The organism is Hymenobacter aranciens, from assembly GCF_030580865.1.
GTDB lineage: Bacteria > Bacteroidota > Bacteroidia > Cytophagales > Hymenobacteraceae > Hymenobacter > Hymenobacter aranciens.
Window position 1 is genome coordinate 115,344 of the sequence record NZ_JAUQSY010000004.1, and the last position, 57,671, is coordinate 173,014.

The window sequence follows — 57,671 nt, forward strand, 5'->3', positions numbered from 1 at the left end:
TCACCATTGACGGTCACTTGCTTGTCCGAAATGCAGATGCCGTCGCCGGGAGCCGTCTGGCCGGCCAGGGTAGTGTTGCGCGGAATATTCAGCCGGGTGAGCAGGTGAATGGTGCCGCACACCCGGAACACGACGGTGCGGGCCGGCACCGCCGTCACCGACTGGCTCAGGGCGTAGCGCAGGGTGCCGGGCGTGTTAGTATCGGCCAGGCTGGTTACCTCAAACACCGTGGTGCCAGCCGTGCCCCGGCCCCGCCCGCCGGTGGTGAAGCGTCCAGCGCCCTCCGCGCCCGGAAAGGCCAGCAGCTGCGCCTCGGCCGTGGAGGTGGCGATGGTACCCAGCAGCAGGCCAGTTAGCAAAGTGGGAAGCAGGCGAGTGGCTGACGGCGAAGCGCGGAAAGAAACTGGGAGCATAAGTCAGATGAGAAAACAGCAGGCAACTTGAAAACCGACCCGCCCGGTTGCCAGCCCGGGCGTTTCAGTCTTTAATATTACCACCGACCAGGGCTAAAAACGCCATTTCTGGCGGCTTTTTCCGCGCAATCGATGCCGGGAACGATGCCATCATCAAGGCTTCACGTGCTTGCTTCTCCAGCTTGCGCAAATGCGCCAACCCGGTGGTTAAACCCGGCCTGCTGCCAGCCGACGCCCCTGGCCTAAGGCATTGCCAAAGCCGCAACCGACGTGGCATCGTTCCCGGCATCGATTGCGGAAATAAATACAGGAAAAGAAGTACACAAGGACTGCTTGTGCATCCAACTTGCATGGCATTAGTGGCTTCGCCCTGCCTGAAAACGAGTTGGAGAGCTTCGATTTTCAGCGGCGCGACGGCTGCTAATGCAAACCCCAGACCTTCACTTTTCACCTAATTCCCACCATGCCTCCTCCGCAGGTTTTCGGCCGGACTGCCCCCGCAGCGGGGCCGTGAAGCGGCGTCCGCCGATGTTCCTGTCTAACCCTTTTTAACCTTTTGCTTTATCACATATGAAGAACCTACTACCTTCTGGTCGGCGTAGTGCCGGGCGGTTTTTTGCGGGCGTGCTGACGCTGCTGGCGGGCTTGCCCCTGCTGGGTCAGGCGCAAACGCTGTCGCTGTGGCCCATGGAAACCAACGCCACGCCGACCACCACGGCCACGGGCATCACCAGCACCGCCCCCACGCAGGCTGATTTGGGGCTACCCAGCACCGCTTCGATACAATACACGGCCGTGCGCGGGCAGTCGCTGTCGCCGGTGAACGACGGCAGCGGCTGGACCGGCGTGGCCCTGCTGCGCACCCGCTACGAGCAGTTTGCCGTGACGGCCGCCACCGGCTACTCGGCTAATGTGCAGTCTATTTCGCTCAACACCGGCGTTATCAGCACCGGCAACGGGCGCCTGGGCGTTTCGTACTCCACTGACCCGGCCTTCGCCACGTTCAGCGAAGCCTCGTCGGCGACGCTGCCGGGCGGCGGCACGGGCACCGGCACTTTCGCGGCCCCGGCTACGCTGCCCAACCTGAGCAGCGGCACCGGCACCAGCGGTACGGCCGCGGCTACCACGGCCTTCTCCTTCCAGTTGGGGGCCAGCGGCGCGAGCCTGACGACCGGCCAGACGCTGTACATCCGACTGTATTACAACGCCAATAGCACCAGTGCCGGCCGCTACGCCCTCATTCGCAACGTGGCCGTGAACGGCACGGCCACAGCCAACGGCCCAGCCTGCGCCAGCGTGACGGGCCTGACAGTGGGCAGCATCACGCCCACCACGGCCTCGGCCTCGTTTACGCCCGGCGCCAGCAACACCAGCTACACCGTGACCGTGACGCCCACTGGCGGCAGCACTACCACGCTCAGCCCCAACCCCACTGCTTCGCCGGTGAGCTTGACCGGCCTGGCGCCCAGCACTGAATATACCGTGACCGTGCGCAGCACCTGCAGCAACGGCGGTAATGGCAACGTGGTCAGCACCACCTTTACCACCCTGGCGCCCCCGCCCTGCAACGATGCCACCAACATCAGCATCAGCAACCTGAGCAGCACCTCGGCGCAGCTCGTTTTCACGCCCGACGCCAGCAATACCGGCCAGACGGTGACCTTCACGCCCCAGGGCGGCAGCACCACTACCCAAACGGTCACGGCTTCGCCCGTTACGTTCCCGGGCCTGAGCAGCGGCACCCAGTACACGGTTACCATCCGCAGCAATTGCAGCGGCGGCGGCCTGGGCACCTTGATTACCCGCACGTTCGTGGCGCCGGTAGCCAACTCGGCCCTGCTGCAGGAGTGGCCTTTGACCACCGATAACGCCGATAATGCCGGCACCCGCTCGGCGGGCGTGACGGCCTCGACGCCGACCTTTACCGGGTTGGTTTCTTCGACCAGCAGCACCGTACCGGCTTATTCGGCCAGCATCGGCCAGGCCTTTGCGCCGGCAGCCAACGGCGGCGGCTGGGGCAACACCAGCAACCTGAGCGGCTCCATCTACCAAGAATACACCATCACGGCCACCGGCACTTACACCGTGCGGGTTGACTCGCTGACGTTTGCCACGGGCATTCTGTCGTCGAGCAACGGCCGCCTGGGCGTGCGCTACTCCACCAACGGCTTCGCTACGGCGGGCAGCGAGCCCAGCGGCTGGGATTTGCCGGCCGGCGTTACCACCGGCTCTAACTCTGGCTTCAGCAATGCCTTTACGAGTATGCGCAACCTGCCCGTGGCCCCGGCCGGCGGCAGCAGCCTCACCGATGCCGACACCTACCGCCTGGCCCTCAACGGCACCACCGGCGTAACCCTGACGCCCGGCCAGACCCTAACCGTGCGCCTGTACTACGCCGTGGGCACCGGCAGCACCGCCCGCTATGCCCTGCTGCGCGACGTGAAAGCGAAAGGCCAGGCCACCTTCACCGCGCCGGTCTGCAACGACCCGACGGCCGTGAGCGTGAGCGGCATCGGCTACACCGCGGCTTCGCTGAATTTCACGCCCGGCACCGGCAACACCAGCTACACCGTGACCCTGACGCCCCAGGGCGGCAGCACCACCACGCTCACGCCCAGCGCCTCGCCCGCAGCCCTCACGGGCCTGACGGCCAACACCGCCTACACCGTGACACTGCGCGCCAACTGCTCCTCGACCGGCACGCAGACGGCCACCATCACCCGCACGTTCTCGACCCCGAAAATGCCGCTGCAGCTGTGGCCCCTGCGCGTGAGCGCCGCCGACACGGCCGCCATGCGCTCGGCTTCGGTGACGGCCAGCACGGCATCGCTCAACCGCCTCGCGGCTTCCAGCGCCTCCAACCCGCCGGCTTTCTCGGGCAAATACGGCCACGCCTTCGCCCCCAACGCCGACGGCACCGGCTGGAATGCCCGCGCGGGCGCCACCAGCAACAACCCCAGCCGCGGCTACTATGTGGAGTTCCCGGTGACGGCCGCCAGCGGCCAGTCGGCCCGCCTCGACTCCATCGTGTTCAAAACCGCCTTCTTCTCCACTTCGGGCCGGCTGGCCGTGTCGTATTCGCGCAGCGACTTCACCCTCGACTCGACCGAAACCAGCGCCAGCTTTGCCGCCCCCCTCACGGTGACGCAGCAGGTGACCTCGCCCTCGACCACGCCGAACAACAGTATCTTCCGCCTGGCCCTGAACGGCGCTACCGGCGTGACGCTGCAGCCGGGCCAGACCCTGACCCTGCGTTTCTACTACGGCGCCAGCACCACCAGCAGCCGCTACGCCCTGCTGCGCGACGTGTACGTGGCCGGTGATGGCATGACCTTCGTGCCCGGCGACCTGATGGTGAGCACCGCCCAAACCATCTCGGGCACCTACAATAACGTGACCGTGAGCGGCACCGGCACCGCCACCCTCGGCGGCACCCTCACCGTGAACGGCACCCTGACCGTGCAAAGCGGCGGCACCCTGGCCCCCGCCTGCCAGACCCTGAATGGCCCGGGCAGCTTCGTGCTGAGCGCCGGTGCTACGCTGGCCGTGTGCAATGCCAACGGCATCAGCAGCAGCGGCGCCAGCGGCGCGGTGCAAACCAGCGGCAGCCGCTCGTTCAGCCCCGATGCCAACTACATCTACAACGGCACCGCCGCCCAAACCACCGGCAGCGGCCTGCCCGCCACCGTGCGCAGCCTCACGGTGAACAACTCCAACGGCCTCACGCTCTCGCAAGCCCTGAGCGTGGCCCAGCTGGCCCGCCTGCAAAGCGGCAACCTGACCACTGGCGGCAACGCCTTCACCCTGTTGTCGGGCGCCAGCGGCACGGCCGTGCTCGACAACACTGGTGGCATCGTAGTGGGTGCCGGCACCATGCAGCGCGCCATCACGAGCAGCATCACCGGCCCAGCCTACCGCCACTTCTCGGCTCCGGTGAGCAACGCCACCATGAACGACCTGAGCACGGCTGGCTTCGCCCCCGTCGTGAACCCGGCCTACAACTCGGCCGCTCAGCCCAACCTGGTAACGCCTTTCCCCACGGTATTCGGCTACGATGAAAGCCGCATTGCCACGGTTACCTCGAACTACGGCGCCTTCGATAAGGGCTGGTTCTCGCCCGCCAGCCTCGCCTCGGCCATGACACCCGGCCGCGGCTACACCGTGAATGCGCCCGCCACTGCCACGCCCATCGACTTCGTAGGTACGTTCAACAACGCGGCCCAGAACTCGGGCGCCCTCTCGCGCGGCACCGATGCCCAGGCCGGCTACCACCTGCTCGGCAACCCCTACCCCTCGCCCATCGACTGGAGTACGGTAGGCGCTGCCCAGCGCCCCGGCATGGACGCCACGATGTACGTGTATGAAAGCAACGGCCAGTACACCGGCACCTACCGCGCCTACACCAACGGCGTAGGCGGCGCTTCACCGGTAATTGCCGCGGGCTCGGGCTACTTCGCCCGGGTGAGCACGGCCGGCACCCCCGGCGCCGTGAACCTGACCAACGCCAACCGCGTGACCACCTTCGGCACCCAGCCCACTTTCGGCCGCGGCGCGGCCGACAGCCGCCCGCAGCTCCAGCTGCAGGTAGCCGGCGCCGGCGTGCAGGATGCCGCCTTCGTGTACTTCCAGAACGGCGCCACCGCCGCCCTCGATGCCGAGTACGACGCCCTGAAAATGCCCAACACCACGGGCCTGAATTTGTCGTCGCGGGCCGGCACCGAGGCGCTGGCCATCAACGGCCTGCCTGCCCTGGCCGCTGGCACCGCCACCGTGCTGCCGCTCACGCTGCTCGTGCCGCAGACGGGCGCCTTCACGTTCAGCGTGCCCACGCTGGCCAACTTCGGCAGCACCCGGGTGTATCTGCGCGACGCCGCCACCGGCACCAGCCAGCTCCTGACGGCCGGCGCCACCTACGCCTTCCAGCTCACGACGGCCACGGCCGGCACCACGCGCTTCGCGCTGGAGTTCCGCGCCACGGGCGCCCTGGCCACGCAGGCCGGGCTGGCCGCCAGCCTGGTGCAGGTGTACCCCAACCCGGCGCACGGTAGCTTCACGGTGCTGCTGCCGGCCGTGGCGGGTCAGCGCGCCGTGCAGGCCACGCTGCTCAACGCCCTCGGGCAGGTGGTGGCCAGCCGCAGCATCGCTCTCACGGCCGCCGGCGCCAGCAGCGAGTTCGACGTGCAAAGCCTCGCCGCCGGCGTGTACGCCCTGCGCCTGCAGGCCGGTAGCCAGGTCATCACCCAGCGCGTGGTGGTGAAGTAAGCTGCCTGCTTCAATTGCGGAAACACCCCGGATGGCCTGGCCGTCCGGGGTGTTTTTTTATACCTGCTTAAGAACCCCAACAGGGTTCTTAAGCTCTAACTATTCAATACAAATAGCAGCACGACGTCGGCGTGGGGCTTGCCCCACCCGGCATAACCGCGCCATCTGCCAACAACCGCACTCTACCGGACCAACAGCCCTACCCTATCGGCACGACGTAGGAGCGGTCAGGCCCCTACGTCGTGCCGATAGTCCATAAAAAAAGCGGCTTGCCTTCAAGGCAAGCCGCTTTTCTGAAAGCTATTACAAGCGCTTAGTTTTCCACCACCAGCCGCTGCGTGCGCCGCCCCGACTGCACCAGGTACAGCCCGGCGGCCAGGCCGCGCAGGTCGAGGCTGGTGGCGCCGGCGCCCAGCGTGCGCACCACGCGGCCCTGCGCGTCGAGCAGGCGCAGGGGCTGGCGGGCATCGTGGCCCAGCACGCGCACCGTGGTGCTGGCCGGGTTCGGCGCCAGCTGCAAGGGGGGTTGCGCAAACGCCGCACGGTTGGCCGTCGGCGTGCTCGGGGTGAAGGTGAAGATGCGCCCGCTGGTGGCCCGGCCGCTGATGGTGGTCGTTTCGGTGGTGGTGCTGGTGGTGGTGGCCAGCTGCAGGCTGGCCAGCGAAATAAAGTCGCCCGCCGCCGTGCCCGCGATACCCACCGAGGCCGTCCGGTTCGAGCCCGCGGCGCTCGTGGAGCCCTGCAGGTACATCAGCTTCACCTCGCCGGTGGCTTCCAGCAGCTGCACCAGGCACGAGGCCACGGGGCCGGCGGCGGTGGTATTCCAGCGAATGTTGCGCCACTCGATGGTGAAAATGCGGCTGCCGGCCGTGCCGCTGGTTTGCACAAACAGGTCGCCGTCGGTGCCGGCCGCCCCGCCGGGCGCGCCGAAGCTGATGTCGTCCCACAGCGGGGCCACAATGGGCCGGGGCGTGCCCGAGCTCAGGTTGTTGGCGGGGCCGGCATCCACGAGGGGCTGGCCGAAAGTCAGCCAGCCGTTGGTCGAGGCCGAAACGGTGGTGTAGGCCGTGCCGCCGAAGGTGAAGGGAAAGCCAATAGGCAGGTTGTTGTAGTAGCCTTCGTCGCCGTCGCCGGCAGTGCGCACGGCGGCGGTGGTGGTGGGCTGCAGGCCCTGGTAAGCGGCCGCATTGCTGCCGGCGGCCACCATCGTGTACGTTCTGATGGCCTGGCTTTGAGCCGCGCCCGCCGTCAGCAACAGGATGGGCAACAAGGCCAGAGGCAAGCGCTTGGCGGCGCTGGGAAAGGAGGAAAAATGCGGCATAAGACGGGTGATGAAGCGGTGGGTGGGAATGGATTTTAAGCGGATTGCTTGGGTATTAAGCAGATTTGTGGTACTCTTGTGTTTGCAATACCTGATTCAAGGTTCCCCTATTGCTACGGCAATAGCAAGAGTTGGACAATTTATTTTTGTGCAAACGATGCCGGGAACGATGTCACCCCCACTCCGCGCCGGCATTGGCGGCCCGCCCGGCGTCTGGCCCCACAAAAGCCGCCTGATTTGGATTGCCGACGCGGGCTGTTGCCCGTACGGTTATTTTGTACATTAACAGGAAAGTCACTTGGACCCCGTCACCATCAAAGACATTGCCCGCGCGCTGAATCTATCGACCTCCACGGTTTCCCGGGCCCTGCGCGACAGCTATGAAATCAGCCCCGAAACCAAGCGGCTGGTGATGGAATACGCCGAGAAAATCAACTACCGGCCCAACCCCATTGCTCTCAGCCTGAAGGGCAACAGCAGCAAGGCCCTCGGCGTCATCGTGCCCCAGATTGCCAACAACTTCTTCTCGCAGGCCATCAACGGCATCGAGGCCATTGCCTACAACCGGGGCTACCACGTCATCATCTTCCAAACCCACGAGTCGTACGAGCGCGAGCTGGCCAACATGCAGCAGGCCGTAGCCCGCCGCGTCGATGGCCTGCTACTGTCGCTGTCGAGCGAAACCTCCGACCTGAGCCACATCAAGGCGCTGCACGCGCAGGGCATGCCGCTGGTGCTCTTCGACCGCGTGGCCGATGAGCTGAACGTGAGTCAGGTAGTAGCCGACAATTTTACCGGTGCCTACGCCGCCACGGCCCACCTGCTCAGCACCGGCCGGCGCCGCATTGCCCACCTCACCATTCCGCCCTACCTGTCGATTACGCAGGAGCGGCTGGCGGGCTACCGCGCCGCGCTGGACGCCTACGGCGTGCCCTTCGATGAAAACCTGGTGCGCTACGGCACCTTCGGCCCCGACGAGGCCGACCAGCTCGTGGACGAGCTGCTGGCGCAATCGCCCCGCCCCGACGCCTTTTTCACGGCCAGCGACCGGCTGGCGCTGGGCTGTCTCAAGGCCCTGCGGGAGCGCGGCATCGCCATTCCCGAGGATATTTCGCTTATCGGCTTCACCAACCTGCAAGCCGCCGAAATGCTGAACCCGCCCCTGAGCACCGTGACGCAACCCGCCCAGGAAATCGGCCAGCTGGCCGCCGAGCGGCTCATTGAGCTTATCGAGCGCAAGCACAAAGCCGCGCCCGTGAGCACGGTGAAGCTGCCGACGGTGCTCACGGTGCGGGGGTCGTCGCAGCGGGACCCGGCCGGCAGCTAGCCGCTACTTCCCTTCGGGGTCCCAGCCTCGAAACGCGGCCGCTGGTGTATAAAGCGCGGCCTGCTGCGGCGTCATCTGCCGCGACCAGAGGATGCGGCTTTTGGGCGCGGCCCCGAGGCCCGTCGATTTAAACTCGGCAAAAAAGGCATCCTGCTTGTTGCTTTCCTTGCCCCAGTGGTCCCAGCCCTTGGGCTTGATGTGGGCACCCAGCTCGCAGTTGAGCAGCACGGTTTTGGCCGTGGGCTTCCAGGGTCGGCCCAGGAAATAGGAGTCGGCCGGGGCGTCGCCGACAATCTTACAGCGCTGCAGCACAAAGCCGAACTGCACGCTGTCGGGCGTGGAGGCCGCCATGATGCAAGTGCCGCCGGCCTTGCAAAACAGCGTGCAGCCCTCGAACCAGGCCGTAGCCGCGCCCAGGATGAAGTCGGTGGTGCCTTCGATGTAGCAGTTTTTGTAGTACTGCCGGCTGCCGTAGCCGTAGGGGTACAGCGTGTCGCGGAAGCCCAGAAAGCGGCAGTTGAGGAACCGCGCCTTGTCGCCGTACACCCACATGGCCGGGGCTTGCCCGGTGGTGGCGGGGTTTTGAAAGGTCAGGTTTTCGGCTGAAAAGTCGTTGCCAAATACCCGGAAAGCTGAGGCTTCGGAAGTACCCAGCGGCTCAAGCGCGCCATCCGGCACCCGGCCGTTGAAGTCGTCGAAGGTGAGGATGGTTTCGAGGGCATCTTCGCCCAGCAGGCGCACGAAGTTCTGTTTTTTGGCCAGGTTGAGCTTTTCCTTGTAGATGCCTTTTTTGATGAATATGGTGATGAGCGTGCGGTTGTTTTTGGGTACCGCATCGAGGGCGGCCTGCACGGTGCGGTAGGTGCCGCTGCCGTCGGGGGCCACCGTCCATTGCTGGTTTTGAGCCAGCAAGGTGGTGCTGAGCAGGAGCAGCCAGCTAAGTAGGAAGTATTGCATGGGTGGGAGTTAGGGTAAGAGGGTAGAGAAAATACAGGTCAGGGGGTCACGCGCCACCAGTCGGCGTCGAGGTGGCCAGCGTCGTTGGTGCGCCCGGCGCGGGTGCAGAACAGGCCCATCTTGGCGCCAATCCACTTGCCCTCGCGGGCCTGAAATTCGGCGCCGACGGGCTGAAACGACTGGCCATTGAGGCTGTAGCTGAACTGGCATTTGGCGCCGGCGCGCACCACCACACGCAGGTACAGCGGCTGGTCGGCGGGCACGTCCAGCGGCGGGCTGCTGACTTCGGCGGTTCCCTTGTCAGCATTCAGGCAGGTGCTGAGGGCCAGTTGCAGCTTGCCGGCGCGGTGGGTCAGGGAGAGGTGGGCATAGTCGAGCCCCATTATCACCAGCCCGGCCTTTTCGCCCTCGAAGCGGGGCACGAAGCGCAGCTTAGCGGTGGCAGTGAACTGTTCGGCCGGCAGCTTTTGCAGCAGCAGATTAGGCAGCTGCCAGAAGTTCTTGTAATCCGTCGGCAACGGCACCGAGTATAGCCGCAGCATGCCCTGCGGCCCCATCGGAAAAGCCCAGCCCAACTGCGGGTTGGCCGACCATTGCCAGTGCAGGCCTAGGGTGTTGCCGTTGAACTCGTCGGAGGTAGCCGGCGCGGCCGGCGGCTGGGGTTTGAGGGCCGGCTTGCGGTGCGTCAGCACGGGCTCGCCCACGCCGTCGCCGTCCGGGTCGAGGCCGATGACGGGCCAGTCGTTTTTCCAAATCATCGGCTGCAGATGCACCACCCGGCCGTAAGCGCCCTGGTCCTGGAAGTGCAGAAACCAGTCTTCCCGGCCGTCCGGCGTATCAACCCAGGCACCCTGGTGCGGGCCGTTGATGGGCGTTTTTCCCTGGGCCAGCACAATCTTATCCTCGTAAGGACCAAAAGGATTACGCGAGCGCAGCACCACCTGCCAGCCGGTGGGCACCCCGCCGCCCGGCGCGAAAATGTAGTAGTAGCCGTGGCGCTTGTAGAATTTCGGCCCCTCGATGGTGGGGTGCCGGTCGTGACCGTCGAACACCAGCACTTCATCGCCGAGCAGACGCAGGCCGTCGGGGCTCATGCGGCTCACCGCCAGCACACTTTTAAAACCGGCGCGGCTGCCGGCAAAGCCATGCACCAGGTAAGCCTGCCCGTCGTCGTCCCAGAGCGGGCAGGGGTCAATCCAGCCCCTGGCTTCCTTCACGAGGATGGGCGGCTCCCAGGGGCCGGCCGGGTGGCGCGCCCGCGTCACGAAAATGCCCAGGTCGGGGTCGGGGTAGTAGATGTAAAACTGCTTGTGGTGGTAGCGGATGGCGGGCGCCCACACGCCGTTGCCGTGCTGCGGCTGGTCGTAGCGAGCGGCGGGCTGCTGCTGGGTGAAGGCGGCACCGATTATCGTCCAGTTCACCAAGTCTTTAGAATGCAGAATCTGCAGGCCGGGCGCCGAGTTGAAGCTGGACGAGGTGAGGTAGTAGTCATCGCCGACCCGCACCACATCAGGGTCCGAGTAGTCAGCGCAAAGCACCGGGTTTTTGTAGCTGCCGTTGCCCAGGTCGGGTAGCCACACCGGGGCCGTTTGGCCCAGGCTCAGCCAGGGCCAGCACATTCCGAGAAGCAGACAAAATCGGAAAACAGACATCGGCCGAAAGCCCGGTTCAGGGGCGAAGATTATTTACTCAGCAGCCACGTAGCAAGGTCTTTAGCCGCCTGAAAATTCTCGAACGAGGCTGGAATCTTGCGCCCGTCCACGTATTCGTTGTACAGCCAGGGGTCGCCGAGTAGGAACACGCGGCCTTTGCCCACGTTGGCAGTGGCCATGATGACTTTGCCGTTGTTGGTAACCAGCGGCTGGGCGGGCTGCTGCACGCTCAGCACCGACAGCTCCTTGACGTAAGCCGTTTTAGCATTCTTAAACACCGCCTTGCCCGTCGATAAATCGACCAGACCCTGCTCGAACTGGCTGCCCTGCACCATGTTCACGCTCTGGTCGGTGAAGCGGGCGCCGAAGGTCTGGGCCAGCTCGTTGAAGTGCTTGGTTTCGCAGTTGGCGGTGTCGTTGGCCAGTAACACGAGCGTGCCGCCGGCCTTCACCCAGTCGTTGATAACCTGGCGGTCGGCGGCGCCCACGTAGTTGGGGCTAGCCGTTTCCTTGCGGGTGTCGGGGTCCACGATGATGTACACACTCAGGGGCTTGAGCGTGGCGGCGGTGGGGGCCGTGGGCACGGCTACCGTGCGGGCACCCAGCTCCCGGAACTGGTTGCCCCAGAGCCAGAAGCCGCCGTGGGTGCGCTCCTCCCAAGTGTAGTGCCACTGCTCGGGCTCGCCGGTGAGGGCGTTTTTGCGCAGCTCGTGGTTGAAGTAGTAGTCGAGGCCTACGATTTTACCCTGCCCAAGCTGGTTTTCGGCCGCAATTTCCATCTCCACGCTGGCCAGGATGAACGGCCCGACGCCCTTCAAGTCGTTCTTGCGCAGCGGCTCGCTGAGGTAGTATTCAAAGGAGCCGTCGCGGTAAGGCTTGCCGCCTAGCCCGCCCACGCTCACCGTGCCGTTGAAGGCCAGCGCGCCGCCGGACTCGGTGCTCACGAAGGATTTCAACAGGCCCGCGTAGCCTTTCTCGGCCGTTTTGGCGAAGGATTTATCGAGGTAGCCCAGTCGCACGCCCTTGGCCAGGAAGTACACGAACATGCTGCTGCCGGAGGCTTCGGCGTAGTTTCCTTTGCGGGCTTCCTGGTTCATTACCAGGCTCCAGGTGCCGGTTTTGGCGTCCTGATACCGGGCCAGCACGGGGGCCAGGTGCTGCACGCTTTTAACCAGCTGCGGCCGTTGCGGGTGGTTGGCGGGCAGGTAGTCGAGCACATCCACCAGGGCCATGGCGTACCAGCCGATGCCGCGGTCCCAGAAGTTGGGGCTCTGGCCGGTGGTTTTGTTGGCCCACTGCTGCTCGCGGCTTTCGTCGTAGCCGTGGTAGAGCAGGCCGGTTTTGGGGTCCACGAGGTGCTGCTCAACCAGGGCAAACTGCTTCGCGACATCATCAAAACCAGCGGGTTGATTGAATACCTGGCTGTATTCGGCGTAGAACGGCTCGGCCATGTACAGGCCGTCGAGCCACATCTGGTTCTGGTAGATTTTCTTGTGCCAGAAGCCGCCCGCCTTCGTACGCGGCTGCGTCGCCAGCTGCTCGCGCAGCAGAGTAGCGGCCTTGGCGTAGCGGGCCTGGTCGGGCACCGAGGTTTGGGCCAGCAGCAGCAGGGCGTGACCGGTGGTCAGGTTGTCGAGGTTGTAGTCCTCGGCCTTGTAGGTGCGGATGCTGCCATCCTTTTGCACGAACTGGTCGAGGTCTTTCTTGATGTAGGTGAAGTACTTGCCATCGCCGCTGCGCTGCCACACGCGTTCCAGCGCCTTGAGCATCAGCCCTTGCTCGTAGTCCCAGCGGGCCGTTTTGCGGCTGCCGATGACGATGGAATCGGGGTGCCAGCTGATGAAGGCGTCGGCCATGCGCTGCGACATGGGCGGGGCAGCCGGCGGGGCCGGCTGCGCCACGGCCGCCTGCCCAAACAAGGCCATACCCAGCAAAGAAAGAACGATACTATTCATACAGTTAGCCCCTTAGCCTTTGGCGATGGTTACGGTTTTCTTACCCAGCTTCTGGCCCAGCTCCACGTCTTTTTTTGCCGCCTTCGTGTTGGTGTTCAGCACCCGAATGTCCTTCGACCGGTCGCCGCTGACGCGCAGCAGCAGCTCGGCATTCGGCGCGTAGCGGATGCCGTCCAGCGCAATGTTGCGGCTGTTTTGCACCTCCAGCACCGGCCTGGTTTCCGAGCTCAGCAGAGTCACGTTTTTGAGCTGAATGTTCTCGGCTTCCTGGCACACCATCCCTTTTTCGCATTGAATAACAACATCTTCAATGCGGATATCCTTGATGCTCATCTCCGGCAGCCCGCGCACCAGGATGCCGGTTTCGGCGCCTTTGCAGGTCACGTTGCGAATGCGGAAGCCCTGGAACTGCGGCGTGCCCTCGTTGAGCGGCATGGCGGCGATGACGGGCGGCTCGGTCGATTCGCCGGCCTGCGGCACGGGGTCCTTGGCGGCGTAGTACATGTCGAACAGGATGGCCTGCCCGGCGATGTCGGTCATGTCCACGCCGTCCACGAACACGTTTTCGACTACCCCGCCCCGGCCGCGGGCGGTTTTGAAGCGCAGCCCGACATCGGTGCCGATGAAGGTGCAGTTGCTCACGAACAGGTTGCGCGCCCCGCCCGACATCTCCGAGCCGATGACGAAGCCGCCGTGGGCGTGGTACACCTTGCAGTCGCGAAAAATGAAGTTTTCGGTGGGCACGCCGCGCTTGCGGCCCTGCTCATCGCGCCCGCTTTTGATGCAGATGCCATCGTCGCCCACGTCGAAGGTGCAGCCCTCCACGAGGCCGGTGCGGCACGACTCCAGGTCGAGCGCGTCGGTGTTCTGGCCGTACCAGGGATTGCGCACGGTTACGTTACGCACCGTCACGTTGTCGCACAGCAGCGGGTGGATGGTCCAGGCCGGCGAGTTCTGGATGGTGAAGCCTTCCAGCAGCACCTGCCGGCAGCGCGTGAGGCTGAGCATATTGGGCCGCAGGAAGTCGCGCACGTCGTCGTAGGCCGTCAGGTCGAGGCCCCGGCGCAGGGGGCCGTTATGGGTTTCGAGGGTGCCCTTCAGCGAGCTGGCCGAGGGGTACCAGGTGTCTTTCTTATCGTTGGTCACGCCGCCTCTTTCCAGCAAATCCTTCCACTGGCCGGAGGTGAGCTTGCTCTTTTTCACGGGCCGCCAGGTGTCGCCGGCTCCGTCGAACACGCCCGGGCCGGTGATGGCCACGTTGGTGAGGTCGGTACCCGAAATCGGGGCCTGGTTGCGGATGGCCTCCTCCCCTTCCCAGGTGGTTTTCACCAGCGGGTACTGGGCGCGGTCGGCCGTGAACTGCACCAGCGCGCCGGCGGCCAGGTGCAGATTTACATTGCTTTTCAGCACGATGGGGCCGGTGAGCCACAGGCCCCGGGGCACCAGCACGGTGCCGCCCTGCTGGCCGGCCGCGTCGATGGCTTTGCGGAAAGCCTCGGTGTTGAGCTGCTGGCCGTCGGCCAGCGCACCATACTTCGTCAGGTCAAAGGTGTCCTTTTTGATGATAACCGGCAGTACGATGGGTAGCTCGTAAGCGTACTTGCCGTCGAAATTCGTGTGGCGCAAGTGACTGGCCAACCCGAGCTTCTGCTCCTGCACACCCTGCGCCACCAGCTGGGCCACGCGGGTTGCGCCGTACTCCGAGAAGTGGGTGTTGTCGTTCTTGGCCGGCGGCACGGGGTTGGGCTGGTAGTAGCCGTTGATGTAGCTCCAGAACAGCGGCCGGCTACCCTCTTCACCCAATTGCGAGTAAAGTGCCCAGCTTTTTTCGTGCAGGTCAATCAGCGGCACTTTCTGGGCTTTAGCCACTTCGCGGGCCACGGCGGGGTATTGGCCGTGGTCGTCCTTGCGCTGGCCTTTGTCATCGAAGTAGCGGCGGCCCACGGGCGTGAGCAACACCGGGTTGGCGCCCTTCTGCTTCGCCTCCTGCACGAATTTGGTGAGTAGCTGGCGGTAGGTAGTCTGGGCCGGGGCCGAGCGGGTGCTGTCCTCGGTTTTCGAGTCGTTGTGCCCGAACTGAATGAACACCCAGTCGCCGGGTTTCACCTGCTCCAGCACTTTGGCCCAGCGGCCTTCGCGCAGAAAGCTCTTGGTGCTACGCCCGTTCTGGGCGTGATTCTGAATGCTGACGCCGCCATCAAAAAACTGCCCGAAGGCCATGCCCCAGCCGCGCTCCGGCTTGCTAAGGTCGGCCTTCTGCGACATCGTGGAGTCGCCCACCAGGAAAATCTGAATTTTCTGCTCGTCGGCCGGCCGGAAGGCCAGCAGCAGGAACGTTGCCAGACTCGCCAGCGACAGTGCCAAAGTTGCTTTCATCAACTACTACCCAAGGTCGGCCCGCCCGCTTAGCAGCCGGGAGGCACCAATTGATGCCTCTACAATATTAACCCCGCCCCCGCCGCGAATGCCTTAAAACAGGGTTAGAACGCCGATTTATTTGCGCAAACGATGCCGGGAACGATACCACGTAATTTCAAAAACAGGCTGCCGAAAGACGTAGGGGCGGGTCTTGCCCCCGCCCGGCATCACCGCGCCGGTTGCGTCATTCGTACAGTTCCGGCGGGCGGGGGCAAGCCCCGCCCCTACAAAAAAACGCCGTTTCCGCGACTCGCGGAAACGGCGTTTTGCTTTATTTGCTTACTAGTTATCTAGCGCACCACCACGCGGCGGGTATCGAGCCCACCGGCCGTGGTAGCCCGCAGCACATACACGCCCGCAGCCAAGCCAACGAGGCTAAATTGCTGCGGTGCAACTGATTCATTGGCCGTCAGCATACGAGTTAGCACCACTTGGCCTAGCGCATTGAGCAGGCTCAGCTCTGTAGCCTGACGGTAGCCAGCCAGCTCCACCGTGAGGTGCCCCTGCGCCGGATTGGGATACACGCGGAGGCTGCTGCCAGCCAGCGCGGCGCGGCGGCTGGTCACCACTATTGCCGCCGATGGAGCGGAAACGCAGCCCGCGGCGCTGGTGGTTACCACGGTGTACGACCCCAGCTGCGCGGGCGTATTCACCACGTAAGTCTGGCTGGTAGCGCCGGGTACGGCCGTAGTGCCCAGGTACCACTGGTTGCCGCTGGTGGCGCTCGACGTGAGGGTGGTAGCACCGCCGCTGCTCTGAACAGTCACTGTGGGCTGGGCCGGGATAGGATTGATAGTGAGGCTGAACGTGGCGGCGATAGCGGCGCAGGCACCGCTGGCGGCCAGGCTGTTCGTTATCACATAGGTGCCGGGCGTGCTGCTGCCCAGGTTCACGGCGCCCGTGGTCGGGTCGATGCTCAGGCCGGTGGTCGAGGAGTAAGTGCCGGCCGTGCTGCCAGTAGCCACGGTGGGCGTAACCAGATTGCTGCTAGCGCAGTAGGCGGCATTGGCGTAGCTGAAAGTGGCGGCGGGAGCAGCCGTGATGGTCACGCTGAACGTGGCCGAAGCGGCGGCGCAGCCGCCGCTGGCCGCTACGGCGTTCGTCACGGTGTAGGTGCCGGGCGTGCTGCTGCCGGGCGTGATGGTGCCGGTAGTGGCATCGAGCGTGAGGCCGGCAACCGAGGCCGAGAAGGTGCCCGCCGTGCCGCCGGTGCCCAGTGTAACGGGCACCGTGCTGCTCTGCGAGGTGCAATACGTAGCGGCCGGGTAGGTGAAGGCGGCCGAAGTGGCGGCCGTTACGGTGACGGTGGCGGTGCTGGAACAGGCCACGCCCGGTGTATACGTAATTACGTAAGTACCCGGCGTGCTGGTGGCCAGGTTGATAGTGCCCGTGCTACCCTCAATGCTCAGGCCGGTGGTCGAGGTGAAGGCGCCGCCCGCCGTGCCGGTCACCGTCGGCGTCGGGTTGGTACCGCTGGCGCAGTAGGTGGCGTTAGCGTAAGAGAAGGCGGCATTGCAGGGCGCGCTCAGGGCTTCGCCTTTCACCATCACGTCGCGCAGCAGCATGTAGCGGCCGTTGCTGGTGCTGCTGGTGGTGAAGTACATGCGGATGGTCAGCGTCTGCCCGGCCGGAACGGTGACGCCCGTGGTGCCATTCAGGGCCAAGCGGTAGGTTTGGTTGGTGCCGCTGTTCTGGTTGCGAATGGCGAAAGAGGCCGGGGCGCCGTTGGTGCCCCCGCCGGTGGTGAGCGTGCCCAGCGGCCCCACGCCGTTGGTGACGTTCACCGAGTCGGCGTTGCCCACGGCAAAACCGGTGAGCGAGTACGACACGCCCGCCAGGCCCGTAGTGTTGTAAATGGCATTCCAGAACACCAGCGAATCGATGCGCACGGCCGAAGCGGCATCAGCAGTAACGGTGAACTGCTTGTAGAAACGGCGGTTGAGCGAGCTGCCGGGGCCGCCCACGGCGGTGGTCCACTGCCCGGTGGCGGTGGGGGCAAACGCCTGCCCGTAGCGCGACGAGCGCGCCGGATAAGCCGTAACCGTAGTACCATTCGAAGGCACCAGCTGGTTGAAGGTGGACGTGCTGGCCGTCACGGCCGCCGAGCGCACCTGGGCGCTGTCCTGGTCACTCACTTTCAGCGACCACCACTGCAACACGTTCGAAACCTGGGCGGCGGTGTTGGTTTTGGCGCCCGTCACGGCCACGTTTAGCGCAGTGGCGCCGGGGCTGCTGTGCACGATATTGCCGGCGTAGGTGCCCGCCGTGGCGGCATTCAGCCGCACGCTGATAATGGTAGCAGCCAGGGTGTTGGCCGCGGGCGTCAGCACCAGCGGGGCGACGTTGGTGGCCCAGTTCGTGCCGCCGTTGGCGGATACTTCGTAGTTGGCCGGCGGCGTAATGGTCACGTTGGCCGTCAGGTTTTCACCGCTCACGGTGTAGGTCTGCACGGCCGAGGTACCCGTCTGGTACTGCGCGAAAGTGCCGAGGGCAACGGTGTTGGCCGTGATGGTGGGCACGCTCGATACCTGCACGGTAGCCGTCTGGTGGGTAGCCAGGCCGGCCTTCGAGGCGCGCACGTAATAGTAGTAGGCCGAGCCGGCCACGGGCAGCGCGTCGGTCATCTGGAAGTTCCAGGTCGAGTCGTTAGCGGCCGTTACGGTATTGATTTGGCTGAAGGTGACGTTGTCCGACGAGCGGTACAAGTCGTAGCGGATGCCCGTCATGGCCCAGCTGATGTTCCAGTTAATGGTGGTCTGGCTGGCTCCTTTGGCGGCGCGGAAGTTGGCCACCGCAATGTCGGGCGAGAAGGTGGCGCAGACGTTGCTGGCCACGGCGCAGGGGTTCCAGCTGCCGAACACCGTGGCGCGCTGGTAAGCTGCGGTATCGGCCACCGCCAGCTGGCGCGACCACGCCGCGCGCTGGCTCACGTTCACGGCGTTGCCGTTGAAGTGGCGGGGGCGGAACTCGGCGTAGGTAATGAGGCTGGTGTTGGTGCCGGCATCCCAGGTTACCCAGCCGGCGGGCTGCAGCTGGTTGATACCCACGCGGCTTTTCAGGAATACGGTTTTGTTGTTGGTCGGCGCGGCGGCGTTGGCGGCGTCGTTCTGCCAGGGCCGGCCCAGGTAATACAGCGTGCCGCCGGTGTTCGAGGGCAGCGTGGTATTGCGGAATACGAAGCCGTACGCCTGCCCGGCCGGCGTGTTGGCCGCCGTGATGTAGGAGGCGCCATTTGAGGTGCGCGACTTGGCATACACCACGCAGTTTTCGAACACCGCTACCGAGCTACCGAAGATAAAATCCACGTTGCCGTCGATGTAACAGTCGCGGAAGTAGTGCATTGGCGTGCCGCTGCCCTTCACGTACAGCGTATCCTGATTGCCCAGGAAGCGGCAGTTCTTGAACACGGCGCGGTCGGCATTCACCAACACAGCCACCGCCTGCGAACCGTCGCCGAAGGTATTTTCAAACGTAATGTTGAAGGCCGAGAAGTCGGAAGCGCTGATGCTGAAGCTGGCCGAGCCCTGCGTACCCAAGGTGTTGCCGCCCACGCTGGTGCTGGCACCATCGCTGTACGTGAGGATGGTATTGGCTACGCTCTCGCCCACCAGTTGCAGAAACGGCTTGTTAGACGGCACGCTCATTTTCTCGGCATACCGGCCGTTCTTAATGAAGATGCTGTACACAGCCGTGCGATTGGTGGGCGCCGCGTTAATGGCCGCCTGCACGGTGGTGAAGTCGCCGGTGCCGTCCTGGGCCACGGTCACATCGTAGGCATACAGCCGCGTGCTCAGCAGCAGAAGCAGCCCCAGCAGCGCCCAGACGCGGGCCAGGCCGCTGGCGCGGCGAGGGGAAAAGGTAGGAGTATTGACCATAGGAATGTGGGTGAGAATTGTAGGATTAATCACCAATATTATTCCCCATCCCTGCCAAAAGGCACTCCTCCACGCCCTTTTATTTCCGCAATCGTTGCCGGCATCGTTGCCGAAAAGCTAGCACTGATGATGTCAACGGCGCAGCCAGCGGCACAAGCCGCATTCCAGCACGGAGCGAGGCACTACAATACCGACCAGCAGACCACAGCAAATCGCTACTCGTCTCTTGGCCGGCCTTGGCTAAGAGAGTTACGGATTTGCAGGGTAGCACCAAAATCCGACAATTTCATCGCTGAACACCTGACATTTATGTATAAAATCTCAGTCACGATTCTGTTGCAAAAAGTCGCACCGCCTGCGCCCAGAAAAGGAAAATCTTACCATTTATTGAACAGGGTTTGCCACCAAGCAGCATTTTCACTTAGTCCATTGGCAGTACTGTCCTCCGTTGTTCTTGCCTGACATTCAGCAATACAGCTGCGCCACGCGGTACGCTTCCTGCTCCAGGTTTTTGCGGCCGTACTCGCGCTCCACGAAGCAGCAGAAGAACAATGATGGTACGGCACTAACGGCCAGCGATACACGCAGTACTTTGAGCGAAACTCCTGTAGCAGGCGTCAGGCAATGCTGCGGGAAGAGACAGATGCTGAGAATTATGGCGCGAAATAGTCACCGCCGACCATGCCACGGTCACGATGGCTTGGTTACCAAAATATTGCTGAATGTAGCCGTGCTGTTATCCACGAAAACACCCCAGGAGGTTTTCGGGGCTTTGTAGATGCGGGCCGTGAGAGCCGCCACGTTGTTGAGGTACACCACCACCACCGAGTTTTCCTCCACGATTTCGACCGTGTAGTTGGTGTTGGGTTGCAGCGGGAAAGGTACGTCGGCCGTGGCCACGGTGGTCGTGGTCAGATTGCTGCGGTTGGTCAGGTCGAAGCTGAAGCGGTTCTGGCCGGGCACGAAGCGCAGGCTGTAAAACTGGTTGTAGCCGTCGCAGGCGCCCAGCAGAAAGCCGAAATCCTTGGCCGCGCTGCTGTACGACACGGTGGTGCTGATTTTGAAGCGCGTCAGGTTGATAGGGTCGTAGAGCACATTGGCTACGTCGTTGTTGGCGGTGCTTATCAGGCGGTAGCTCTGGGTGCCGCCGCCGGTATTTGTCACGTTGCCCCACTGGCTGTTTTTCACAATGGCCTGGGGCTGGGCCTGCAGGTAGCTCTTCAGCGTGTGCGGAATAGTCACGGCCAAATCCTTATTGGCCAACTGGTAGAGCTTATGCGTAATCAGGTTGCCGCCCCACTGCAGGGCGCCGGTGTCGGTGCTGCCGGCGCGGCGCGGCACCCAGGCCTGCAGGTAGCGGTCGCCGTACTGGTCGGTGATGAGCTTAGGGGCGTAGAAGCCGTTGCCGTCGAAGCGGGCGGTGCCGTTGGGCACGCTCCAGGGGCCGGCCAGCGAGGTGCTTTTGCGGTAGTAGCAGTTTTTTGAGTTAATGTCGGCAAACAGCAGGTAGTAGGTGTCGCCGATTTTGAACAGCTGCGGGCACTCCAGCATGAAGAAGTTAGTGCTGCCGCCATCGTAGAGTCGTCCCTGATATGTCCAGGTAGTCAGGTCAGTCGAGGTATATTTGGCCACGACGCCGCGCCAGGTGCCGGCCACGTTTTGCCGGGCCGCCACTAGCAGGTAGTAGGTGGCCGAGGCGTCATCGAAATACACATAAGGGTCGCGGAAATTGTCGGTTTCGTCGAAGCCCTGCCCCGTCGGCGCATACAGCGTACCGAAGCTGGTATTTTTCACAAACGGCTGGTTGAGCGCCGTGGCCGTGGCCAGCATCACGCCCTCCTTGCGGTTGGTGCAGTTGGCCGAGTTAGGGTTGAAGCCGGTGTAATAGGCGTAGTAGGCGCTGCCCTTCTTCGTCACGCTACCCGTGCCGACGGCAAAATCCTGGGCGCAGGTGGCTGAGGCACAGCTCAGCTGCTCGCCAGTTGAAAGCGCCGAGTAGCTGTAGAAATTGGTGGTTTTGAAGGCGTACCAGGGATGTCGCTGGTTAGTGGCATCGTTCCAGATGTCCTTCAGAAAATAGGAATACGTGGTATTGGTGGCGCTATCGTAATAGGGCATCACATCGCCGATGGCCGTGCCGTCGGCGCACTGCGGGTAAATAGTGTAGCTCGTGCCTTCGGGCTGTTGGGTGCAGACCAGTCCGGCATCGGCCGCATAGGCTTGCGGCTGAGGCGCAGTAGCTTGTTCGGGCTCATTGCAGCTGGCCGTGAGCATAGCTACGCCCGCCGCCAGCCCCCGGCCGGCGGTGAAATAAGTGGTTTTCATGGCGGGAATTTTAGAAAGGGTTGGAAAAGTGCGGCAACGAAAAGTGGCCGGCGCCGGGAGTCATTCAGTAACAACTCCCGGCACCGGCCATTCTTATTGGTTTCTGGTTGCTTGTTTCTGGTTATACTAACTGGCTACTAGGTAGAAACAAGCACCCTCAAAACACCTTACAGCAATACCACTTTGCTGACAACCACCGCATCGCCCACCTGGGCGCGCACGAGGTAGGTGCCGGCAGCTACGTCGGCCGTGTTCAGGCTCAGCGTGTGCGTGCCGGCTGTTTTAGCGCCCGCGTCGAGCACGTGCACGGTGCGGCCAGCTAGGTCAGTGAGCACGAGGCGGGTTTCGGCGGCGGCCTTCACCTGGTAGGTGATGGTGGCCTGGCCGGCGCTGGGGTTGGGATACACGCGCAGGGCCACGGCGGCGGCATCGGCGGCGCGGGTGGCCGCTACAACCGGCACCAGCAGGCTAAACGACTGCGTGCCGGGAATGGCCGTAAAGTCGGGGCTGCGCTGCAGGTTGCCGTTGCCGGGGTCGGCGCCCGGGGCGGGGCCGGTGTTCTGCGGAATCAGGTCCGAGGAGAAGTAGTCGCCGTCGGCGTTGTTTTGCACAGCAAATACTTTGACAGTGCCGCCTGCGCTGGGAATGCCCAGGCTGGCGCGGCTCATCGAAATTTCGAGGCCCGTGGAGCCCGCCGCGCCCGTGGGCGAGCCGGAGTTGGTGCTCAACAGCGAGCTGTTTTTGAACGCGACGACGGCGTTGTTAAACAACGCGTAAGCGCCCGATGCCTGGGCCGCGGTCACGGTTACCGGAGCGCCGGTATTCACGTTGAGGCCGGTGGCGTTGAGCGGCTTGCTCACGGCCAGGCGGTTGCCCCCAGTCATAGTGTACACCACGCCGTCAATCTGCACCTGGCCAGCTACGCCGTTGCCCTTCACGCCGATGCCAAAGTCGCCGGGCTGGTCGAGCTTGGCTTCCACGTTCAGGAACGAGGTAATGGGGGTACTGGCCGTTGGCTTCACCAGCGCCGTGCCCACCGGAATGCCGGTTACACCCGGCCGGGCCACATAGATTTGCAACGAGTTGCGAATCTGGTTCAGGGTGGCAGTGGCCTGGTCCGTTTCCAGCGTACCCGCCAGGAAAAAGTACACGTTGGTGGCATCAGCCGCCACGTAAAACGACAGCAGCCCGGCGTTGCCGAAGCCGTGGTTGCCAGTGTAGCGGCCTACCAGCCGGTAGCCGTTCGTGCTGATTTCGCCGGCGTTGAGCGTGCCGTCGATGGTGATTTGGGCCTGCGATGGTAGGGCGGTGGCCGCCAGCGTGGCCGCCGCAGCGAGGGTAAGGATTTTTTTCATGGGGTTGAAAAAGTGAATGGGTTGAGAAAAAGAAATGCGGATTAATTAACTGTTATCCAGTGCAGCCGAAACGTAGCCGTATTGCCGCTGCGGTTGGTGAAATAAAAGGTGGTGCTGGCGGTGCCGTTACTGGTGTAAGACCACTGCACGTAGTCGGCAAAGCCGCCGCCGGTCTGGTCGATACTGCCGATGACGACCGGCGCAAAGCCCAGGCCGTGAGTCCAGGTGAAGCTGCCACCCGCGTAGGCCCCCAGCGTGATGGCGCCCCCGCTGATGCTGGTGCCGGAGCCCGCCGCCACGGCCCCGTCGCCGGAGTCGTAGCTGCGCTGCGTCACGCGGCCGTTGGTGCGGAAGTCGCCGCTTACCAGCATGCTGCCGTAGAGCTCGGCCCCGCCCTCGGAGTAGAATTTGATGCGGCGGTTGAGGTAGGAGCCATCGGCTGCGCCGGTGATGTCGAGGGCGTCGGCGCTGAGGAAGCGGTAGCCGATTTTGCCGGCGTTGTATTCCTTGCTCAGGATGCCGGCGCCGGTTTCCACCACATTTGCATTGGTCACGTAGAGGTTGCCGTCCACGTTGGCATTGCCGCGCACGTCGAGGCGCTGGTTGGGCGCGTCGGTGCCCAGGCCCACGTCGCCGTTGCGCTTCCACACCAGGGTGTTGGGCGCGTTGTCGGAGCCGAGGGAGCCGCCGCCGTAGCCCAGCAGCTGCGGGCCGTCGTAGGTACCACTGTATTGCAGGCGGTGGTTGTAGTCGCCCAGGCCATTTAGCAGCAAGGCATTGCCCACCAGCCCCACGGCCACGCCGGTGCCGTCGGTGGTCCAGGTGAGGGCGGTTTTGCGGCCGCCGTTGCTCACGCCCAGCCGGCCACCGCCGTAGCCGAACAGCACCGGGCCGTCCACGTTGTCGCTGCCGCCCCAGGGCTTGAAGCCCTGGTCGTAGTAGCCGTAATAGCCCAGGCCGTGGCCGGTGTCGGTGCCGCCGCGCAGCAGCAGGTCGTTGGTGGAGTTCAGCGCCAGGTTCTGGGTGGCCGAATGGTTGCCCAGGTTGTCGGCTTTCAGAAGGTTCCAGGCCATGCCGTCGTAGGCGTATAGGCCGGGCGTGTTGTCGGTCTGGTACACCACGAGGCCCGCTACAGGGCTGCCGATGGCGTCGCGCTGCGCCTGCGTGAGGCGCGGCGGCAGCAGGCCCTGCGTGGTCGAAGTCACGTCGAGCGCGGCGGCGGCATTGGGCATGATAGTGCCGATGCCCACGTTCTGCGCCTGTGCCGCCGACGCGGCCAGACCTAGCCAGCCCACCAATACCCAAGCGGCTGATTTTCTATTTATTGAATAAAAATTTGCCATCTTTTCGCGAGAATTACAGGAATGAGTAGTCCCGGCTTCGCCGTTTTGGCGAAGAGCAGCGGACCCGGAAAAAAGGAAAGGCACCGGCGGCGCCGGCTAGCTTAAGGTCTGGTGACGGTCAGGTTTTTGAAGGTTGCCGTGCTGTTGTCGGCGAAGATGCCCCAGGAGGTGCGCGGGGCCTTGTAGATGCGCGATGACAGGGCCGCCACGCCGTTCACGTACACCACCACCACCGAGTTTTCCTCCACAATGTCAACGGTGTAGTTCGTATTGGGCTGCATGCGGAAAGGCACATCAGCCACCGGCGAAGTGCCGGCATTGAGCGAGTTGCGGTTGGTGCGGTCGAAGCTGAAGCGGTTTTGCGAGGGCACGAAGCGCAGGCTGTAGAACTGGTTGGTGGCGTCGCAGGCACCCAATGCGAAACCGAAATCCTTGGTAGCGTCGGTGTATGACACGGTGGCGCTCAGCTTGAAGCGCGTCTGGTTGATGGGCTTGAACAATACGCTGGCGGGTCCGCCGCTGGCCGGGCCGGCCAGCACCCAGGTGTTGGAGTCGGGCCGGGCGGCGGTGGCGGTGCGGCGCACTTGCTGCAAGGGTTCCGTCTGGGTTTCGAGGTAGGTTTTCAGGCTGGGCAGCAGGCTCACAGTGAGGTCGCCGCTGGCCGTCTGGCTGAGCTTGTGGGTGACGAGGTTGCCACCCCACCACCAGCCGCCGCTGTCCTGGTTATCCTGGTAGCGGTTCACCCAGGCCATCATGTAAGCGTCGCCGGTGGCAGTGTTTACCAACGCTTTGCCGGCGTAGAAGCCCGCGCCCTCGAAGCGGGCCGCGTCGCTGGGCTCGGCCCAGGGGCCGGTGGGCGAGTCGCTCTTGCGGTAGTACATGTTGCGGGTGGTGATGTCCGAAAATAGCAGGTAGTGCTTGCTGCCCAGCTTGAATAGCTGCGGGCACTCCAGCATCACGAAGTTGGTGCTGCCGCCATCGTAGGCCACGCCCTGATAGGTCCAGCTCAGCAAATCGGCAGAAGTATAGCGCACCAGCACGCCCCGATTGTTACGGCGGGCGGCCACCAGCATGTCGTACTCGCCGCTCAACTCGTTGCGGTACACGTAGGGGTCGCGGAAGTTGTCGCTTTCGTCAAAACCCTGATTGGTGGGCACGTAGATAGTCGCAAAGGCCGCGTTTTTCACGAATTTCTGCGTGGCGCTGGGCGCAGTGGCCAGCATCACGCCCTCCTTGCGGTGGCCGCAGTTGCCGGAGTTCGGGTTGTGGCCGGTGTAGAAGGCGTAGTAGGTTCCACCTTTCTCCATCACGCAGCCGGTGCCGATGGCGCGGTCCTGGGCGCAGCTACCGGCGCTGCTGGGCAGCAGTTCGCCGGCCGGCAGCTCGGTAAATTGGCGGAAATCTCTCGTTTTCAAGCCGTACCAGGGATGGCGCTGGTTGGTGCCATCGTTCCACACGTCCTTGAGGTAGTACACCAGCATCGTGTTGGTAGCCGCGTCGAAGTAAGGCATCATGTCGCCGATGCCCGCGCCGTCGGAGCCTTTCGGGAAGATGCTGTAGTCGCTGCGCTCGGCGGCGGGCGTGCACACTAAGGTGCTGGAAGTGGGCGGCGTAACCGGCTTATCGGGTTCGGTCGAGTCCTTTTTACAGCCGGCGGCGAGGCATGTCAGGAGCACGGCAGCCGCTGCGGAGAGCGGCGCCAGGGGCGCTAAGAAAGTTTTCACAGGAAATAGCTTATCGTTGGAAACGAATCGATTAGGGTTTCATTGCCGTGGGCATCGAGCTATTCAGCTTGCTGAACGTAAGCTCGTTCACCGTCAGGCCATCGGGCGCCAGCAGCTTCACGTTGGTGTAAGGCTGGCTGGGAAAGAACAATTCCGTAGCCACGCTCAGGCCGCCATCGGCGAACAGCTCCACCGATGTGGCGTCGAAATACAAGGTCACGTCGGCCGCCGGGCCGGTGGCCAGGCGCGGCGTGAGGTGCTTGCCGGCAAACTTCTCGTGGAAGGCCGTCTGGCCCGATTTGCGGCGGTCCACGAAATACTGGTTGGCCCCTTTGTCGTAGCCCAGGCGCAATTCCTCCCCGGCCGCATTGCTCAGCACCAGCGTGAAATCGTTCAGCTGCAAGGTTTTCATCCGCAGCATAAACTTGTTGTCCTTCAAACCCAGCTTCTCGGTCAGGTCGAGGGCGGGCTTCACCGTGAGGCCGGTGAGCTTGCGCGGCGCCGGCGCCAGCTTAGCTAGTTCCTTCACCGGCTGCGAGGTCAGATAGATTTCCTCCCCCACCTGCTTCAAACCCAGCTCGCGGGGCAGAGTGTTGGCGCTACGCCAGGGTGAGGTCGGAATCTGGTTGGCGTAGTCCCAGTTGCTCATCCAGCCCAGGAAGAGGCGGCGGGTGCCGGTGTTGTTCCAGGTCACGCCGGCGTATTCGTCGGGGCCGTAGTCGGCCCATTTGGTCTTGTCGTTCAGCGGGGTAAACTTCTTCCCATCGAACTGACCAACGAAATACTGCGTGGCCGAGCCGCCGTTGGGCCCGCCGGGGTTCAGGTTTACCAGCAGCACCCAGTAGGTTTTGCCGTTCAGCGTCAGCGGGAACAAGTCGGGGCATTCCCACACGCCGCCGTGCGCGCCCAGCTTTTCGCCAAACTCGCTTTCCTTGCTCCAGTCCTTGAGGTTGGGCGAGGAGTAGAACGTAATCCGGTCCTTGGTGGCCAGGGTCATTATCCACTTCTTGGCCACGTCGTTCCAGCTCACTTTCGGGTCGCGGAAGTCCTGAATGCCGGGGTTTTTCAGCACCGGGTTCTGGGCGTACTTCGTCCAGGTTTTGCCGCCATCGAGGCTGTAGGCCAGGCTCTGGTTTTCGTGCAGCTTGGTGCCCTTCTTTTCTTCATCCATGTCGTGGTGGGTGAAGATGGCCACCATCGCATTCTTGCCAAAACCAGCCGTGTTATTCACGTCCAGCACGGCCGAGCCGGAGAAGATGAGGCCCAGCTTATCGGGGTAGAGGGCAATGGGTTGCTCCTTCCAGGTCAGCATGTCGGGGCTGGTGGCGTGGCCCCAGTGCATCGGTCCCCAGGTCATGCCGTCGGGATAATACTGGAAAAACAGGTGGTACACGCCGCGGTCATACACCATGCCGTTGGGGTCGTTCATCCAGTGGGCGGCGGGCGCGAAGTGGTAGCCCAGCCGGTACTGCGGCGTGGCCGGCGGCACCGGTTTGTCTTGCGCCGGGCTCAGGAAAGGCAGCGCGCAGAGGATGGGCAGGAGGAGCTTTTTCATGGGATATTTTTTTGATTTTAGTAAGACATTAGACGTTAGACTTGAGACATTAGACTTACCGTCAGAACATCAATCTAATGTCTCAAGTCTAACGTCTAATGTCTTACTAACTCTTTAGTCATCAACGCCCGCACCGCCGCTTCCGTCAGCACCGGCGTTGCTCCCTGGTGCGTGGCCACGTAAGCCCCGGTGGCGCAGGCGAAACGCAGCGCCGCGCCGGGCTCCTCGTCCGTGAGCAGCCCTTTGAGTAAGGCGGCCAGGAAGGAGTCGCCGCTGCCGATGGTGTCCTTTACCTCCACCGGCACGCCGGGAGCACGAAACAGCTGGTTTTTAGTCCAGAGCAGGGCGCCATCGGCGCCGAGAGTCACGCACACGGTCTGCAGGTCGAAGCGGGCGGCCAGCCAGGGCAGGGCGGCTTCCAGCTCATCCTCGGCCCCAAACCAGCCCATGATTTCGGCCAGCTCGTGGTGGTTCATCTTCACCATGTTGGCTTTACCCAGCAGGTACTTCACCACCTCGCGGGTGTAGTGCGGCGGGCGCATGTTCACGTCGAACACCTTGCACTTCGCGTTTTCGAGCAGGCGGTACAGGGTTTCGCGGCTGTTGGCCTGCCGGGCTACCAGGCTGCCGAACACGAAGGCGTCGGCGGTAGCCACGGCGGCCTCCACGTCGGCGTCGTACTGAATGTAGTCCCAGGCCACGGGCTGCACGATTTTGTAGGTCACTTCGTGGGCGTTGTCCACGTTGGCTTTCACCACGCCGGTCAGGTGGGTTTGGCCGGTCTGGATGAGGTCGGTAGCGAGGTCTTTCGACTGCACAAAATCGACCAGCTCGGTGCCCAGCTCGTCGTCGCCCACGCGGCTGATGAAACGCACGGGCAGCCCCAGCTGGTGCAGGTGCACGGCCACGTTGAAGGGCGCGCCGCCCGGCTGCTTGCCGGTGGGGAGGATGTCCCAAAGGATTTCGCCGAAGCAGACAACGGTGGGGAGGGTGGTGGACATGGGAAGGAAATTGATAGTGTGAGGTATGTGCCGGGGTTTCGGTGTTAGGTGTTAGGTGTTAGGTGTTAGGTGTTAGGTGTTAGGTGTTAGGTAATGTACGATTCCGAATAGCAAACGCCCAGCACCCAATATCTAACACCAAAACCCAACACCAACTACTCTACACATAAAGACAACTTAATTAATGTAGCACCAACACCTTATCCGCCTCCTCCAGCGTCTTGCCCTTCGTTTCCGGCATCATCCGCCACACGTAGAGTAGCTGTAGCACCATCATGCCGCAGAAAAAGGCGAAGGTGTTGCCGCCGCCCAGCTTTTCCGTCAGGGCTGGGAAGATGAACGTGATAGCCGCCGCCAGCACCCAGTGCGTGCTGGAGCCCAGCGCCTGCCCTTTAGCCCGCACCGCCGAAGGAAAAATCTCGCTGATAAACACCCAGATAACTGCGCCCTGCGAGAAGGCAAAGAAGGCGATGTAGCCAAACAGCAGCACCGGCACCAGCGCAAACTGCTGGGTGTAGAACGACCAGGCCACCAGCCCTAGCGTGACGATGAGCCCCACCGAGCCCACCAGCATCAGCTTGCGCCGGCCGAATTTATCGATAATATTGACGGCCAGCAGCGTAAAACAGAAATTGACCAGCCCGATACCGGCGCTCGACAGCAGCGCTGCGTCCGGCCCGCGCCCGGTCATTTCGAAAATGCGCGGGGCGTAGTAGATGATGGCGTTGATGCCCGCCAGCTGGTTGAACATGGCAAACAGCACTGCCAGCAGAACCGGCCGCCGGTACTGCGGCGCCCATAGCGACTCGCCGCTGCCTTGCTCGGCCGCGTTGGCTACGAGAATGTTGGCCACGTTCTGCTCGGTCGTGCTCGGGTCGATTTTGTCGAATACCACGCGGGCTTCGGAGGTGCGGCCCTGGCGGAGCAGCCAGCGCGGGCTTTCCGGCACCCGGAACAGCAGCAGCAGGAACGCCACCGACGGCACCGCCTGCACGCCCAGCATCCAGCGCCAGGCGTCGGGGCCAATGCCCTGCAGCAGGTAGTTGCTCAGGTACGCCAGCAGAATGCCGAACACCACGTTGAACTGAAACATGCCCACCATGCGCCCCCGCGAGGCCGGCGGCGATACTTCCGAGATGTAGAGCGGGGCCGTGACCGATGACGCGCCCACCCCCAGCCCGCCCAGGAAGCGGAACACCAGGAACGGCACCCAGCCCGGCGCCAGCGCCGCCCCCACGGCCGATACCAGATAGAGCACCGCAATCCAGCTCAGGGTGCCGCGCCGGCCCAGCCGGTCGCTCGGGATGCTGCCGAACACGGCGCCCAGCACCGTGCCAATCAGGGCGATGGACATGGTGAGGCCGTGCTCGTAGGCGTCGAGCTGCCACAGCTTCTGGATGGACGTTTCGGCCCCCGAAATCACGGCCGTGTCGAAGCCGAACAGCAGGCCGCCTAGCGCCACCACGACGGACCAGAAAAAGACGTTGCGATTATTCATATTTAGTTTAGCTGTTAGCTAATAGCGGCTAGCTGTTAGCTTCTTAGATGGGTAGAATAAGCAGTGAAGCATAAGTTAAGAACGACGCTAACAGCCAGCAGCTATTAGCTAACAGCTTAAAAATTACCAGCCCGGATTCTGCTGATACAGCCCCTTGCTGTAGTTAATCTGGTTGAGCGGAATCGGCAGATACTCATCACGTCCGGCCGTAAACTGCGCGTCCTGCAGGTACTGGCGCTTAGTTTTCTCCACCGTGAAGTAGTTGTTCATGTAATCGGCCGCAATGCCCCAGCGCACGAGGTCGAAGAAGCGGAAGCCTTCCATGGCAAACTCCAGGCGGCGCTCAAAGCGTAGGGCCTGGCGGGCGTACTGCTGCGTCCAGTTGGCCGAGTTGTAAAGACCAATGGCGTAATTCGATACGGGCTGGCCGGCGCTGTTCACCAGCATGCCGGTGCTGTTTTGGGCGCGCTGGCGAATCTGGTTGATGAGCGGCAGGGCTTCGGCCTGGCGGCCCAGTTCGATGAGGGCCTCCGCGCGCCACAGCAGCACGTCGGCGTAGCGGATGAGGGCGATGTTCTTGGTGCTGCTCATGAACGGCGGCTCGCGCTGGAAGCTGGCGTCGTTCGGCCCCACGTTCTCCTTGAGGCTCTGGAAGTAGCCGTAGGTGTTGGGGACCCGCACCCACGACTGCTGCATCACGAAGTTGGGGTGGTATTTCCAGGGGTGGCCGGGTACGGCCACGGTGTGGTCCACGCGCGGGTCCATGGTATTGGCCGAGAAGTCATTGGCCGTGGCAATGTCCACATCGTTGAACGAATTGAACAGCGGCAGCCCGTCGGGGTCGGTGCGGAACGAGTTCACCAGGTTCTGGCTGGGCTGGTGGAAGCCGCAGCAGCCAAACTCCGAGTTCATCGGGTAGTTCAGCTTGTTGCCCTGCGCGATACGGCCGTGGATGGTGCCGTCGTTTTTCGAAAACTGGATGGCAAATACCGACTCGGCCCCGTTGTCGTTGCTGGACATGAAGTTGCTGCCGAAATCGGGGTACAGCGAGTAGCGGCCCCCGTTCATTACCTCGTCGGTCAGGCGCAGCACTTCCTGTAGCTTGCCCTGGTCCACACCCGTCACCTGGTGGGTTTCGTTCTGGGTGTAAGCTTGGTAGAGGCGCACTTTGGCCAGGTAGGCCTTGGCGGCCAACTGAGTGGCGCGGCCCACTTCGGGCTGGTTTACCGGCAGGTTGTCGGCCGCAAACTGGAAGTCCTCGGCAAGCTTATCCCAGAGCTGGTCGTTGGTCAAGACCACGTTCGACACGTTCACGTATTCCGCCACCGGCACGTTCTCATCGATGTAGGGCACCCGGCCAAACAAGGTTTTGAGCATGAAGTAGAAATGGCCGCGCACGAAGCGCATCTCGCCCTGGCGCACCTTTTTGGTGGGCATGGCCTCCTCGCTGATGCCGTTGAGGCGGCGTAAGGCATCGTTCGAGCGCTGCACGCCGATGTAGAGGCGGAACCACAGCTCGTCGGTGTTGCCGATGTCGGGGCGGTTGTAGGAGAAGGTTTCGTAGAAGTGAAAGGCGTCCACGTCGGCGGTGCCGCCGCCGCCCTTGTAGGCGTCGCCGGCGCGCAGGTTGCCGTAGGGCCACAGCAGCGTGAAGGGAGCAGTGTAGTTGTCGTTGCCGAGCTGCGAGTAGGCGGCAATTACCTGCTTGTCAATATTCTCGGGGTTGTTAATCTGCTCGTCGCTGATGGCGCCGCGCGGCGGCACGTCCAGGAAGTCCTTGTCGTTGCAGGCCGTCGTCAGGCCCAGGGTGAGCAGCCAGCCGGCCAGGGCGAGGTGTTTGAAAGAAGCCATTTTCAGAGCGGCTAGCTATTAGCTGCTAGCGGTTAGCTTTTATGTGGATAGCCTTGGAAGCTAACAGCTAGCCGCTGTCAGCTAACAGCTTAAAATTAAAAAGTGATGTTGAGGCCCGTCGTGAAGGTCACCGGCACGGGGTAGGCCAGGGTTTGCACCTCGGGGTCGGGGGCAGTGTAGGCGCGGTCGCCCTTCTTCTGATAGAAAGCCAGCAGGTTCTGGCCCTGCACGTAGAGGCGCGCCTGTTGCATCCGCAACTTGCCTACCAGGCTGGTGGGCAGCGAATAGCCCAGCTGCACGTTGCGCAGCTTGAGGTAGGAGCCGTTTTCGAGGAAGTAGGTCGAGGTGCGGTTTTCGCGGTTGTTGTTGGTCAGCGAGAGGGCCGGGATGTTCGAGCCCGAGTTTGCCGGCGTCCAGGCGTCGAGGGTGCGGGTGCCGTAGTTCTCCCCCGAACTCAGGGAGGTGAAGTCGGTGCGGAACTTGGTGTCGTTGTACACATCCAGGCCCTGCACGCCCTGCCAGAACAGCTGCAAATCAAAGCCTTTGTAGTTAACGCCGATATTCAGACCGTAGATAAAATCAGGTTGGCCGGTAGCAATGAAGGTCTGGTCCTTTTCATTGATGACGCCGTCGTTGTTGAGGTCCTTGTAGCGAATGCGCCCCAGGTCTTTGCCGGTTTGCTGGGCCGAGTTGTCCACTTCGTCCTGGGTGCGGAACAGGCCGTCGGCCACGTAGCCGTAGATGGAGCCGATGGGCCGGCCCAGGATATTCTGGTCCTGGCCGTTGCCGGCGTAGCCGGTCAGGGCTTCTTTCGGCAGGTAGGTCACCTCGTTGCGGTACGAGGAAATATTGCCGGTGATGCTGTAGCTGAAGTCGTTGCTGAGCTTATTCTGGTAGGTCAGAATGGCCTCGATGCCCTTGTTGCGAATGCTGGCCGCGTTCACGAAGCGCCCTCCGCCCTCGCCGATGACGGCCGGATAAGGCAGGTTCACTAGGATATCGTCGGTGTTTTTGATGAAGTAGTCCACCGAGCCCGAGAGCTTGTTCTCGAAGAAGCCGAAATCGAGGCCGAAGTTGGTTTGGGTGCTGGTTTCCCACTTCAGGCCGGGGTTGCCCTGCTGGAAGCGCTGGAAGCCCGAGGGCAGCGCCCCGGTTTTGTTGCCGTTGATGTCGTAGGCAGTGCCGGTGTCGGCGGTCCAGGTCGCATCCGAGCCGTAGCTGGGGCGGTAGAGGCTGTAGGCGGCATTGTAGGCAATGTCCTGGTTACCCGTCTGTCCCCAGCCGGCGCGCAGCTTCAAATCCGATACCGCAGCCACATTGTCCTTGAGGAAGCCTTCCTCGCTCAGGCGCCAGCCCACCGAGGCGGCCGGGAACCAGCCAAACTGGTTATCCGCCCCGAAGCGCGACGAGCCGTCGCGGCGCAGCGTTACCGAGGCCAGGTATTTGTCGGCCAGCGAGTAGTTGATTTTGCCGAAGTACGAAGCCAGAGCGTAGGCGCTGGAGTAGCCGCCGTTGTTCTGGAGGCCGCTGCCGGCGTCGAGGTACATGTAGTCGGGGTCCTGCACGGCGAAACCGGTGCGGGTAGCGAATACTTCTTCGTAGTTGTACTTGATGCGCTCGGTGCCGGCCAGGAAATCAATCTGGTTGCGGCCCAACGTCAGGTTGTAGTTCAGGGTGTTCTGCCACACCCAGTTGCCGTACACACGCTGGGTGTTGCTCACCCGGTTCACGTTGTCGGTGATGTAGCCGTTTTTGTAAGTTTTGTATTGCCCGCGGAAGGTAAACAGGTTGTAATCGATGCCGAAGCTGCTGCGCAGGTGCAGCCCTTTCAGCACTTCCAAATCGGCGAAGAAATTGCCAAAGGCGCGGTTGGTGTAAGCCTTGTTCTGGCGGTTATCTTCCAGAATACGAACGGGGTTGTTCCGGTCGGCAATGCCCGACACCGGGCCGCCCCAGCCCAGGCCATCCACGGTGCGGATGGGCACGATGGGCAGGCTGATAACGGCCAGGCCGCGCGCCTGCCGGTCTTCGCCGTAGGTCTGCATGTTGCGCACCAGCGTCAGGTTTTCCCCCACTTTCAGGCGGCCCTTGAAGAAGCTGTAATCGGTATTCAAACGACCGGTAAAGCGCTCGAATTCCGAGTATTTGATGACGCCCTTGTTGTCGAAATAGTTGAGCGAGAACAAGGCGCTGCCCCGCTCCCCGCCGCTGCTGAGGCTCAGATTATACTGCTGGGCCAGCGAGTTTTGCTGCGTTTCCTTAAACCAGTTGGTATCGGCCGAGCGCTGGTTGGGGTCGTTGCCGAGCTGCTCAGGCACAATCACGCGGTCGAGCACCGGGCGGCCGTCGGGGCCCACGCTGGTTTCGTACTGGTAGAGTTGGGTCGAGGGCGTCAGGCCGTCGTTGGTGGCGGCCTGCCACAGGGCGCGGCCATACTGCTCGGTGTTTAGCAGGCTGGGCTGCTTGCCGGGCCCCTGGAAGGTGAAGAAGGTGTTGAAATCGACGCGGTTCACGTCCTTCTTGGCGCGCTTGGTGGTGATGATAATCACCCCATTACCCGCCCGCGAGCCGTAGATGCTGGCCGCCGAGGCATCCTTCAGCACTTGGATGCTCTCGATGTCGTTCTGGTTAATCTGGTTGATACCGTCCTTGGTCGGGATGCCGTCAATGACGAACAGCGGGTCGTTGTTGCCCAGCGTGCCGATGCCACGGATGCGAATCTGCACGTTGCCGTCAGGCGCGCCGTCGGTGACGATGTTCACGCCGGGCACGCGGCCCTGCAGGTTGCGGGCCACGTTGTTGGAAGGCAGGTCTTTCACTTCGTCCACCTTCACCACGGCCACGGCCCCGGTGAGGTCGGCCTTTTTCTGGGTCTGGTAGCCGGTCACCACAATTTCGTCGAGGGCGGCGGCATCGGTAGCCAGCTGCACGACGAAATCAGTGCGGCCGTCGGCGGGCAGCTCCTGGGTTTTGAAGCCGATGGAGGAAATGACGAGCGTGGCGCCCTCGGGTACATTAAGGCTGAAATTACCGTCGGGGCCGGTGGTGGTGCCGATGGTGCTGCCCTTCACGAGCACGGTCACGCCGGGCAGGGCGGCGCCTTTATCGTCGGTGATACGGCCGGTCACGGGGCGGTCGGCGGCGGGGGCGAGGGTGGCAGGAGCAGCTACGGCGGGGAGCGTGGCCAGGGCTGCTGGGGTGCCGGCCAGCAGCGCCAGCATTGCCGCCCGACGGATGGGTTGTAGCGGTTTGTTCATGCGGGTTGAGGTGGGAAATAGGTCGGTGGGAACCGATGCCGTGACCAGCCCGTCGGCCAGCCCTGCAATCGTTTGGTGTCCCAAAATTCCGAAGTACCTGTCCTACGCCCTTGCTCAAATCACTCAAAAACGTTCACTATTCGTTCATTGCCCAAACATATTTTCTTAACACTGATGTTCAGTACGTTATTTTAACATAGAGCCTCGGGAACGTTTGCAGACTTGCACTTTTGATGCAGCACTTTCAAAAATTGTTCATCTCAAAGTTCTGTTAACGCGGCCGGGGAAACCTCACCCCCGGCCCCTCCCCAAAAGAGAGGGGAGCCTGACGATTCACAATAGGTGCATAACAGGTGCCCCCTCTTTTTTGGAGAGGGGGTCAGGGGGTGAGGTTCCGCCGGGCGAGATGCCGCGCTCAGCCCACCGGTGTGATATGCAGCGCCCGATAGTCGGAAGGCGAGATTTGATACCGCCCCTTGAAACTAGTAGAAAAGTAAGAGGGCGAGGAGAAGCCCAGCTGATAGGCCACTTCCGCAATCGTCAGCGAGTCGTCGAGCAGCAGCTGCCGGGCCTTGGTGAGGCGGATGCTCTGGATAAAGTCGGTGACGCCAGTGCCGAGCACAGCCTTCACCTTGCGGTAGAGCTGCACCCGCGAGATGCCCAGACTGCGGGCCACGTCTTCCACCGAAAGGTCGGCGCGGGTGAGGTTGGCCTCCACGATGGCCGTGAGGTCGGCCAGGAATTTCTGGTCGACGCGCTGGGGCGGGGCCACGGTGGCGGTGTCCACGCTCAGCTCGCGGCGGAAATGCTCGCGCTGCCGGGCGCGGTTGGCCAGCAGGGTGCGCAGGCTTTCGAGCAGGAAGGCGGGGTTGAAGGGCTTGGTGAGGTAGAGGTCGGCGCCGGCCTGCACGCCTTCCACCTGCTGCTCGGGCGCGCCCCGGGCGGTAAGCAACACAATGGGAACGTGCGAGGTACGCCAATCGCCCTTTAGCCGCGCCACGATTTCGAGGCCGCTGAGGCCGGGCAGCATCACGTCGCACACCACCAGGTCGGGAATTAGCTCGGCGGCTAGGCGCAGGCCGGTGTCGCCATCGAGGGCCGTGCGCACCTGGAAGTGCGGGCGCAGCTTCTGGGCCAAGAAGGCGTTGACTTCGAGGTTGTCTTCGATGATGAGGACCAGCGCGTCGCGGCCCTGGCCGGTGGCAAAGGCCGGTTCGGCCACTTCGGCCGGCTCGGGCAGCGGTCGGGGCAGCTCGTCGTCGGCCAGGGCCGCGCCGGGGGCAGCTATGGTGGCGGCCGGCGCCAGCAGGGCCTCGGGCAAGGTCAGCGGCAAAGTCACCACGAAGGTGCTACCCTCGCCGGTTTGGGTGGTGAAAGTGAGCTGGCCCTGGTGCAAGCGGGTGAGGCCCAGCGCCAGCGCCAGCCCCATGCCCGAGCCCTGCGCGCCCGGCTGCTGCCCTTGGTAAAACCACTCGAAGATGTGCGCCCGGTCCTGCTCGCTAATGCCGCGCCCGGTGTCTTCCACGCTCACCCGCACGCTGCCCTCGGCCGGCAGCGGCTCGATGCTGACGGTGATGATGCCCTGGTCGCGCGTGAATTTCAGGGCGTTGGACAAGAGGTTAAAAAATACCTTGTCAAGAATGTTCACGTCGAAGGACAGGTTTACGGCGGGCTCGGCGGGCAGGAAGCGCAGGCTAATGCCGCGCTGCCGGACGGGCTTCTCGAACAGGTCCATGATTTCGCGCACGAAGCTCACGAGGTTGCCGGGCGTGGCCCGCACCGGCATCTTACCCACGTCGATTTTGCGGAAGTCCATGAGCTGGTTTACCAGCTGCAGCAGGCGCTGGGCATTGCGGCGCACCAGCCCCAGGTCGTGCCGCTGCCCGGCCGAAAGGTCGCTGCCGGGGGCCAGCATCTCCTCCACCGGCCCCAGGATGAGGGTGAGCGGCGTGCGCAGCTCGTGCGAGAAGTTGGTAAAAAACCGCAACTTAGCCTCAGTTTCGACCCGCGCCTGCTCGGCAAACTCCTGAATCTGGTTGCGTTGGGAGCGGATTTCCTCGTTCTGCCCTTCCAGCACCCGCGTAATGCGGCGGTTGACGCGCAGGGCGCGCCAGGCCAGCAGCCCCAGTCCGGCCGCAATCAGCAGTGCCACAGCCAGCCCGTACAGCACCGTTTGCTGGCTGGCGTAGGTGTCGCGCTGCTGTTGCAGCAGCCGCTGCTGCCGGCGGATATCCTGCTGCTGGTTGGCCAGCTGCTCGGTCTGCATCTTCATTGTCAGGGCGTTGGTCGAGTCAATGACCATCGTGCCCAGCACGTTCTCCTTAGCATAAAGCTGGTGCTGCAGAATTTTCATGGCCGTGCGAATGGCCTCCTCTCCACCCGGCGGATAGAGCAGGGTGGCCGTCAGCACCCCATCCTGCACGAACTGAATGCCGCCGTGCGGGCCCGGCAGCCCGTCCACCCCGACGACGCGCACGCGGTGGTCCAGCCCCAACTGTTTGCATACCTGGTAGGCGCCCAGCGCCATCCGGTCGTTGTGAGCAAAAATCAGATTCACCTCGGGATGAGCCCTGAGCACGGCGGGCAGGTTCTGCACCACCGAGGGGCGCTTCCAGTCGCCGTGCACGGGCGTTAATTGGTGTACACCGGGGTAGCTGGCCAGCGCTTTAACGAGCCCCCGGTGACGGTCTACTGCCGGAGATGCTCCAGCCAAACCCTGAATTTCCAGCACGTTGCCGTGCCCCCGCAGCAGGCTGCCGATGTAGTGACCCGCCGCTTCGCCTACCTCTACATTATTGCCTCCCACGTAAGCAGTGTAGAGCTTCGAGGTGGTGCGCCGGTCCAGAATCACCACTGGGATGCCCCGGTTGAAAACTTCCTCCACTACGGGCGTCACGGGCTCAGCCTCGTTGGCCGATACAATCAGCAAATCAATCCCTTCTTTCAGAAACTCCCGAATCTGCTGCTGCTGCCGGGTGCTGTTGTCGCGGGCGTCCTTAAGCCGGAAGGTGACGTTGGGATAGAAGCTCAGCTCCTTTTGCATGCCGGCCAGCATGGCCTGCCGCCAAGCGTCGCTGGTGGTGCACTGCGACAGGCCGATGGTGTAGTGCCGCTCGGGTGGAGTCGCCCATACAGAGACGGCAGAGAGGCATGCAGCTAGAATACTGCAGTAAAACCACCAGCGGACTACGCCAGCATTAGAGAACATACCCATCGAGCCAGTAATTATATCATCTGATTTTCAACAAAATAGCCACGTCTTGGTTGAAATACCTTGGTAATATCATTGGCTTACGGAGGGTAGCCTCGCGCCCAACCCACAACCTCTGGGTCGACTAAAACACCATGGGTACCGTGATAACTTGTGTAAAGTTAAAAGTAAAAGCCGCCACTCAAACTTTCGTCTAAGTGGCGGCTTTTAAGGAGTGGGAGATACTGGGTTCGAACCAGTGACCCTCTGCTTGTAAGGCAGATGCTCTGAACCAGCTGAGCTAATCTCCCTCTTTCCCGCTTGGCTTTTGCCGTTTGGGAGTACAAAGATGGGAGGACTTTTTTTATCTGCCAAACATTTTTTCGTTTTTCCGCCGCTGACCGGTTGGCGTGGTTGGCGAGTGAGGCAGCAACGATTTCATTTTCAAGAAATGAATTTTCACGAGCCAACTTAAAAATTTTCTTGCTCCAAGGCGAGCAACGTATCTATCCGGGCTGCGTTGAAACAGACGAAGTTCTTTTTCCACCTAACCACGCCTTCCCTTCATGGCTACGCTCCTCCAAAACTATTCCGAAGCCGAAAAAACGGCTTACCTCAGCGCCATTGCCAGCCTGGCTTCGGCCGACCGCCAGGCTTCGCCCGCCGAAGCCGAGTTTCTGCAGGCCCTGACGCAGCAAGCGGGCCTTTCCGACGGCGCCGCGCAGCAGGTGGTAGCCGCCGCCCAGGATTCGACCAACGAAACCGTGAAGCAAAATCTTGACGCCCTTAAGGGCAGCGACCTGCGCTTCTCGCTCATCACCGACCTCATCAGCTTTGCCCGCGCCGATGGCGCTTACGCCAACGATGAGGAAGCCATGGTAGGCAAAATGGCTGCCTACCTCGGCGTCAACCCCGAACAGAAGCAAGCCTTGGAAACCGTAGTGGACCAGGCCGCCCAGGTGCCTCACGATGCTGCGGACCCCGAAAAGAAAGGCTTTTTTGATGGCATCGGCGACAAGCTGTCCAACGTGGGCATTCCTAAAAGCGCCCTGCTGGCGGGCCTGCTTGGCGTGGTGGCTCCTATGGTGATTTCGCGAGTGGCGGGCGGCGCCAACCGCAGCAGCAGCGGCATGGGCGGCCTACTGGGCAGCGGTATGGGTGGCCTGCTCGGCGGCGCGGCCCAGAGCGGCATGGGCGGGTTGCTGGGTGGCCTGCTCGGCGGCTTGGGCGGCGGGGGCGGTCAGGTTGCCCAGAATTCGCACGTCGGCGGCGGCGGGCTGGGCTCGATTATGTCGGTGCTGGGTGGGCTGGGCGGCGTAGCCGGCTCGCAGCCGCGTAGCGCGGGCGGCGGCGGGCTCTTCGGCAGCGGCATGGGCGGACTGCTGGGCGGGCTGTTTGGGCGCTAACTGCCAATACGTTTGTACCAAAAGAAGCCGCTTTAAAAGCGGCTTCTTTTGGTTTACCCATCACCGAAATTACTCCGTTGCCTTAGAAGAGGGTGCAATACTGGCGAAGTAGCCACCCTGCCGCTCCACCACTTCCACGATGCGGTAGTTGATGTCCTCCTTCACGTCCAGATAATGGTCGTAATTAGTGGTATCGATGAAATACTGCACCGTCACTTCCTTGCCCGAGGGCGTGAGGGCGTTAAATTTCATCTGCACGTCCTGGGTTATCTGCGGGTGCTCCTTTATCAGCGCCACGGCCTCGGCGATGATGGCGTGGAGTTGGTCGCTGGTGGTACGCTGGTCGAAGAGCAGCGTGAAGCCCACGCGACGGGCGGTGCGCTGCGAGAGGTTGTCCAGCGGCTTGTCAATCATGCTTTTATTGGGCACGGTGAGGAAGCTTTTTTCGGCCGTGCGCAGGCGGGTGCTGCGGAAGCCGATTTTCTCTACCGTGCCGTTCACGTCGCCAGCCTGCACGAGGTCGCCCACGCCGAAAGGCTGGTCGAGGAAAATGGTGAAGGAGGCAATGAGGTTTTCGAGGCTTTCCTTGGCGGCAAAGGCCACGGCCAACCCGCCAATGCCGAGGCCACCTATCAGCGCCGTCACGTTCACGCCGAATACTTCACCCAGAATTATAAGCACCACAATAATGAGGATGAATACCTTCAGTAAGTCCTTGGTGTAGGGCAGAAACTGGCTGTCGAGCCGGCTTTTATTGGCGTCGGTCTGGTGCAGAGCATTGCGGCGCAGCACCACCAGCAGCGCAAAATCGACCAGCCGCAGGGCCACCCGCCCGGCGGCGATGATGAAGGCAAAGCTCAGCAGCTTCACCAGCGCCTTCTGGTGCCAGGGAAGCACGCCCACCGGCGCATCGGGGCCGTGTGGGTAGGTAAGCACCGTGCTGGCGGCGTAAAAGGTGAGCACCAGCATGAGCGTCGAAAGCGGCTGAATCAGCACATCATGCAACTCCTGCTGGCTGACGCCGGCCGTGTAGCGCCGCGTCAGGAAGAACAGCACCCTACTGATAATGGTGGATACAACTTTGCGCAGCAGAAAACCTATAATGATGACGCCCACTGCCAGCAGGTATTCGCCGTAGGTGTTGCCGAGAAAGGTTTGGGAGAAAAAGGAAGGAAGCGTCATGCAGCGATGAGAACGAAAACTCCCCTCCTTTTCAAGGAGGGGATGTCAAGCAGCAGGCTTGACGGGGGTGGTTGGACGTCGGCCGGACTTTCGCGCCGTCGGGGTTCTACCAAAGTTTTTACTGAAGGAAATGAAACAAGGTTTGTGGACGCGCCCAAGCGCTTATTAATGAGGGCGTAATCCTGTTTATTTCAAAAGTCTAGGCGGCGCGAACGGGCAAACCACCCCCGTTTTCGCTGCGCGAAAACATCCCCTCCTTTTTAAGGAGGGGAGTTTGTCGTTCTACCGTTATTTCGCCCGAATGGCAATAACCGGGTCCAGATTCGCCGCCAGCACGGCCGGGACAATCCCGGCTAACACACCGATACCCACCGATATCAGCAGACCCAGCGCCATATTGCCCGCCGACAGGAACAGCGGCAGCGCATCCTGCGGCAGCTTGGTGAGCAGCCACACCAGGAAAATGCCAGCCGCCCCGCCAATCAGGCACAGAAATACGGCCTCGAACAGGAACTGAAAGAGAATGAAGTAGTTCTTGGCACCCAGCGACTTTTGAATACCAATGATATTGGTCCGCTCGCTCACCGACACGAACATGATATTGGCAATGCCAAAGCCGCCCACCAGAATGGCCAGCCCCCCGATGACGCCGCCCACCACGCCAATCACCCCAAACAGCTTGCCGATGGCGGAGGCGAACATTTCGGGCCGGTTGAGGGCAAAGTTGTCTTCCTCGCGAGGCTTGAGGCCACGAATATTGCGCATCACCCCTTGAATCTCGTATTCGAGGTCAAGCAGGCCGGGGTCGTCGTCGCGACCCTTTACGGCCAGGCTAGGCGAGGGACCACCCATACCATTGGTACTGAGGCCAAACATCTTCGTAAACATGCCGAACGGAATCAGGCAGTTGGCATCGTTGCTGGGCGTGTCGAGGATTTTCTTGCCCTCCTTCTCCATCACCCCGATAACTGTGAATTTCTGCCCGTGGGCCTTGAACTGACTCCCCAGCGCATTGCCGCCCGGAAACAGGTTTTCAGCAATCACGGCGCCGATGATGGCTACCGGCCGGGCCGCGTCCATCTCCTGGGTGGTGAAGTATCGGCCCTGCTCGATGGGCACGTTGCTCACGGCGCGGTAGTCGTAGCTTACGCCCTGTAAGGCACAATCGGACACCGAGTTGGAGCCAGACTTGAGCGTATTACCGCCGTCGGCAGCGAAGATGGCGACGCCTTTATTATTGGCGCTGAGGCGCTGCTGCAGTTCGTGAAACTCGCGCACGGTGGGCACGGGGCGGTTGAAATATTTCCACCAGGGATAATCAGGACCGAAGGTCCAGGGCCATTTGGCAACGTAAATCACCTTGTCGCCCACAAAGTCCATGCTGTGGCGCACGCTGGATTCCAGCGAATCGACGACGGCAAAAATGGCGATGATGGCGAAGATGCCCACCGTGACGCCCAGCAGCGACAGTATCGTGCGCAGAATATTGGATTTTAGCGCATCCCAAGCAAAGATAAAACTTTCGAAAGTCAGGCGGAGCGTTTGCATAGCTGAAGGAGCGACGGGCGGAAGTGATGCAAAGGTCGGGGAAAGGAGCCTACCTTCATGAAAGAACAGCATGCTGAGCGTAGTGAACCCAAAGGTCAGCGCAGCCCAGCCTCTCGCCCGAGTAACTAATCTTACTGATAGAAGTTATTACCGCAGGAGAGGGGCTGAGCTGCGCTGACCTTTGGGTTCACTACGCTCAGCATGACAGCTATTACGGGCCGTTCAACAGCTGTTGCTTCCTGTAAAAATCCTGCAAAATGCGAAGACTTGCGAAAAAAACCGTACTTTTGCCTCCCCAAATTTCCGTATCTTCCCCTAACTATTGTCCATATGGCCATGAAACTGTCTGAGTTCAAGTTCGAACTCCCGCAAGAACTTATAGCTCTGCACCCGGCCAGAAACCGTGACGAAAGCCGTCTGATGGTAGTTCACCGCGCTACCGGCCAGATTGAGCACCGCAATTTCAAAGATATCCTGGATTATTTCGTGGAAGGCGACACCCTGGTAATGAACAATACCAAGGTGTTTCCGGCCCGCATGTACGGCAACAAAGAAAAAACCGGCGCCAAAATCGAGGTTTTCCTGCTGCGTGAGCTCAACAAGGAGCTGCGCCTGTGGGACGTGCTGGTGGACCCGGCCCGCAAAATCCGCGTGGGTAACAAGCTGTATTTCGGCGAGTCGGACATGGTGGCCGAGGTGATTGACAACACTACTTCGCGTGGCCGGACTATTAAGTTTCTGTTTGACGGCACCGATGAGGAGTTCCGCAAGGCCCTCTACGACCTGGGCGAGACGCCGATTCCGAAGGAAATTCTGAACCGCGAAACCGAACCCGGCGACAGCGAGCGTTACCAGACCATCTATGCCGAGCACATCGGTGCCGTGGCCGCCCCTTCGGCCGGCCTGCACTTCACCCGCGAGGTAATGAAGCGTATGGAAATCAAAGGCATAGAAACTGCTTCCGTGACTTTGCACGTGGGCCTGGGCACCTACCGCACCGTGGATGTGGAGGACCTGACCAAGCACAAGATGGACTCGGAGAACTTCATCGTGGAGGCTCCAGCCTGCGTGGTGGTCAACAAGGCCCTCGACGCCAAGAAGCGCGTGTGTGCCGTGGGTACCACCACTATCCGCGCCATGGAAGCCTCGGTATCGGCCAACAACCGCATGAAGCCGACGCAAGGCTGGACCGACCGATTCATCTTCCCGCCCCACGACTTCAAAATTGCCAACTGCCTGCTGACCAACTTCCACACGCCGGAAAGCACGCTCATCATGCTGGTATCGGCCTTCGCCGGCTACGACCTGCTGATGAAAGCTTACAAAGAGGCCATCCAGGAGAAATACCGCTTCTTCAGCTACGGCGACGCGATGTTGATTTTGTAGTTTTTGCTGGTTGTTGGCATTGCGTAATCAATAGTCCGACTTCCGACCAAACGCCCGGTTGCTTTTCAGCGGCCGGGCGTTTTCTTTGTTTCAGCTTCCAAACAACGCCTGATTGCCGTGCCCGACTTCCGACAGCCGACTCCTACTAACCAGAAACCGCCCCGCCTCGCCATTATCGTGGCGGGCGGCAGCGGCACCCGCATGGGCGCCGACCGGCCCAAGCAGTTTCTGCTGCTGCGCGGCGAGCCGGTGTTGCTGCACACGCTACGGCGCCTGGCCGCGCCGGCGCTGGGCGTGGCCGAAATTGTGGTGGTGCTGCCCGCCGAGCAGGTGAGCACCTGGCAGCAGCTGTGCCAAGAGTTTGGGGTGAGCATTCCGCACCGGCTGGTGGCGGGCGGTGCCACGCGCTGGGCCTCGGTGAAGGCCGGGCTGGCGGCGCTGAAGGGCCACGCGCAGGGGCTGGTGGCGGTACACGACGGCGTGCGCCCGCTAGTGAGCACGGCCGTGATTGAGCGCACCTACGCCGCCGCGACCGTGCACGCTGCCGCCGCCGCCGCCGTGCAGCCCAAGGATTCGGTGCGGCTGGTGTCGCCGCACGGCTCGGCGGCCCAGAACCGGCAGCGCCTGCGGCTGATGCAGACGCCGCAGACCTTTGAGATTGATTTGCTGCGCCGCGCTTACGCCATGCCCGAGCTGGCCTCCTTCACCGATGATGCGACGGTGGTGGACGATTTGTGCCGTGTGCAGCTGGTGGACGGGGATTACCGGAACCTGAAAATCACGACACCGGAGGATTTGCTGGTGGCCGAGGCGCTGTTTGGGACGACGTAATGCCGACCGGAGGTCAACGTATCTGACCTTCGGTTCTGCGACGAGCTCAATCGGCTTCTATCGTCTGATACTCGCCGCGCTCGTCGCGGAAACGGAGTTTCGCGTTACTTTCGCCGCATGTCTTACACTTCGCTGCTCTACGACGTGCGCCCCGACGGCGTCGCCACCATCACCCTCAACCGCCCGGAGGTTTTCAATGCCTTCAACGACCCGCTGAGCTACGAGCTGCAGGATGCCCTGAAGCAAGTGGCCCGCGACGCCACGGTGCGGGCCGTGGTACTCACCGGGGCGGGCCGCGCCTTTTGCTCGGGCCAGGATTTGAAGGCCACGCAGGGGCAGGAGAAACGCTCATTCTACGATTCGCTGCACAAGCGCTACAATCCCATTATCAGAGCTATGCGTAGCTTGCCCAAACCGATTATCGGGCGGCTGAATGGCGTGGCGGCGGGCGCGGGCTGCTCACTGGCGCTGGCCTGTGATGTACTTATTGCCTCGGAGGCGGCTTCGCTGATTGAGATTTTCATCAATATCGGGCTGGTGCCTGACTCGGGCTCTTCGTACTTTTTGCCGCGCGCCGTGGGCAGCCTCAAGGCCTTTGAGCTGGCCACGCTGGGCTCGAAAGTGCCCGCCGACGAGGCCCTGCGCCTGGGGCTGGTGAACCAAGTGGTACCCGCCGAGCAGCTCGACGACGTGACCTATGCGCTGGCCGCCCGCTACGCCAGCGCCCCCACCAAAAGCATCGGCCTCATCAAGCAGATGTTGAACAAAGCCGGCACGGCTACGCTGGATGAGATGCTGGACTACGAAGCGCACTGCCAGCAGATTGCGGGCGAATCAGAAGATTATCAGGAGGGCGTGACGGCATTTCGGGAGAAGCGCAAACCGGTGTTTAAGGGCGTCTGAACCACGGATTCCGCCGGATTTTTCGGATTCTGCGGATTTTGTGGACGACTGAAAATTCAAAGGCCACCCGGTTGGGTGGCCTTTACTTTTCCGGCTTTTCCGACTATTGAGTCCTCAAAATCCATAGAATCCAAAAACTCTGTGTCAAGCCGTGCTTAGCGAAGCGTGATGGTTCGGGTGCGGCCGTTGACGGTCACGGTAGCCGTTTTATCGCAGGCTTGGTTACCGCTGGGGTCATAGTTCAGGGTCATCGTTTTGCCGTTGGTATTACTCATGCTCAGGATGCCGGCCACGTAGTACTTGGGGCAGTCGCCGCGCTTGATGAGGGGCGTCTGAATGGTGGAGCTGTAACCCACATTGCGGCGGTTGGTACCGTTGGAGTAGCCAGTTACGCTGAATACGTCATCCGAAACCTGGGGCGTGCCGTAGCCGGCGGTGCGCTGGAATTCCCAGTGGGCGGTCCAGGAGTGGGTGCCGCCGTTGTTGGCGCGGATGATGCTGGCGCTGGGCACATCGACCGAGAAGGAGCCGTTGCCGAGGTCGATGAAAATGCGGGTGGCGGTGTGCTGGTTGTCGTTCACGTAATAGTCCTGGCGGGTGACGGTGGCGCCGGCGCGGCGGCTGGGCGTGGCCGTCATGAACTGCACCAGGATTTTACCGCGGCGGTAACGGCCATCGGCGCAGAGGCAGTTGGTGGGACCAAAGTCGATGGTGAGTAGGCGGTTTTCAAAGTCGTAGGTGCGGGTTGCGCAGCTGCCGAACTTAATACGAAACTGCTCGTCGGTGGTGAGGTAGGGCGAGTTGCGGGCTTCGGGGTCGGTGGGAGCGGCGGCCTGCACAGCTTCGGTGCTGATGGCGTTTTCGATGTTGGCCTCGCTCTGGTCTTCGGCGGTGGCGATGTCGTCGGTGGGCGAGGCGTCGTCGTGCTTGTTGCAGGCGGTGAGAAACAGGCTGCCGGCCAGGGCAGTCAGGAGCAGGGAGCGGGTGGCGAGGGTGCGCATGGCGTGGGAGTGGTGAAGGAAAGTTAGCGGGAATTTTTGCGGGTTGTGGCCGTTGGAGAGCGATGCCGCGTTGGGGTTTAAGCCAAGGGGTAAAAGTTTTCGCCGAACTCGGCAATACAACCCGCCTTCCGGCCCGGCGTATAGCCGCAACATAGCGTTTGGCCGCGCCAACGCACCATCTTTCGGGCATTCTTTCAGCCGCATACCTTTCTTCCCATGAAAACTCTTTCTTTATTCCTCGCCACCGCTGGCCTGCTAGGCAGCCTCACGGCCTGCACCGACGGCAACTCCGACTCGGTCGAAAACGCCCAGAAAGTCAACGAAGCCCGCAACGAAGCAAATTTGCCCGAAAGTGCCGAGAAAAAAGCCGATTACGACTCCGAATTCCTGACCAAAGCGGCCAGCGGCGGCATGCTGGAAGTAGAATTGGGCAAGCTGGTGCTGAAGCGCGGCACCCGGGCCGACGCCAAAGCTTTTGCCCAGCAGATGGTGACTGACCACTCGCAGGCCAACGCCGAGCTGATGGGCCTAGCCCAGCGCAAGCACATCACCCTGCCCACCATGATGGGTAACGACCAGCAGGACGTGTACAAGGACGTGGAAGAAAAAACCGCCGCCAACTTCGACCGCGTGTACATCCGCGAGATGCGGCAGGACCACGAGGAGGACATTAAGCTTTTTTCGGAAGCGGCTACTAAAGCTGCTGACCCCGATATCCGGACGCTGGCTCAAAAGACGGTGCCCGTGCTACAGCACCACTTGGAAATGGTGAAGAAAATTGAGGCGGATATCAAAGCCGGCAAGTAAGCTCATCCATTTGCTTTTCAGAACTTTATTAGAGGAGCGACGTAAGCGCATGCCTACACCAAACTCCTTTTCAAGTAATGAAACGCTTCCTCCTACCTCTCTCCGCCGCTGTGCTGGTTTCGCTGGCCAGCTGCGGCGACAACACCCGCGACACCACCACAGCCGATAATACGGCTGCTGATACCACTATGACCGCCCCGGCCGGCGACCATACGGGCATGGATATGGCCGACTCCACCGGGGCGGCGGCCACCGGCATGGGCGACCCAAATGGCCCCACCGCTCCGCATGCCACCGACGAGGAATTCATGAAATCGGCCGCACACAGCGACCAGAATGAAATCCAGCAAAGCAAAATGGCTCTGGCTAAAGGCGTAACCGGCATGGTGAAAGAGCACGCCGAAAAGATGATTGCCGACCACACCAAATCGACGGCCGACCTGAAGGTTATCGCCGCCAAAAAAGGTGTCGCCCTGCCCGCCGACATGGATGCCGAGCACAAGGCCATGGCTCCGGAAATGGAGAAGCTGTCGGGTAAGGCCTTCGAGGATAAGTACATGGCCCAGATGGTAACCGACCACCAGAAAACGGCCAACACCATGATGGCCCACGAGAAAATGACGCAGGACGCCGACCTGAAAGGCTTCATCGGCAAAACCCTGCCGGTGGTGCAGCAGCACTTGGCTAATTCCCAGAAACACGCTGGCATGTAGGCTCTTTTCGGCCCCAGCAGTCACAAAAAAAGCCGCTCGATGAGCGGCTTTTTTTGTGACTGCTGGGCTTTTAGAACAGGAAGTCGAAGCCCACAAAAACCAGCTTCTCCTCCCCTACCGAATACGTGAGGTTGATAACCGCCGCGCTCAGAATATCGACGTAGATGCCGCCGCCGAAACCGGTGTGGAAAGCGTCAATGCCTTTGCGCGTATCGTTGTCGGAATACACGCGGCCGGCGTCGGCCAGGCCGAGGATGCCAAACTTGCCGGGGAAAAGGTAGGCATTGAAGCTGAAGAGCTGCAGACGGGGCTCGAAGTTGGCGTAGAGGGCGGTGCGGCCGGCGTAGCGCGTGCGGCGGTAGCCGCGCAGGTTGGTGGTGCCGCCCAGCGTGTTGGCCTGGTAGAAACGGTAATCGCCAATGTTGTGCTCTACCCCAATGCGGCCCGCGTAGGTGAGGCGGAACGGCAGGTTGGGCGTGAGGTAGGCGCGGAATTCGGAGGTGAAGCGGCCGAACTGCAGGCCTTCGTGGTTGAGCTGCCAGTTATACTGGAATTCGTTGTACCAGCGCAGACCGATGCGTGGATTTTTAGCCGATGAGCTGGCGTCGAGGTTCAGGTACACTTTGCCGCCGAGGTACTGGTTGGTCTGAAAGTCGGAAGCCCGGATGCCGAAGCGGGTGTTTTCATAAATACCATCCTGCGCCCGGATACTATCGGCGATGATTTTACCGATGGGACTGCTCGACACCCGGAACTGGTCGTACTGCGGCCCGATGCCGAAGCGCAGAAAGTCGAAAATTTTGCGCTCCAGCATGGGGGCTACCGTGAGGCGCTCGAAGCGAATGCGGTAATTGTCGTTCACGGCCCGGTTGGTGGGCACGCCGAAGATATTCTCGTCGCCTTGGGCTAAATTCTTGGTATCGTTGCCGATGCCAAAGAAGTTGTAGAGCAGCTGCGGGCCGTAGTATTGGGCAAACACGCGCAGGTCGTTGTGCCCGAACATGCGCACAAAGTGGCCGGTGTAGCGCAGGTTATACGCCTCGCGGGCCGGGGCGAAGTTGGCCGTCAGGCTTTGCTCGGAGGAATAGGGCTCGCGGCGGAAGCCGTAGCGCCGGTGCGTGAAGCCGCCGCCCACGAGCACGCCATCATCGATGTTGAACCCGAAGAACAGGGCCGGGCCGGTGTAATTCAGCCGATAATCCTTGAGGTCGAAGCGCTTGGGGTGGTCATAGCGGCTCACTTCGGTGCCCGATTCCAGGCGCAGGCGCACTTCCTTGCCAGCGTTGATGACGTTGCCGGTGTCGGCGTCGTAAAGCTGGGTTTTGTGGCGCAGGCCGCTGATACGACTTTGGTCGCTGATGCTGTCGCGACCGGTGCCGGCCACAAGGCGCATTTTAATACCGTGTTTGGCCTCGCCTTTCACCTTGTACACATCGCGGCCGGCGATGCCATAGAGGCGGATTTCGTCGGTCACGCTCCGCTCGATGGTGCGGTCGTAGAGGGTTTTGGTTACTTTACCCTCTTTGTTGATTTTCTGCACTTTGATGTGGGTATTGCCATCTTTGAGGCGCTCCACGGTAAATTTTTCATTTTTGCGGCTGCCGCGCACTTCCACGATTTTCGCTACCACATCGGCGTATTTGGCGGCTACGTCGGGCAGCAGGTCGCGGCGGCTTTTCAGCTTGGCCACTATTTCGGCACCGTGCAGGTCGTAGATGGCTTTGGGCCACTTTTCGCGGAAGGCCTTTTCGATGACGGCATCGGTGAGCTGCGCTTTCATGGCTTCGGCTTCCTTCACCCACTGCTCGCGCGTCACGCCCGAGAGGAAGGTGCGGTCGTTGCTCAAGGCCGTTTGGTTCAGGCCCTTGTAGTCGGCGTAGTCGTAGCCGAAGTTCTGGAAGTTACGGATGGCGAACTTGCGGCTGGCCAGGTAGGGCAGCACGCCGTCGCCCTTAAAGAAGGCGATGTCACGGTCCTCGGGCACGGCGGTGAAGGTGCGGTCGCCGTCCTTGTCCTTCTTTTCGGCCCAGCGCCACTGGTCCTCGTGCCGGTCCCAGTCGCCCACCCACATATCGAACAAGCGCGAACGGGCAAAAGCTTTATCGTTCACGTTGTTGTCGTTATCATCAATAATGCGCTCCAGCACACGTTCGGTGCTCACCAGGTTTTTGGCATTGCCCAGGCTGGCCACGTCGCTCTGGTCGTCCTTGGCATCTTCCTCGAAGCCGGCCGGCAGGTTGGCGAAGCGGGAATAGTATTGCCCCAGCAGGGGGTCTTGCGGAATGTATACCGGCACGGGGTTGGTGTGCAGGATGCCGGCAGCCGTACCCAGCGGCGGCAATACGAAGGACGCATACGGGTGCTGGGCCGAAATCTGGTCCTGCAGAATGTCCTTGGCAATACCGGTGCGCAGGTTTTCGGGCAGCACGGCCTCGGGGTCTTTGTCGATACCGCGCAGGGTGTAGTTGCGGCCTTCCTCATTGCGCACTTTCAGCGAAGCGGTTTGCTTGCCACCGCCCAGCTTGTAGGGCGTGATGCCACCCTTGGCCGTGCTCATGTCGAGCACTTTGAATGGCACGGGCGTGGCCCATTCCTGGCGGTAGTGTGTGCCCAACAGCCAGTTGTGAAACTTGCCGTGCTTGTTGTATTCCGGGTTCACGGCCACCGTCACGGTGCTATCGCTGAAATTGGGGCGGTTCTTGGGCACAACGGGCAAGGGGCCAGCTTTGCCGCTGTCCTCGGCCTTGTCTTTCTTGCCTTCGGGCGTTTCGGGGGCTGGCTTCGTGTAGGCAATTCCCTGGGTGTTTTTGGCGTACATGGGATAGCGGAATACCCGGCGGGCCGTTTCGCCACTGCCCTCGGGCACCCAGAACTCTACCCACACCTGGCCGTCGTCGTAGTAATTGACGCGGGCAAAGCCCTTTTCCTTGTCCGAAAACAGCGCGTTGCCGCCGTCGCCGGGCTTCACGTGCTGGGTTTTGCAGCCCGAGCCGCTTACAATGTGGTGCGTGTTGTTTCTGGTGAAATACTGGATGTTGTGCTCGTGCCCGGCGGCGTACACAATATTCGGGTACTTGTCACAAATGGCTTCCAGTCCTTTCTTATACCGCTGGTAATAAGGGTGCGGAATGTCCTGACTAATCCCGCCGTACTTGCGGGCAAACGGATATACCGACCCCAGCACCGGCAGCGGCAGGAAGGCATACTTATACACAATGCTGAGGGGGAAAAGGTGGTCGCCCAGCGTGAAATACCCCCCGTGAATACCATCGGAATAGATGGGATGGTGGCCGAAAATCATAATGTGCTTGTCCTTGTTGCGGCGCACCACATCTTCGAGCTGCTCAAAAAAATCGTCCTCATTATCCACACCGCAACCGCCATCGGAGCCGAAGGGGCGCAGGTTGGGCGCGGTCAGAAACCACTGCGTGTTCACGGCAATCAGCACGAGGTCGTCCTGCACGCGCACCTCATAGGGGCCGGGGCAGCCGTCGCGGGGCATGAAGAAGTCACCGGTGTAGGAGAAGGCCGATGAATCCTGGGCCATGTACTCTTCCACGAAAGCCTGCTCGCGGCGCACCTGCTCCAGCCCCCCCGCCACGCCCTGAATCCAGTCGTGGTTGCCGGGCGTCATGTACTTCTCGCCAGGGTAGTTGCGCAGCACATCGAGCTGCGTGGTGATGCGCTTCTCGCTCACCTTGCGGTCGAGGGCACCTTCGGGCGGCAGGCCCTGGTTGTAGATATTGTCGCCCAGGAAGATGGTGGTGCTTTTAGCCCCGGCTTCCATCATCTGCTTGCGCATGAAATTGAGCGCGGGCTCGCCGCCTTTGTCGGCAAACACGGGGTTGCCCACGTCGCCAATCAGAAACACGGAATAGCGCAGACGGGTACTGTCGGGGGCTGCTTTGGCCTGCCAGGTTTCGCCGCCGTGCCGATAATTAGGCCGGGTAAGGTGCGAAGTTTGGCTGGCTTTTTTTTGGGCCAGCACGCTGAATGGCACAGCGTAAGCCGCGCTAAGTAGCAGCAGAGCGGTACGAAATCGGTACAGAAAAGACATGGGGAGCGGGGTAAGCGGCGGCACAAAGCCGTGCGGGGCCTTACGCAAAGCGCGGCCGTGCGGTTAAGTATACGAGCTGGGATACGACTAAAACCAACATGCCAAGGCCGATTCGGGCTGCTGCGGTGGCCAAACGCCCGAGCCGGCCGACGAGGAGGTTTTATCACATGATGATGTGAAATCACATCATCATGTGATGCAGGCAACTTTCACCCTGCTTTGAGCAGTCATAGTTTTGCACAGAAAATTACAAAGCAGGTCGGGCGCAGCTAAACCCTCTTCTAGTATAGCAGCGACATACTACTCAACTCTCCCAAACCTAAAACATATGACAACTCTTATCCGCAGCTTATCCTGGTCGGCCCTGCTGGCAAGCCTGTTTCTACTGAGTGTTGCCGCGCGGGCGCAATCCAGCAGCGCCAAGCTAAACCCAACACTAGCTATGTACACCACCGAGCAGCATTTGGGGCTATATTGGGAACAGGCCACCCCGGACAGCACCCAGACCCGCAACGACAGCACCGCCGCTGCCCGACCAATGCTGCTCGACCTGCGCATCGGCCGCCCCACCTCCTACTCAGTGGGCGTGGTGCTGTACTGGACCAGCACCGGCGAGCAGCCCGCCACCCAGTTCATCGTGGAGCGCCGCGACGAAGGCCAGGCCCACTACCGCGCGGTGGCCGTGCTGCCGGGCCAGGGCGCCGGGCAGGAGCTGCATTCTTACTCCTTCGTGGATGATGGCAACGCCAACCCTGCTCCCAGCAGCTACCGCCTGCGGCAGGTGTGCGCCGGCGAGTGCCTTAACCAGCTGTCGGCGGCACAGGTGGTGCCCGGCGCTACCGTTGCTCCTCCCGAGCCTCAGGATGAATCCATGGTGTCTGGCCCCAGTCTGGCAGTTGACTAATATTTACTTTCCTTCCCCCACCCTTCTTTCTGCAAAAAGCAAGCCCCGGCCCTGGCCGGGGCTTATTGTTTTCGAAGAAGTAGGCGACGGGTCTTAACTTCTGTCGGATGCTTCGCGTTGAAAGCGCAAGGGTGATTTTATATTTACTCCGCACCCTTACCGCATGGAAAACCAATCTTCTGCTCCCGCCGATACCGAAAAAGCCGCTAAGAAGGACGAGCAGCCCGACAAGCCAGCCAAGGCCGCGCAGTCGGCGCTGGTGAAGCAAGCTAAAGCGTATGTCATCGAATTGTTTGAGCAAGAGCTATCCACCAAGCTCACCTACCATTCACTACGCCACACCGAAAACGTAGTGCGCGAGTGCCGGCTGCTGGCCGTCGATGCCAGGCTCTCGGCTGCCGATACCGAAGCGCTGCTGCTGGCCGCCTGGTTTCACGACACTGGCTACATCGACGTTTATGACGGCCACGAATTCAGCTCGATGGAGCGGGCTGGCGCCTGGTTAAAGGAGCATGAAGTTTCTGACGACCGTATTCAGTGCGTGCAGGATACCATCAAAGCCACGCACCGCGACGAGAATCCGGAAACTGACCTGCAGGAGCTGTTGGTAGATGCCGACATGAGCAACCTAGCCCGCGAAGACTACCGCTCGAGCGCCGAGCTGCTGCGCACCGAATGGGAAATTGCATTAGGAAAAACCTACACCAACTCTGAGTGGGCCGAGCTGCAGGTAGGCTTCATGGCAGCCCACAAGTACCACTCTGAAGCAGGCAAAGCCCGCTACCACGATGCCTTCAAAGCCAACCTGGAGGACCAGCGTGACTACCTGAAAAAGAAGGAGAAAAAAGCAAAGAAGCAAAAGCAGCAGGAAGAAGGCACGTTTGCCCAGCCCAAACGGGGCATCGAAACGATGTTCCGTACCATGTACAGCAACCATATCAAGCTGTCGGACATGGCTGATAAGAAGGCCAGCATGATGATTAGTCTCAACGCAGTACTGCTGTCGGTCATCATCACTTACCTTGGTGCTAAAACCTCATCTATCGGCCCGACTTTCACTCGCAACCCCATTCTGGCCGTGCCGATGGGTATTCTGCTGCTCACTTCCTTGGGCTCGGTCGTGACGGCCATCCTGTCGGCCCAGCCCGACGTTACCAGCTTCAAGTGGCTCAAGCGCAGCCCCCAGATTGCCACCAACCGCCGCGTCAATCTGTTGTTTTTCGGCAACTTCACCAAGCTCAGCCTCGATAATTTCCAGAGTGGCATCCGCGAGCTGATGCGCGGCAAGGATGACCTCTACACCAACATGGTAACCGACGTGTATTATCTCGGCGAAGTGCTTTCGCGGAAATACGGCCTGCTACGTACCAGTTACACAGTGTTTATGGTGGGGCTGATTCTGACCGTGCTTTCATTTGGCATTGTGCTACTGTATAAGTCGTAAGAAGCCCCGTACCGTGCCTACCTTTGCACTACGGCTGCGTAGTTCAACGGATAGAATAGGCGTTTCCTAAACGCTTGATAGGAGTTCGATTCTCCTCGCGGCTACGTGAGAGGGCCGTCCGCAAATTGCGGACGGCCTTTTTTTATGGCATTGCTCCGCGTTTTTTCGGGTCCACCCTCATTTTTCTGATTGTTTTTTAGCGCATCCAGCCTGTTGCCAGCCCCGACAAGAAAGGGCTACATCAGCCTATTCAGCTAGCAATCCGAATGCGCTGGCGTGTGCAGCAAGCGTACAGCTAAACATTGCGTACAAACTGAAAACACTCATTACGGGCTGGAAACGGGGTTTTGAGGCTTGCGCTTGCCAAACAAAGCACAGTACATTTGAGAAATAAAGGGGCTTAGCCGCACGAATCCCGGCCACCGCTGCAAACGATTGTGTTCGCAGTGCCGCCTTGTGCCCGGCTTGAGTTCCCTCCCACCCTGTCCAACTTCAAAATTCCCATGAATTCACTCTTTACTCTCTTGCGCCGGGTTTGTGTCGGGGCTGCCTTACTTACAACAGTCCAGCAAGCTGCCGCCCAGAGGCCAACCATCCAATGGAACCGTGCCTTCGGCGGCAGTGGTGAAGACCGGCTAACCGTAGTGCAGCCGACAGCCGACGGCGGCTACATCCTGGGCGGATTCTCGCCCTCAGGGATTTCGGGCAGCAAGACGCAGGCCAGCTTCGGCGGCATCGATTATTGGGTGGTGAAGCTCGACGCCACCGGTGTGAAGCAATGGGATAAGACTTTCGGTGGCAGCAACGACGACAAGCTCAGCAGCTTGCATCAAACCGCTGACGGTGGCTACATCATTGGTGGCCAATCGAATTCCGGCGCCTCCGGCAGTAAAACGCAGTCTGGCATGGGTGGCTTTGACCTGTGGGTGCTAAAGCTTGATGCCACCGGCACCAAGGTGTGGGACAAGACTTTTGGCAGCGGCGCCAATGAGCGGCTGGCGTCCGTGCACCAGACCGCCGACGGCGGCTACGCCGTAGCTGCCGAAACCGGTTCCGGCATCGAAGGTGACCGTAGCGAAGCCGGGCAGGGCGCCCTCGACTACTGGCTGCTTAAGCTCGACACCACCGGCACCAAGGTATGGGACCACAGCCTGGGCGGCAGCAATAATGACATTCTCAATGCCATGCAGCCCACCGCTGATGGTGGCTACCTGTTGGGCGGCTTTTCTTACTCGGGTGCTTCGGGCGACAAAAGCCAGGGCACGCGCGGCAATGCCGATTACGACTTCTGGGTTGTGAAAGTGGACAGCGCCGGCGCCAAGCAATGGGATGCCACACTCGGTGGCGCTGGTTTTGACAACCTTACCAGTGTAGTGCAGGCCAACGGCGGGGGCTATCTAGTAGGCGGATTCTCAAATTCGCCGGTATCGGGCGAAAAAACGCAGGGCGTGCGCGGCGACTTCGACAACTGGATTGTCAAGCTCAGCCCCACTGGCACCAAGGTGTGGGACAAGACCTTCGGCGGCGATGGCTACGACAGTCTCAACGGCCTGCAGCAAACCGACGACCAAGGGTATATCTTTGGTAGCCAGTCGAACTCAGGTGTCAACGGCGAGAAAACCCAAGCTAATATGGGCCCGAACAACACGCCCGATTACTGGGTAGTAAAAGTCGATTCGATGGGTGTCAAGCAGTGGGATGGCACCTATGGTGGTGCTCAGGATGAGGTGCTAACCAGCCTGAAACAGACCGCCGACGGCGGGGTTATTCTGGGTGGCTTCTCCAGTTCGGGCGTGTCGGGCACTCGCAGTCAGGCCAGCGAAGGCAGCTTCGACTACTGGGTAGTGAAGCTAAGCGACGTCGTTATCTCGGCTACTTCCGCAACTGCAAATCATTCTAAATTAAACCTTTACCCCAACCCAGCCGCTCGTAACCTTACCGTACAGCTACCCGCCCAAGCCCCACGCGCTGGCTTGCAGTTGCAGTTGGTCGATGCCAATGGCCGAATGGTATGGCAACAAACAACTAGCAGTTTAGCGACTGGCGATATATCAATTCATTTGCCGGGCTTGAGCGCGGGCCTCTACTTGCTACGCATCAACGGCCCAGAAGGCTATTCGCAAGCTCAACGCCTCACCCTGGAATGAGCTGTAAACCCGTCGTTATGGTGAATTAAGGCTTCGAAGCTCCGTTTGTATGCGCAAACGGAGCTTCGTGTTTGTGCTTACCTTGCTATAGTCTGCTCCCACCTATCCTTTTCTGAAACGTTCTCTCGCCCTTGCTATGAGAATTCCTCTACTTTCTAATTCATTCTTTGTCAAAGTCCGAAATCGATTGTGGACAGCCTGTGTATTGTTGGGTCTGTTGGGGCCAACAGTCCCCGCTTGGGCCGTGCCCGAAGACACGGTGAAAGTAAGCCCGGCGCAGCAGGAGCTTTTCCTAACGGACAATTTGTACAGCGTGCTGGAAGACCCTTCGGGCCTTCTCTCTATCCGCGACATCCGCAGCCCGGAGTGCGACCGTCGGTTTAAGCAGCTCAGCTCCAGCAACCAGCCTCCGAATATCCAGCATGTAAACAGCGCCTACTGGCTACGCTTAACCCTCCGCCAGCCTCCCACTCAGGCCGAGGCCTGGTACCTGGAATTGTATGATTCGCATACCAGCCGGGCCGTTTTCTACCGCCCCAGCGCGGGTAGCACTGGGGCTTACGACAGTGTGGCTACCGGCGCGGCCGAGTCGTTCGCCACGCGGCCTCATCCCTACAAGAACTTCCTGTTTGACCTGCCGCCGCGCCCCGGCCAGACGGTCACTTATTATCTGCGCCTGCACTCCGACACGCGTACCAGCTTCCGGGCTATGCTACACAGCGGACCGGGCCTTATTCCCGAGCTTTCGCTGCAGTACTGGCTACTGGGAGTATTCTACGGCGTGCTAACCATCATGCTGGTGTACAACCTGTTTCTATTCTTTTTCATTAAAGATTGGTCGCACTTGTACTATGTACTGTATGTATTTAGCGGCACGCTGCTGTTTCTATCAGAGGATGGCCTGGGCTTCCAGTATTTTTGGCCTAGCAGCCCGCAGCTTAATCATTTTATCAGTGCGGCGGCGCCAGTACTGCTGCTGCTCACCTTCGCTATCTACGCCCGTAGCTTTCTGGAAACAGCCACACGGCTGCCCGGCCTCGATAGAGTAGGGCGCTGGGTAGTA

33 protein-coding genes and 2 tRNA genes (2 of these 35 cut by a window edge) are annotated in these 57,671 nt (G+C 61.5%); 13 read left to right on the plus strand and 22 right to left on the minus strand.

Going from position 1 to position 57,671, the window contains the following annotated elements; all coding sequences use genetic code 11:
- A protein-coding gene (locus Q5H93_RS06995; RefSeq protein WP_305005790.1) for a T9SS type A sorting domain-containing protein crosses the window boundary here: on the minus strand, positions 1-413 show its 5' end (the start). Its footprint begins 1,351 nt before the window's first position; 413 of the gene's 1,764 nt are visible here — the first part of the coding sequence; its start codon is at positions 411-413; its stop codon lies off the left edge, out of view.
- 570 nt (positions 414-983) lie between these two features.
- Here Q5H93_RS06995 and Q5H93_RS07000 point away from each other — a divergent pair.
- Positions 984-5,675 (plus strand): beta strand repeat-containing protein, encoded by a 4,692-nt coding sequence (locus tag Q5H93_RS07000; RefSeq protein WP_305005791.1) that lies wholly within the window; start codon positions 984-986, stop codon positions 5,673-5,675.
- 313 nt (positions 5,676-5,988) lie between these two features.
- Here Q5H93_RS07000 and Q5H93_RS07005 read toward each other — a convergent pair whose 3' ends face one another.
- A complete protein-coding gene (locus tag Q5H93_RS07005) occupies positions 5,989-6,996 on the minus strand; it encodes an NIDO-like domain-containing protein (RefSeq protein ID WP_305005792.1) in 1,008 nt (335 codons plus the stop codon).
- 298 nt (positions 6,997-7,294) lie between these two features.
- Here Q5H93_RS07005 and Q5H93_RS07010 point away from each other — a divergent pair, with 298 nt between their 5' ends.
- Complete coding sequence (locus Q5H93_RS07010) at positions 7,295-8,323, plus strand: LacI family DNA-binding transcriptional regulator (protein ID WP_305005793.1); 1,029 nt, start codon at positions 7,295-7,297, stop codon at positions 8,321-8,323.
- Between the two features lie 3 nt (positions 8,324-8,326).
- Here Q5H93_RS07010 and Q5H93_RS07015 read toward each other — a convergent pair whose 3' ends face one another.
- The 16 genes from Q5H93_RS07015 to Q5H93_RS07090 all read right to left on the minus strand — a co-directional run bounded on the left by Q5H93_RS07015 (position 8,327) and on the right by Q5H93_RS07090 (position 38,590).
- Positions 8,327-9,280: a pectinesterase family protein gene (locus Q5H93_RS07015; RefSeq protein ID WP_305005794.1), complete on the minus strand. Its 954-nt coding sequence runs from the start codon at positions 9,278-9,280 to the stop codon at positions 8,327-8,329.
- A gap of 38 nt (positions 9,281-9,318) precedes the next feature.
- Positions 9,319-10,899, minus strand: coding sequence for a glycoside hydrolase family 43 protein (locus Q5H93_RS07020; protein ID WP_305005795.1), 1,581 nt, complete (start codon positions 10,897-10,899; stop codon positions 9,319-9,321).
- A gap of 62 nt (positions 10,900-10,961) precedes the next feature.
- The gene (locus tag Q5H93_RS07025) at positions 10,962-12,887 is read right to left on the minus strand and encodes a glycoside hydrolase family 88/105 protein (protein WP_305005796.1); all 1,926 of its coding nucleotides are present in this window, start codon (positions 12,885-12,887) and stop codon (positions 10,962-10,964) included.
- A gap of 12 nt (positions 12,888-12,899) precedes the next feature.
- Positions 12,900-15,263 carry a glycosyl hydrolase family 28 protein gene (locus Q5H93_RS07030; protein WP_305005797.1) on the minus strand — a complete coding sequence of 788 codons (2,364 nt, stop codon included), beginning with the start codon at positions 15,261-15,263 and terminating at the stop codon, positions 12,900-12,902.
- 332 nt (positions 15,264-15,595) lie between these two features.
- The gene (locus Q5H93_RS07035; protein ID WP_305005798.1) at positions 15,596-19,180 is read right to left on the minus strand and encodes a pectinesterase family protein; all 3,585 of its coding nucleotides are present in this window, start codon (positions 19,178-19,180) and stop codon (positions 15,596-15,598) included.
- Between the two features lie 690 nt (positions 19,181-19,870).
- Complete coding sequence (locus Q5H93_RS07040) at positions 19,871-21,505, minus strand: glycoside hydrolase family 32 protein (RefSeq protein ID WP_305005799.1); 1,635 nt, start codon at positions 21,503-21,505, stop codon at positions 19,871-19,873.
- Between the two features lie 167 nt (positions 21,506-21,672).
- Positions 21,673-22,860, minus strand: coding sequence for a T9SS type A sorting domain-containing protein (locus Q5H93_RS07045; RefSeq protein ID WP_305005800.1), 1,188 nt, complete (start codon positions 22,858-22,860; stop codon positions 21,673-21,675).
- A 41-nt stretch (positions 22,861-22,901) separates the two neighbouring features.
- Positions 22,902-24,155, minus strand: coding sequence for a phage tail-like protein (locus Q5H93_RS07050; protein WP_501991640.1), 1,254 nt, complete (start codon positions 24,153-24,155; stop codon positions 22,902-22,904).
- Positions 24,156-24,304: 149 nt separating this feature from the next.
- Positions 24,305-25,927: a GH32 C-terminal domain-containing protein gene (locus Q5H93_RS07055; protein ID WP_305005802.1), complete on the minus strand. Its 1,623-nt coding sequence runs from the start codon at positions 25,925-25,927 to the stop codon at positions 24,305-24,307.
- 31 nt (positions 25,928-25,958) lie between these two features.
- On the minus strand, positions 25,959-27,482 hold the full coding sequence (locus Q5H93_RS07060) for a glycoside hydrolase family 32 protein (RefSeq protein WP_305005803.1): 1,524 nt from the start codon (positions 27,480-27,482) through the stop codon (positions 25,959-25,961).
- A 95-nt stretch (positions 27,483-27,577) separates the two neighbouring features.
- Positions 27,578-28,483, minus strand: a complete 906-nt coding sequence (locus Q5H93_RS07065; protein ID WP_305005804.1) for a carbohydrate kinase family protein — start codon at positions 28,481-28,483, stop codon at positions 27,578-27,580.
- A 181-nt stretch (positions 28,484-28,664) separates the two neighbouring features.
- A complete protein-coding gene (locus tag Q5H93_RS07070) occupies positions 28,665-29,981 on the minus strand; it encodes a sugar porter family MFS transporter (RefSeq protein WP_305005806.1) in 1,317 nt (438 codons plus the stop codon).
- A 123-nt stretch (positions 29,982-30,104) separates the two neighbouring features.
- A complete protein-coding gene (locus Q5H93_RS07075; RefSeq protein WP_305005808.1) occupies positions 30,105-31,832 on the minus strand; it encodes a RagB/SusD family nutrient uptake outer membrane protein in 1,728 nt (575 codons plus the stop codon).
- A gap of 95 nt (positions 31,833-31,927) precedes the next feature.
- Entirely contained in the window at positions 31,928-35,089 is a 3,162-nt protein-coding gene (locus Q5H93_RS07080) for a SusC/RagA family TonB-linked outer membrane protein (RefSeq protein ID WP_305005809.1), read from the minus strand.
- Positions 35,090-35,504: 415 nt separating this feature from the next.
- Positions 35,505-38,297 carry a substrate-binding domain-containing protein gene (locus Q5H93_RS07085; protein ID WP_305005810.1) on the minus strand — a complete coding sequence of 931 codons (2,793 nt, stop codon included), beginning with the start codon at positions 38,295-38,297 and terminating at the stop codon, positions 35,505-35,507.
- A 218-nt stretch (positions 38,298-38,515) separates the two neighbouring features.
- Positions 38,516-38,590: transfer RNA gene (locus tag Q5H93_RS07090), tRNA-Val, on the minus strand.
- Between the two features lie 255 nt (positions 38,591-38,845).
- On the opposite strand from Q5H93_RS07090, the gene Q5H93_RS07095 reads away from it, so the two are divergent.
- A complete protein-coding gene (locus Q5H93_RS07095; protein WP_305005811.1) occupies positions 38,846-39,685 on the plus strand; it encodes a TerB family tellurite resistance protein in 840 nt (279 codons plus the stop codon).
- Positions 39,686-39,754: 69 nt separating this feature from the next.
- On the opposite strand, the gene Q5H93_RS07100 is transcribed toward Q5H93_RS07095, so the two are convergent.
- Complete coding sequence (locus tag Q5H93_RS07100) at positions 39,755-40,867, minus strand: mechanosensitive ion channel family protein (protein WP_305005812.1); 1,113 nt, start codon at positions 40,865-40,867, stop codon at positions 39,755-39,757.
- Between the two features lie 288 nt (positions 40,868-41,155).
- Positions 41,156-42,415, minus strand: coding sequence for an ABC transporter permease (locus tag Q5H93_RS07105; RefSeq protein ID WP_305005813.1), 1,260 nt, complete (start codon positions 42,413-42,415; stop codon positions 41,156-41,158).
- A gap of 336 nt (positions 42,416-42,751) precedes the next feature.
- On the opposite strand from Q5H93_RS07105, the gene queA reads away from it, so the two are divergent.
- The 3 genes from queA (at position 42,752) to Q5H93_RS07120 (ending at position 45,535) form a co-directional block, all read left to right on the plus strand.
- Complete coding sequence (gene queA / locus Q5H93_RS07110) at positions 42,752-43,801, plus strand: tRNA preQ1(34) S-adenosylmethionine ribosyltransferase-isomerase QueA (RefSeq protein ID WP_305005814.1); 1,050 nt, start codon at positions 42,752-42,754, stop codon at positions 43,799-43,801.
- A 117-nt stretch (positions 43,802-43,918) separates the two neighbouring features.
- Positions 43,919-44,632 (plus strand): 2-C-methyl-D-erythritol 4-phosphate cytidylyltransferase, encoded by a 714-nt coding sequence (locus Q5H93_RS07115; protein ID WP_305005815.1) that lies wholly within the window; start codon positions 43,919-43,921, stop codon positions 44,630-44,632.
- A 117-nt stretch (positions 44,633-44,749) separates the two neighbouring features.
- Positions 44,750-45,535: an enoyl-CoA hydratase-related protein gene (locus tag Q5H93_RS07120; RefSeq protein WP_305005816.1), complete on the plus strand. Its 786-nt coding sequence runs from the start codon at positions 44,750-44,752 to the stop codon at positions 45,533-45,535.
- A gap of 155 nt (positions 45,536-45,690) precedes the next feature.
- Here the strand turns inward: Q5H93_RS07120 and Q5H93_RS07125 are convergent, their stop codons facing one another.
- Positions 45,691-46,536: a hypothetical protein gene (locus Q5H93_RS07125; protein WP_305005817.1), complete on the minus strand. Its 846-nt coding sequence runs from the start codon at positions 46,534-46,536 to the stop codon at positions 45,691-45,693.
- 216 nt (positions 46,537-46,752) lie between these two features.
- On the opposite strand from Q5H93_RS07125, the gene Q5H93_RS07130 reads away from it, so the two are divergent.
- Positions 46,753-47,343 carry a DUF4142 domain-containing protein gene (locus Q5H93_RS07130; protein WP_305005818.1) on the plus strand — a complete coding sequence of 197 codons (591 nt, stop codon included), beginning with the start codon at positions 46,753-46,755 and terminating at the stop codon, positions 47,341-47,343.
- Between the two features lie 77 nt (positions 47,344-47,420).
- Positions 47,421-48,056 (plus strand): DUF4142 domain-containing protein, encoded by a 636-nt coding sequence (locus Q5H93_RS07135; protein WP_305005819.1) that lies wholly within the window; start codon positions 47,421-47,423, stop codon positions 48,054-48,056.
- Between the two features lie 70 nt (positions 48,057-48,126).
- On the opposite strand, the gene Q5H93_RS07140 is transcribed toward Q5H93_RS07135, so the two are convergent.
- On the minus strand, positions 48,127-52,113 hold the full coding sequence (locus Q5H93_RS07140) for a metallophosphoesterase (RefSeq protein WP_305005820.1): 3,987 nt from the start codon (positions 52,111-52,113) through the stop codon (positions 48,127-48,129).
- A 328-nt stretch (positions 52,114-52,441) separates the two neighbouring features.
- Between Q5H93_RS07140 and Q5H93_RS07145 the strand changes: the two genes are divergently transcribed.
- From Q5H93_RS07145 to Q5H93_RS07165, 5 genes are all read left to right on the plus strand, one after another.
- Positions 52,442-53,017, plus strand: a complete 576-nt coding sequence (locus Q5H93_RS07145; RefSeq protein WP_305005821.1) for a hypothetical protein — start codon at positions 52,442-52,444, stop codon at positions 53,015-53,017.
- Positions 53,018-53,180: 163 nt separating this feature from the next.
- Positions 53,181-54,461, plus strand: coding sequence for a Pycsar system effector family protein (locus tag Q5H93_RS07150; protein WP_305005822.1), 1,281 nt, complete (start codon positions 53,181-53,183; stop codon positions 54,459-54,461).
- 32 nt (positions 54,462-54,493) lie between these two features.
- Positions 54,494-54,565: transfer RNA gene (locus tag Q5H93_RS07155), tRNA-Arg, on the plus strand.
- Between the two features lie 540 nt (positions 54,566-55,105).
- Entirely contained in the window at positions 55,106-56,608 is a 1,503-nt protein-coding gene (locus tag Q5H93_RS07160) for a T9SS type A sorting domain-containing protein (protein WP_305005823.1), read from the plus strand.
- Between the two features lie 244 nt (positions 56,609-56,852).
- Positions 56,853-57,671 carry the beginning of a 7TM diverse intracellular signaling domain-containing protein gene (locus tag Q5H93_RS07165; RefSeq protein ID WP_305005824.1) on the plus strand. The gene runs 1,074 nt beyond the window's last position, so the window shows 819 of its 1,893 coding nt (coding positions 1-819); its start codon is at positions 56,853-56,855; the stop codon falls past the right edge of the window.

What these genes read in the sequence shown, in the direction of transcription:
- Q5H93_RS07120 (WP_305005816.1), top strand. Translation starts at nt 44,750, where the DNA reads ATGTCTTACACTTCGCTGCTCTACGACGTGCGCCCCGACGGCGTCGCC.
- Q5H93_RS07080 (WP_305005809.1), bottom strand. Translation starts at nt 35,089, where the DNA reads ATGAACAAACCGCTACAACCCATCCGTCGGGCGGCAATGCTGGCGCTG.
- Q5H93_RS07130 (WP_305005818.1), top strand. Translation starts at nt 46,753, where the DNA reads ATGAAAACTCTTTCTTTATTCCTCGCCACCGCTGGCCTGCTAGGCAGC.
- Q5H93_RS07000 (WP_305005791.1), top strand. Translation starts at nt 984, where the DNA reads ATGAAGAACCTACTACCTTCTGGTCGGCGTAGTGCCGGGCGGTTTTTT.
- Q5H93_RS07125 (WP_305005817.1), bottom strand. Translation starts at nt 46,536, where the DNA reads ATGCGCACCCTCGCCACCCGCTCCCTGCTCCTGACTGCCCTGGCCGGC.
- Q5H93_RS07070 (WP_305005806.1), bottom strand. Translation starts at nt 29,981, where the DNA reads ATGAATAATCGCAACGTCTTTTTCTGGTCCGTCGTGGTGGCGCTAGGC.
- Q5H93_RS07140 (WP_305005820.1), bottom strand. Translation starts at nt 52,113, where the DNA reads ATGTCTTTTCTGTACCGATTTCGTACCGCTCTGCTGCTACTTAGCGCG.
- Q5H93_RS07015 (WP_305005794.1), bottom strand. Translation starts at nt 9,280, where the DNA reads ATGCAATACTTCCTACTTAGCTGGCTGCTCCTGCTCAGCACCACCTTG.
- Q5H93_RS07105 (WP_305005813.1), bottom strand. Translation starts at nt 42,415, where the DNA reads ATGCAAACGCTCCGCCTGACTTTCGAAAGTTTTATCTTTGCTTGGGAT.
- Q5H93_RS07005 (WP_305005792.1), bottom strand. Translation starts at nt 6,996, where the DNA reads ATGCCGCATTTTTCCTCCTTTCCCAGCGCCGCCAAGCGCTTGCCTCTG.
- Q5H93_RS07045 (WP_305005800.1), bottom strand. Translation starts at nt 22,860, where the DNA reads ATGAAAAAAATCCTTACCCTCGCTGCGGCGGCCACGCTGGCGGCCACC.
- Q5H93_RS07065 (WP_305005804.1), bottom strand. Translation starts at nt 28,483, where the DNA reads ATGTCCACCACCCTCCCCACCGTTGTCTGCTTCGGCGAAATCCTTTGG.
- Q5H93_RS07060 (WP_305005803.1), bottom strand. Translation starts at nt 27,482, where the DNA reads ATGAAAAAGCTCCTCCTGCCCATCCTCTGCGCGCTGCCTTTCCTGAGC.
- Q5H93_RS07030 (WP_305005797.1), bottom strand. Translation starts at nt 15,263, where the DNA reads ATGAAAGCAACTTTGGCACTGTCGCTGGCGAGTCTGGCAACGTTCCTG.
- Q5H93_RS07040 (WP_305005799.1), bottom strand. Translation starts at nt 21,505, where the DNA reads ATGAAAACCACTTATTTCACCGCCGGCCGGGGGCTGGCGGCGGGCGTA.
- Q5H93_RS07025 (WP_305005796.1), bottom strand. Translation starts at nt 12,887, where the DNA reads ATGAATAGTATCGTTCTTTCTTTGCTGGGTATGGCCTTGTTTGGGCAG.
- Q5H93_RS07075 (WP_305005808.1), bottom strand. Translation starts at nt 31,832, where the DNA reads ATGGCTTCTTTCAAACACCTCGCCCTGGCCGGCTGGCTGCTCACCCTG.
- Q5H93_RS07150 (WP_305005822.1), top strand. Translation starts at nt 53,181, where the DNA reads ATGGAAAACCAATCTTCTGCTCCCGCCGATACCGAAAAAGCCGCTAAG.
- Q5H93_RS07145 (WP_305005821.1), top strand. Translation starts at nt 52,442, where the DNA reads ATGACAACTCTTATCCGCAGCTTATCCTGGTCGGCCCTGCTGGCAAGC.
- Q5H93_RS07095 (WP_305005811.1), top strand. Translation starts at nt 38,846, where the DNA reads ATGGCTACGCTCCTCCAAAACTATTCCGAAGCCGAAAAAACGGCTTAC.
- queA (WP_305005814.1), top strand. Translation starts at nt 42,752, where the DNA reads ATGAAACTGTCTGAGTTCAAGTTCGAACTCCCGCAAGAACTTATAGCT.
- Q5H93_RS07020 (WP_305005795.1), bottom strand. Translation starts at nt 10,899, where the DNA reads ATGTGCTGGCCCTGGCTGAGCCTGGGCCAAACGGCCCCGGTGTGGCTA.
- Q5H93_RS07100 (WP_305005812.1), bottom strand. Translation starts at nt 40,867, where the DNA reads ATGACGCTTCCTTCCTTTTTCTCCCAAACCTTTCTCGGCAACACCTAC.
- Q5H93_RS07085 (WP_305005810.1), bottom strand. Translation starts at nt 38,297, where the DNA reads ATGTTCTCTAATGCTGGCGTAGTCCGCTGGTGGTTTTACTGCAGTATT.
- Q5H93_RS07135 (WP_305005819.1), top strand. Translation starts at nt 47,421, where the DNA reads ATGAAACGCTTCCTCCTACCTCTCTCCGCCGCTGTGCTGGTTTCGCTG.
- Q5H93_RS07035 (WP_305005798.1), bottom strand. Translation starts at nt 19,180, where the DNA reads ATGGTCAATACTCCTACCTTTTCCCCTCGCCGCGCCAGCGGCCTGGCC.